The sequence below is a fragment of the Neobacillus niacini genome (assembly GCF_019749295.1).
Classification (GTDB): domain Bacteria; phylum Bacillota; class Bacilli; order Bacillales; family Cytobacillaceae; genus Neobacillus; species Neobacillus niacini_D.
The window spans coordinates 1-42,012 of the sequence record NZ_JACWFG010000017.1 but is presented as its reverse complement, the minus strand read 5'-3'; the positions used below and the strand labels follow the sequence as shown (position 1 = coordinate 42,012).

Annotated in this window: 35 protein-coding genes, 1 rRNA gene, 1 pseudogene and 1 other annotated feature; of the genes and pseudogenes, 19 read left to right on the top strand and 18 right to left on the bottom strand. The window is 38.9% G+C overall.

Annotated features, from left to right (window positions below; translation table 11 throughout):
- Positions 1 to 831, bottom strand: an 831-nt coding sequence (locus H0184_RS21285; protein WP_221828210.1) for a hypothetical protein, incomplete at its 3' end; no start/stop codon positions are given.
- Positions 832 to 1,199: 368 nt separating this feature from the next.
- On the opposite strand from H0184_RS21285, the gene H0184_RS21280 reads away from it, so the two are divergent.
- From H0184_RS21280 to H0184_RS21250, 7 genes are all read left to right on the top strand, one after another.
- Positions 1,200 to 2,267, top strand: coding sequence for a CotH kinase family protein (locus H0184_RS21280; protein ID WP_313771808.1), 1,068 nt, complete (start codon positions 1,200 to 1,202; stop codon positions 2,265 to 2,267).
- Between the two features lie 155 nt (positions 2,268 to 2,422).
- The gene (locus H0184_RS21275; RefSeq protein WP_221828206.1) at positions 2,423 to 2,968 is read left to right on the top strand and encodes a hypothetical protein; all 546 of its coding nucleotides are present in this window, start codon (positions 2,423 to 2,425) and stop codon (positions 2,966 to 2,968) included.
- Positions 2,969 to 3,031: 63 nt separating this feature from the next.
- Positions 3,032 to 4,267 carry a hypothetical protein gene (locus H0184_RS21270; RefSeq protein WP_221828203.1) on the top strand — a complete coding sequence of 412 codons (1,236 nt, stop codon included), beginning with the start codon at positions 3,032 to 3,034 and terminating at the stop codon, positions 4,265 to 4,267.
- Positions 4,268 to 4,439: 172 nt separating this feature from the next.
- Positions 4,440 to 5,111, top strand: coding sequence for a DUF2642 domain-containing protein (locus H0184_RS21265; RefSeq protein ID WP_221828201.1), 672 nt, complete (start codon positions 4,440 to 4,442; stop codon positions 5,109 to 5,111).
- Positions 5,112 to 5,288: 177 nt separating this feature from the next.
- A complete protein-coding gene (locus tag H0184_RS21260) occupies positions 5,289 to 6,479 on the top strand; it encodes a M14 family metallopeptidase (RefSeq protein ID WP_221828199.1) in 1,191 nt (396 codons plus the stop codon).
- A 478-nt stretch (positions 6,480 to 6,957) separates the two neighbouring features.
- Complete coding sequence (locus H0184_RS21255; protein WP_221828197.1) at positions 6,958 to 8,052, top strand: DUF4236 domain-containing protein; 1,095 nt, start codon at positions 6,958 to 6,960, stop codon at positions 8,050 to 8,052.
- A gap of 79 nt (positions 8,053 to 8,131) precedes the next feature.
- Positions 8,132 to 8,521, top strand: a complete 390-nt coding sequence (locus H0184_RS21250; RefSeq protein ID WP_221828195.1) for a thiol-disulfide oxidoreductase DCC family protein — start codon at positions 8,132 to 8,134, stop codon at positions 8,519 to 8,521.
- 156 nt (positions 8,522 to 8,677) lie between these two features.
- Here the strand turns inward: H0184_RS21250 and H0184_RS21245 are convergent, their stop codons facing one another.
- On the bottom strand, positions 8,678 to 9,088 hold the full coding sequence (locus H0184_RS21245) for a VOC family protein (protein WP_221828192.1): 411 nt from the start codon (positions 9,086 to 9,088) through the stop codon (positions 8,678 to 8,680).
- 478 nt (positions 9,089 to 9,566) lie between these two features.
- Here H0184_RS21245 and treP point away from each other — a divergent pair, with 478 nt between their 5' ends.
- The 3 genes from treP (at position 9,567) to treR (ending at position 13,471) form a co-directional block, all read left to right on the top strand.
- Positions 9,567 to 10,991: a PTS system trehalose-specific EIIBC component gene (treP, locus tag H0184_RS21240; protein WP_221828190.1), complete on the top strand. Its 1,425-nt coding sequence runs from the start codon at positions 9,567 to 9,569 to the stop codon at positions 10,989 to 10,991.
- Positions 10,992 to 11,068: 77 nt separating this feature from the next.
- Entirely contained in the window at positions 11,069 to 12,742 is a 1,674-nt protein-coding gene (gene treC, locus H0184_RS21235) for an alpha,alpha-phosphotrehalase (protein WP_221828188.1), read from the top strand.
- 12 nt (positions 12,743 to 12,754) lie between these two features.
- Positions 12,755 to 13,471, top strand: a complete 717-nt coding sequence (gene treR, locus H0184_RS21230) for a trehalose operon repressor (protein WP_221828186.1) — start codon at positions 12,755 to 12,757, stop codon at positions 13,469 to 13,471.
- Positions 13,472 to 13,507: 36 nt separating this feature from the next.
- Here treR and H0184_RS21225 read toward each other — a convergent pair whose 3' ends face one another.
- Positions 13,508 to 14,095: a class I SAM-dependent methyltransferase gene (locus H0184_RS21225; protein WP_221828184.1), complete on the bottom strand. Its 588-nt coding sequence runs from the start codon at positions 14,093 to 14,095 to the stop codon at positions 13,508 to 13,510.
- Between the two features lie 98 nt (positions 14,096 to 14,193).
- Between H0184_RS21225 and H0184_RS21220 the strand changes: the two genes are divergently transcribed.
- Positions 14,194 to 15,462 (top strand): S-adenosylmethionine decarboxylase related protein, encoded by a 1,269-nt coding sequence (locus H0184_RS21220; RefSeq protein WP_221828182.1) that lies wholly within the window; start codon positions 14,194 to 14,196, stop codon positions 15,460 to 15,462.
- Between the two features lie 120 nt (positions 15,463 to 15,582).
- Positions 15,583 to 16,200 carry an RraA family protein gene (locus H0184_RS21215; protein WP_221828180.1) on the top strand — a complete coding sequence of 206 codons (618 nt, stop codon included), beginning with the start codon at positions 15,583 to 15,585 and terminating at the stop codon, positions 16,198 to 16,200.
- Positions 16,201 to 16,468: 268 nt separating this feature from the next.
- Here the strand turns inward: H0184_RS21215 and H0184_RS21210 are convergent, their stop codons facing one another.
- Positions 16,469 to 16,624 carry a hypothetical protein gene (locus H0184_RS21210; protein WP_221828178.1) on the bottom strand — a complete coding sequence of 52 codons (156 nt, stop codon included), beginning with the start codon at positions 16,622 to 16,624 and terminating at the stop codon, positions 16,469 to 16,471.
- A 118-nt stretch (positions 16,625 to 16,742) separates the two neighbouring features.
- Here H0184_RS21210 and H0184_RS21205 point away from each other — a divergent pair, with 118 nt between their 5' ends.
- A complete protein-coding gene (locus tag H0184_RS21205) occupies positions 16,743 to 17,147 on the top strand; it encodes a hypothetical protein (protein WP_260631712.1) in 405 nt (134 codons plus the stop codon).
- A 130-nt stretch (positions 17,148 to 17,277) separates the two neighbouring features.
- On the top strand, positions 17,278 to 18,216 hold the full coding sequence (locus H0184_RS21200) for an EamA family transporter (protein WP_221828176.1): 939 nt from the start codon (positions 17,278 to 17,280) through the stop codon (positions 18,214 to 18,216).
- Between the two features lie 40 nt (positions 18,217 to 18,256).
- Here the strand turns inward: H0184_RS21200 and H0184_RS21195 are convergent, their stop codons facing one another.
- From H0184_RS21195 to H0184_RS21180, 4 genes are all read right to left on the bottom strand, one after another.
- Positions 18,257 to 19,525, bottom strand: a complete 1,269-nt coding sequence (locus H0184_RS21195) for a S8 family peptidase (RefSeq protein WP_221828174.1) — start codon at positions 19,523 to 19,525, stop codon at positions 18,257 to 18,259.
- Positions 19,526 to 19,724: 199 nt separating this feature from the next.
- On the bottom strand, positions 19,725 to 20,609 hold the full coding sequence (locus H0184_RS21190) for a glycine betaine ABC transporter substrate-binding protein (RefSeq protein WP_221828172.1): 885 nt from the start codon (positions 20,607 to 20,609) through the stop codon (positions 19,725 to 19,727).
- Position 20,610: 1 nt separating this feature from the next.
- Complete coding sequence (locus H0184_RS21185; RefSeq protein ID WP_221828170.1) at positions 20,611 to 21,462, bottom strand: ABC transporter permease; 852 nt, start codon at positions 21,460 to 21,462, stop codon at positions 20,611 to 20,613.
- A complete protein-coding gene (locus H0184_RS21180) occupies positions 21,432 to 22,718 on the bottom strand; it encodes a quaternary amine ABC transporter ATP-binding protein (protein ID WP_221828168.1) in 1,287 nt (428 codons plus the stop codon). Before H0184_RS21180 ends, H0184_RS21185 begins: the two co-directional genes overlap by 31 nt.
- 270 nt (positions 22,719 to 22,988) lie before the next feature.
- On the opposite strand from H0184_RS21180, the gene H0184_RS21175 reads away from it, so the two are divergent.
- Positions 22,989 to 23,543: a GbsR/MarR family transcriptional regulator gene (locus H0184_RS21175; protein WP_221828166.1), complete on the top strand. Its 555-nt coding sequence runs from the start codon at positions 22,989 to 22,991 to the stop codon at positions 23,541 to 23,543.
- A 25-nt stretch (positions 23,544 to 23,568) separates the two neighbouring features.
- Here H0184_RS21175 and H0184_RS27800 read toward each other — a convergent pair whose 3' ends face one another.
- Together H0184_RS27800 and H0184_RS21165 are read right to left on the bottom strand one after the other, a co-directional pair.
- A complete protein-coding gene (locus H0184_RS27800) occupies positions 23,569 to 23,799 on the bottom strand; it encodes a DUF3953 domain-containing protein (protein WP_260631710.1) in 231 nt (76 codons plus the stop codon).
- A gap of 83 nt (positions 23,800 to 23,882) precedes the next feature.
- Positions 23,883 to 24,344, bottom strand: a complete 462-nt coding sequence (locus H0184_RS21165; protein WP_221828164.1) for a flavin reductase family protein — start codon at positions 24,342 to 24,344, stop codon at positions 23,883 to 23,885.
- Between the two features lie 191 nt (positions 24,345 to 24,535).
- Here H0184_RS21165 and H0184_RS21160 point away from each other — a divergent pair, with 191 nt between their 5' ends.
- Both H0184_RS21160 and yyaC read left to right on the top strand, forming a co-directional pair.
- Positions 24,536 to 26,188, top strand: coding sequence for an FAD-binding dehydrogenase (locus H0184_RS21160; RefSeq protein WP_221828162.1), 1,653 nt, complete (start codon positions 24,536 to 24,538; stop codon positions 26,186 to 26,188).
- Positions 26,189 to 26,274: 86 nt separating this feature from the next.
- Complete coding sequence (gene yyaC / locus H0184_RS21155) at positions 26,275 to 26,877, top strand: spore protease YyaC (RefSeq protein ID WP_221828160.1); 603 nt, start codon at positions 26,275 to 26,277, stop codon at positions 26,875 to 26,877.
- 31 nt (positions 26,878 to 26,908) lie between these two features.
- Here the strand turns inward: yyaC and H0184_RS21150 are convergent, their stop codons facing one another.
- The 3 genes from H0184_RS21150 to H0184_RS21140 all read right to left on the bottom strand — a co-directional run bounded on the left by H0184_RS21150 (position 26,909) and on the right by H0184_RS21140 (position 35,163).
- Positions 26,909 to 28,498: an amidohydrolase gene (locus H0184_RS21150; protein WP_221828158.1), complete on the bottom strand. Its 1,590-nt coding sequence runs from the start codon at positions 28,496 to 28,498 to the stop codon at positions 26,909 to 26,911.
- Positions 28,499 to 28,849: 351 nt separating this feature from the next.
- Positions 28,850 to 30,121: a threonine ammonia-lyase IlvA gene (gene ilvA, locus H0184_RS21145; protein WP_221828156.1), complete on the bottom strand. Its 1,272-nt coding sequence runs from the start codon at positions 30,119 to 30,121 to the stop codon at positions 28,850 to 28,852.
- 93 nt (positions 30,122 to 30,214) lie between these two features.
- Positions 30,215 to 30,469 (bottom strand) — a binding site (T-box leader).
- A 410-nt stretch (positions 30,470 to 30,879) separates the two neighbouring features.
- The gene (locus tag H0184_RS21140) at positions 30,880 to 35,163 is read right to left on the bottom strand and encodes a S8 family peptidase (RefSeq protein ID WP_221828154.1); all 4,284 of its coding nucleotides are present in this window, start codon (positions 35,161 to 35,163) and stop codon (positions 30,880 to 30,882) included.
- A gap of 458 nt (positions 35,164 to 35,621) precedes the next feature.
- Between H0184_RS21140 and H0184_RS21135 the strand changes: the two genes are divergently transcribed.
- Positions 35,622 to 36,134 (top strand): gamma carbonic anhydrase family protein, encoded by a 513-nt coding sequence (locus tag H0184_RS21135; RefSeq protein WP_221828152.1) that lies wholly within the window; start codon positions 35,622 to 35,624, stop codon positions 36,132 to 36,134.
- Between the two features lie 364 nt (positions 36,135 to 36,498).
- Here the strand turns inward: H0184_RS21135 and H0184_RS21130 are convergent, their stop codons facing one another.
- Entirely contained in the window at positions 36,499 to 37,836 is a 1,338-nt protein-coding gene (locus H0184_RS21130) for an MDR family MFS transporter (protein WP_221828150.1), read from the bottom strand.
- 152 nt (positions 37,837 to 37,988) lie between these two features.
- On the opposite strand from H0184_RS21130, the gene H0184_RS21125 reads away from it, so the two are divergent.
- Complete coding sequence (locus H0184_RS21125) at positions 37,989 to 38,366, top strand: hypothetical protein (protein ID WP_221828149.1); 378 nt, start codon at positions 37,989 to 37,991, stop codon at positions 38,364 to 38,366.
- A gap of 36 nt (positions 38,367 to 38,402) precedes the next feature.
- Here H0184_RS21125 and H0184_RS21120 read toward each other — a convergent pair.
- The 4 genes and pseudogenes from H0184_RS21120 to rrf all read right to left on the bottom strand — a co-directional run bounded on the left by H0184_RS21120 (position 38,403) and on the right by rrf (position 41,900).
- Positions 38,403 to 39,555 (bottom strand): annotated as a pseudogene (locus tag H0184_RS21120) (NADH-dependent flavin oxidoreductase).
- A gap of 66 nt (positions 39,556 to 39,621) precedes the next feature.
- On the bottom strand, positions 39,622 to 41,094 hold the full coding sequence (locus H0184_RS21115; RefSeq protein ID WP_221828147.1) for a diguanylate cyclase domain-containing protein: 1,473 nt from the start codon (positions 41,092 to 41,094) through the stop codon (positions 39,622 to 39,624).
- Between the two features lie 216 nt (positions 41,095 to 41,310).
- Positions 41,311 to 41,643, bottom strand: coding sequence for a hypothetical protein (locus H0184_RS21110; RefSeq protein ID WP_221828144.1), 333 nt, complete (start codon positions 41,641 to 41,643; stop codon positions 41,311 to 41,313).
- Between the two features lie 140 nt (positions 41,644 to 41,783).
- Positions 41,784 to 41,900 (bottom strand): 5S ribosomal RNA (rrf, locus tag H0184_RS21105).
- Positions 41,901 to 42,012: the final 112 nt, after the last annotated feature.

Here is a 42,012-nt window from a genome sequence, read left to right as displayed (position 1 = left end):
AGCCTTTACTGCCTTTGGAGCCTTTGGAGCCGCCGGATCCTTTCCCGCCCTTAGATCCTTTTTTACCCCCATAACCATAACCTTCAGAAGAACCTTTACTTCCATTTGAACCATGTGAACCTTTAGATCCTTTGCTTCCACCAGAACCATGTGAACCCTTGGATCCTTTACTTCCACCAGAACCATGTGAGCCCTTGGATCCTTTACTTCCGCCCGAACCTTGTGAACCCTTGGAACCTTTGCTTCCACCAGAACCATGTCCGCCTTTTCTACCCTTTGGACCTTTAGGCCCTTTATTGCCGCGGGATCCACCGGAACCACTCGATCCTTTGCTGCCTTTACTTCCGCCAGAATTTTTACCGCCATAACCGTAACCGCGGTTAGATCCTTTACCTCCACCCGAACCGTGTGAAACTTTAGATCCTTTACCTCCACCCGAACCGTGTGAACCTTTAGATCCTTTGCTTCCGCCCGAACCATGTGAACCTTTAGATCCTTTACTTCCGCCCGAACCATGTGAACCTTTAGATCCTTTACTTCCGCCCGAACCATGTGAGCCCTTGGATCCTCTGCTTCCACCCGAACCGTGCTTGCCTTTTCTACCTTTAGGACCTTTTCGACCTTTCGGGCCTTTAGGACCTTTTTTACGTCGAGATCCACCGGAACCACGAGAACCTTTAGACCCTTTACTTCCACCCGAACCGCGTGAACCCTTGGATCCTTTACTTCCGTCAGAGCCCTTGCTGCCCTTACTTCCGCATGTACCATGACTTCCTGTTGAGCCCTTACTCCCTTTAGACCCTTGACTCCCTTCTGACCCTTTGCTGCCACTTGAATCTGAATCCTCACAGAAACATTTTTTGTCCTGTTTATCATCTGGATTGTTATCTAGGAATAAGACGACTCCGTTTTCCTTCGCTTTTGAAAGCATCTGATTCATATCCCTAATCATCTGGGTTTTCCACCACTTTCCATAAATATATTCTTTTCACTTTCTAATTTATGGTAATAAAGTGGTACTTGATATAGACAAACATTTATTTTTTTAAATTCATTCCTAAATTATTTGCACATTCACATTTGTCCTATATCAAAAAGGTAGATGTTTGTACTGCACATTCAACCAGGGGTGAATAGTTGCACATTCAACCAGGGTGATGCATACTATCTAGAAAAAATGTATGTATAGGAGTATTTACGTGTTAAAATACGAAATCTTCATTAATCCCAAATGGCTCAAAAAGCTGGAAGATGATATTTGGCAGGATGAACATGTCCCCGCAGTTTTAAAAATAGGTGAAAATCAATACAAAATTGGTCTAACCTACCGGGGAAATGTCATTAGAAAGAAGAAGAAAAAATCCTATAATATCATTTTTCAAAATCCTTATCTTGTTGATGGTGCACACGAAATACATCTTAATGCAGAATACGAAGACATTTCACTGAGCCGCAACAAGCTGTCTCTTGATTTTTTTGATCGTATTGGAGTCATTTCTCCACACTCTAAGCACATCCTTCTTTATATAAATGGTTTCTGCAAAGGAATTTATTTAGAATTGGAGTCTTTTGACCAGCATCTTTTGAAAAAAAGGAATCTTCCCGAGGGGCCAATCATTTATGCCACTAATTACTTCGCAAACTTCTCATTACTCTCTCCAGAAAACGAACTTAAATCCAGTTTAGATGAGGGTTACACGATAAAATATGGAGAGCAAAAAGACCTTTCCTTATTAGAAGACTTTATAGAAATGATAAATACTTTTCCAAATAACGAGTTTGAAAAAGAAATTGGTAAGGTCCTAAATATTGATAAATACCTAAAATGGCTGGCTGGTGTAGTTTGTACTCAGAATTTTGATGGTTTTATCCATAACTATGCTCTATATTTAAACACCGCAACAAACCTCTTTGAAATAACACCTTGGGATTATGATGGAACCTGGGGAAGAGATCTGCACGGCAGGATACTTGATTACGATTTTATCCCAATTAGCGGATACAATACCTTAACTGGAAGACTTCTCCATATTCACCCATATAAGAGAAAATACAAGGAAATCCTGTCCTCCGTCCTAAAAAATCACTTTTGTCTTGATACATTAAAACCTATTATTGAGCAGCAATTTCAAACAATAAAGCCTTTTATTAAGACAGATCCCTATTTAAAAATGGACGATAAATATTTTGATAAAGAAATAGAGATCATTCTAAACTTTATTAAGAACAGAAATGGGTATTTAAATAATGAATTGGACTCACTATGACCCTTTTCCTGTATATGGATTCCATATACATCTTTTTTTGCCTATTTTTACAAAAAGGTAAGAAAAAAGGCTCGTCGTTTAGTACAACATCACACCATGACACATATAAATGCAGTGTAAAAGTTTATTTATTTATTTAAAGGAGGATAAATATTGTGAATAACGACATGTGGAAGTCTTTAGTGGGGAAGACGATCAAGGTTGATAGAGGAGGACCAGAATCAAGAATTGGAAGATTAATGGCGGTTCTTGATGACCATCTAGTACTTTTGACTAAAGATGATGGTGTGATTTATTACAATACGCACCATGTCAAAAGCGTAACAGAAAATTCAAAGGACACAATGGATTTAGGAATCGAGGTTCCTGAGAATTTTGAATTTAAAAGTGCTTCAAGTTTCCAAGGGCTCTTAGATAGCTTAAAATTCCAATGGGTAAGAATTAACCGTGGAGGCCCTGAAAAACTCGAAGGTGTTATTAGTGAAATTAATAAAGACTTTGTATCCTTAATTAGTAAAGAAGAAGTTGTCCGCGTATCAATGTGGCATATTCGAAATATTAGTTACGGATTAAAAGTCGAAAGTGAAAAACAAGAAGAAAATAAAGATCAAGGTAAAGAAGAGAATACAATGTCTCAAACAGAAAAACAAGTGGTAAGACAAAGAGTTGTACGTGCAGAAAATTCACAAGTAAGACAATGAAAATAAAAACCTTGTCGCTTCTCCATAGAGGAGCGACAAATTTACCCTAAGGAGGAACATTGAATGGGATCTGATAATTTTTCATCAACTGTGGATTTACTAAAGGGCTACAATGTAAATCTATATGTTGGTGAAGAAATTATAAAAGGTAAACTAATGGGCGTAGAGTCTGATCATATTATCCTTGAAGACGAAAATAAATACGTCTATTACTATAGTATAGATAAAATTCAGGCAATTACGAAAAATACGAAGCAATTTAAAGGTGAGGAAATTACCGCGGAATTTGTGAAAACTCAGAGTTTAGCGGACTTATTAAGCTCATTAAAGAATTCATGGGTATCTATTTTGTGCTTAAATAAACAATCCTTTAGCGGTGTTCTAAGTATTGTTGATACGGACTTTGTAACGTTAATAAATGGCGAAGATCGGATTCTAATTAAAATTTCTCACATTTCCAATATTTTAAAAGGATATAGGAAAGAAGAAAAGGAAGAAGAAACAAAAAATGAAAGTGAAGCAGTTGTGTCCGACAGTAAGAGTGAAGAAAAGGACGATAATTATGTGGAAACTCAGGTTTTCATGAAATCAGATAAAGTAGAAAAGAACGTTCAGCAGCTGGTAGTAAATAATGTTGAAAATGATGCTGTAGTTTCTCCAAAAGTAGTTGTAAATCAAAGTGAAAGTGAGAAAAAGGTATTGGCCGAACCTATCAAAACCTCACTACCAAGCTCAAAGATTAACAATGAAATGAAATCTCCAAAAGTAGAGAAAAAACAAACCACTCTCGTTGAAAACAATCAGCAGAATGTGAATGTAAAACAAACCGGTCAAAATGAAGGTAAATGGACTAAAACAGAAATTCCACAATCATCTCAAGAAAATGTAAAAAAACAAAAAGCTGAAGTTGTTGTTCAGAATATCGTTAAGCATGATAAAGAAAGTATTCAAAAGCCAACAGGTTCCAGCTCCACAGCGGAGAAAAAAGCACAAGTTAAACAGCTTATACAGGATAAAATCAAAACGGTTCCAACACTGAAAAAAGAAGCTGCTCCAAATTCTACACAGGAGTTAGTAAATAGAGTAAAAAAAGTCAAAGAAACGATTGATACAAATCCAATTGCTAAAGTGGAAAAGTCAAAAAGAAACAATGTTGAAAGTCAAAAAGTGGATAAAAAACCTAAGGCGCAGGAAGTTGGGGCTTCTCGATTTTCTGGTGAACCAGCAATGCGTGAGTTTGACCGTAGATCCATCTTCTCGGGATGGCCAAATCGCAATAATTCACAAAGACGCATTTAACCCTCCCACTAATGGCAGCAGATGCTTACCCTTAATCTAATATACACTTTTCCTGTGCCGAGAAACCATATTAAATTTTACAATAAAGAGAAGGGCATTCAAGTTTAGTAGTTTACACTATTGTAGGCCCTCTCTTATTGTAAAATCAGTTTAGTAGAAAGGATGTGATAAAATGAAGATAAAAGACCATATTGGTACCTATATAAAACTTGAAATCTCCGGAAATAAGGCTATCAACGGAATCTTAATTGATATTGGCAGTGATTTATGGGTTATCTACAATGGTTATGATTATTTATACATCCCTACTGTTCATGTTCAAAATTGGAAGTTTCCAAAACAAGAGGAAATTGATGAAATCATTACTCTATCAGACGACCAATCTCCTATCTTTAACCCAAATGAAGAAATTTCACTTCGAAAAACCCTTACAGCGGCAAAGGGTATTTTCACGGAAATATACGTTACCAGTAAACAAGCTTTACATGGTTACATTATCAGCATTATGAATAATTATTTTGTTTTCTACTCCCCTATTTATAAAACAATGTTTATCTCCCTAAACCACTTAAAATGGTTAATTCCTTATACAAACAACCAGCGTCCATACGGGTTAAGTAACGCTAGTTTACCAGTTAATCCATCTAATATCACATTTGCAAGATCCTTTGAAGTTCAAATTGAAAAATTAAATGGAACTTTGACTGTGTTTAATATTGGGGAAAATGAGAATTCTATGGGGAAGATAATGGGAATCAAAAATAATTTTGTAGAATTGATAAGTGCTAAAGGTGACCCCGTATATATAAATCTTCAACATATTAAAACGGTTCATATGGCGTAAATGTAAGGTTAGCTCTGTTCGACACATATAGCCTGGTGCTCCATAAAACTATCACAGAGTGTCTAATGGGCACTCTTTTATTTATCGCGAGTATGCAATTTTATTAAACTTACATAAAAGCTCGACTTTGCTGCATACATTTTTAGTAATACAATTTTTCACCTTCAGGAGGATTACATGGACATCTTTGTTAGGCAAGGTGATTCATTATGGTATTTCAGTCAACTGTACAAAATTAATTTACAGCTTATTATTGATTCTAATCGTGATATTCAGCCAAGCCAGCTCGCCGCAGGTCAGCGGGTTCGGATTCCTGGTTTTGTTGCGCAAAATTATCAAATCAGACGTGGGGATTCTTTTTGGAGTATTGCACAAGGTCGTAATCTTTCACTCGATGCACTGCTGCTTGCCAACCCAAATGTAAATCCAAATTCTCTTCAAGTTGGGCAGAATATTCGCGTTCCTTTACGGATTACCTGGAGACTAGTGCAGGGTAAGCAGCATTATGATTTTAGTCGTATGATGAGCGATATAGCACGATTGCAAAGTGTTTATCCATTTCTGCGTGTGACGAATACGGGGAACTCCGTATTGGGTAATCGGATCCCTGAAGTTTTAATTGGAACTGGCGGGAAGAGAGTTCATTATAATGCCTCTTTCCATGCGAACGAATGGATTACTACACCTATCTTAATGACATTTTTGAATGATTATTGTTTATCTCTTACGAATGGCAGCTTTATTCGTGGATTATCTACATCTCCTTTATACCAACAAACGCTGCTCTCACTTGTACCAATGGTCAATCCAGATGGTGTAAGTCTCGTTTTGAACGGCCCGCCTGAAAATGAAACGTGGAGAAATAGAGTATTAGAACTTAATCGTGGCAGTACTGATTTTTCTGGCTGGAAGGCAAATATTAGAGGTGTCGATTTAAATGACCAATTCCCCGCTCGCTGGGAATTAGAAAAAGCAAGGAATCCTGGTCAGCCTGGACCACGAGATTATGTAGGTGAACATCCTTTATCTGAACCTGAAGCGGTTGCAATGGCAGATTTAACAAAAAGACGTGATTTTGCTCGAGTGCTGGCCTTTCATACTCAGGGTGAGGTTATCTATTGGGGGTTTGAAAACTTAGAGCCGCCAGAATCTGAAGTTCTTGTTAATGAGTTTGCAAGAGTTAGCGGATATCAGCCTGTTAAGACGATTGAAAGCTATGCAGGGTATAAGGACTGGTTCATCCAAGATTGGCGTCGGCCTGGATTTACTGTCGAGCTCGGTCAAGGAACCAATCCCCTCCCTCTCACCCAATTTGACGAGATTTATGAAGAGACGCTTGGAATCGTTCTTGCTGGTTTGTATATGTAAACTGTAATTTGCCTATTTCTAATTGAAATAGGTTTCTTTTTTATAAAAAATGTATTGGATATCTTTGGATGAAATAGTGGATAAGCGTGATCCGAGAGTAAATTCGGGTATCCGAGAGTAAATTGAGGCATCCGAGAGTAAATTCATGCATCCGAGAATAAATTCATGCATCCGAGAGTAAATTCATGCATCCGAGAGTAAATTCATGCATCCGAGAGTAAATTCATGCATCCGAGAGTAAATTCAGGCATCCGAGAGTAAATTGAGCTATCCGAGAGTAAATTCGGTTATCCGAGAGTAAATTGAGCTATCCGAGAGTAAATTCGGTTATCCGAGAGTAAATTGAGCTATCCGAGAGTAAATTCGGTTATCCGAGAGTAAATTTGGTTATGCGCCAGTAAGCTGGATATGCGCCAGTATTATATCGACCTAAAGTGACATACTTTTAGTAGATAAAATGCTTGTAGGGGGAATCAGCATGGGTTTGAATTTTCGTAAGAGCTTTAAAATAGCGCCTGGTGTAAGAGTGAATGTTGGAAAAAAAGGTGTTGGGCTTAGTGTTGGCGGCAATGGTCTAAGATACTCTGTAAACAGCAGCGGCAGGCGGACGACGACAGTTGGGATTCCTGGTTCAGGACTATATTATACAAGTTCATCTAAATCAAAGTCCAATAAGACCCCTGCCTACCAACGGAGAAATGAGTTAGCACGCATTCAAAGAGAACAGAGAAAAATGGAAGAGTTGGAGTATGCACGTTTTCAGGTAGAGCTTTATGAAAACAAACTTGACCAAATACGGTCCATTCACCATGAATGTGATGAACCTGTTGATTGGCAGGAGGTTTTCCGCCGCTCTCCTCCCTTCCAACCAGGGCAAGAAGGTCCGAACACAATCGCAGCAAGACAGAAACAACAATCCTACCGCCCGGGATTTTTTGACCGTTTATTAAACAAAGATGAAACAAAAATGCAGGAGCTTTATCAGGAAATTGAAAAAGCCAAACTACAGGACCAGGAATTGTTAAACGATTGGAATTATATGCACACAATCGCTGGAAGAATACTAAATCGAGATATAGATGCCTACTTTGAGGTAATCCAGGAATTTGATCCTCTTGATGATTTAGTGGGGTTTGGAAGTGGTTTCGAATTCGGTACCGATGATCCAAATGTCATCCATGTTTCCTTTGATGTTAATGCTCAAAATGTTGTTCCCGAAAAGGCATTATCGCTAACAAAGACCGGAAAACTATCTGAAAAGAATCTTTCTAAAACAGCCTATTATGATCTATACCAAGATTATGTAAGCAGCTGTGCATTGCGAATAGCGAGAGACATGTTTGCATTACTCCCCGTTTCCCTTGTATTTGTTCATGCGTACGAAGACAAATTAAATACAGCGACGGGTTATCAGGAAAGAGCAGCGATCCTCTCAGTTAAATACGATAGAATGACGCTCAATACATTAAACCTTTCCAATCTAGATCCTTCGGATGCCTTAACAAATTTTAATTACCAAATGAAATTCAAGAAAACACAAGGATTTGAAGAAGTGCATTTGGTACTATCCTAATAATTACAAGAAATAGCATTCGTACATGCCGTAAGAATAATATAATAGAAAAAAGAGTGTAATAAGGAAAAGGTGGAGCATGAATATTATATTATTTGACGGGATATGTAACCTTTGTAATAGCGGAGTCCAATTTATTATCAAAAGGGATTCAAAAGGTCATTTTAAGTTCGCCTCTATCCAAAGTGAAACGGGACAGAGGTTATTAAAAAAACACGGGGTTAGTAATAAAATAGACAGTATAATCGTCATTGAAAATGAAAAAATATATATAAAATCAGATGCGGCTTTACACATCTCCAAGTATCTTGATGGTTACTGGAAATACTTGATATGTTTTAAGGTCCTCCCCTCTGCTTTTAGAGATTTCCTTTATGATATCGTTGCAAAGAATCGTTATAAATGGTTTGGAAAAAAAGAGAGCTGTATGCTGCCCGCCTTGGAAACGAAAGCACGGTTTTTAGATTAAAAAAAATTTGCAAATATGGACATGTTCACTACATGCCTGTACAAGATTTACATATATTATATTAACCCATGATACAATACCTCCTTTAGAAAGTGGCCCCACCACTTTCTTTTTTTGTGCAAACAAAAAAGCACTGATGGGTGCTTTTTTAATTAGTTATGATTTTTGATAATTCAGTTCCCATATAATACCGAATGAATCCTGGACCCTTCCATATTTCGCACCCCAAAAAGTATCCTCTAATTCCATTAGCGGCTTCCCGCCTTTACAAAGAGCGTCATATAAATGTTGAATCTCCTCTTCACTTTCTGGTTCAAGTGTAAGCGAGATATTATTTCCTACAACTACTGACTGACCTGGGAAAGTATCTGAAAACATAAGCGAAATGTCACCTTTTGTTAACTTCGCATGCATGATTCGGTCCTCTGCTTCAGGTGGAGTAGGATAATCAGCTTCACCGAATGTTTGAACTCCTGTAATTTCCGCACCTAAGACATCCTTATAAAACTCCAAAGCTTGTTTCGCATTCCCGTCAAATGATAAATATGGTGTTAATTGCCCCTTCATAATAAACACACTCCTAAAATTTCAAATAATCCACAATATAGTATTTTTCCCTAAAGTGACTTTTTTAGACATAACACAAAAAATACCTTTGAACAGTGTCAAAGGCAAAAGGTGAGCTTAGTGGTCAAGGCTAAGCTCCAGTTTTAGGAGGTCTAAACTCAGAAGAATTTAAACAAGAACATCATAGCATTTTTAGAAAATTCTTTCAATAGTTTAAAGCGTTAAAGTTAAAAAGTTATGAACTTGTAATATTACCTCCTATTATTAGTAAATCATACTTTCTCTTCCATTATTTTCTTTAAAAATAAACAGTTGACACTCTTGTATATACAAGTTAGAATGTAAACGTAATCAAATAACTTGTATATACATGTTTTGGGTCGTAGTAGTGAAAACGTACACATTAATCTGTAAATACAAGTAAATAATAACTAGATAAAGAATTGGATAGTTCCAATTCCTACAGGGGGAATAAATAATGACGAAGTTCACTGAGTCAGCGAAAGAACTGCTCGAACACGTTGGTGGTAAGGAAAACATTGCTGCCGTTACCCATTGCGTAACGAGAATGCGCTTTGTTTTAAATGATCCTAGCAAAGCAGACGTAACAAAAATTGAAGCTATTAAACCTGTAAAAGGTACATTTACCCAAGCAGGACAATTCCAGGTAATCATCGGAAATGATGTTTCTACCTTCTATAATGACTTTGTTAAAGTTGCTGGTGTTAGTGAAGCAACGAAAGATGAAGCAAAAGTTGCTGCAAAGCAAAATATGAATTGGCTGCAACGAATGATTGCCCATCTTGCAGATATTTTTACACCGTTAATTCCTGCACTCGTTGTCGGTGGTTTAATCCTTGGTTTTCGAAACGTAATTGGTGATATAAAATTGCTTGAAGATGGGACGAAGTCAATCGTTGAAGTTTCTCAATTCTGGGCTGGAGTTCACGCCTTCCTTTGGTTAATTGGTGAAGCAGTATTCCACTTCCTGCCTGTCGGTATTACATGGGCTGTCGCTAGAAAAATGGGTGCAACACCAATTCTTGGTATTGTCCTCGGTATTACATTAGTATCTCCGCAATTACTAAATGCCTATGGCGTTGCAGGGGCGGAAGAAATTCCTACCTGGGATTTTGGTTTTGCTCAAATTGAAATGATCGGTTACCAAGCTCAAGTCATTCCTGCTATTTTAGCTGGATTCCTACTCTCTTTCTTAGAGTTAAGACTTAGAAAAATTGTTCCTAATTCAATCTCTATGATTGTTGTTCCATTCTTAGCGTTACTTCCAACTGTATTAATTGCACATACCGTATTGGGTCCTATCGGTTGGACAATTGGTTCTTGGATTTCTGATGTTGTATATACAAGCTTAACTTCAGCATTTGGCTGGTTATTTGCTGCTATCTTTGGTTTTGCTTATGCACCACTTGTTATCACAGGTTTACATCATATGACAAATGCGATTGACTTACAGTTAATGTCAGAGCTTGGCGGAACGAACCTTTGGCCAATGATTGCCTTATCAAATATTGCTCAAGGCTCTGCCGTTCTTGCAATGATCTACATTAATCGTAAAAATGAAGAAGAAAAGCAAGTTTCAATCCCTGCAGCAATCTCTTGTTACCTAGGTGTAACAGAGCCAGCGATGTTCGGTATTAACTTAAAATATGGCTTCCCATTCCTTGCAGCCATGATTGGCTCTCTTGCAGCAGCAGTTATTTCTGTAGGCAGTGATGTTATGGCTAACTCAATCGGTGTCGGCGGTCTTCCAGGATTCCTTTCCATCCAGCCGCAGCACATGATGATGTTCGCAATTGCTATGCTTACAGCGATTGTAGTTCCGTTCATCTTAACAATCATCTTTGCAAAAACAGGTATGAACAAATTTTCTTTTAAAAGATAAGACTCCAATTTAGGAGGGAGATCATCTCCCTCCTTTTCATTATTAGAGACTCAATAAATATAGGCAGGTGTTTTTTCATGTCAACGTCAACATCATGGTGGAAAAAAGCAGTAGTATATCAAATTTACCCAAAAAGTTTTAATGATACGACCGGTAATGGGACCGGTGATATCCAAGGAATTATTGAGAAGCTCGACTATTTAAAAGAGCTTGGTGTCGATGTTCTGTGGCTCACTCCGATTTATAAATCCCCTCAAAGAGATAATGGTTATGATATTAGCGACTATTACAACATTCAAGAAGAATATGGTACGATGGAAGACTTCGACCAGCTTCTTTTTGAAGCACATCAGCGCGGAATCAAAATCATTATGGATATTGTCATCAACCATACCTCCACTGAACATGAGTGGTTTAAGCAAGCGCAATCCTCAAAAGACAATCCATACCGCGATTTTTATATATGGAAAGATGGGAAAGACGGCCTCCCTCCTACCAACTGGGAATCCAAATTTGGCGGCTCAGCTTGGCAATGGGATGAAACAACAGGTCAATACTACCTCCATTTATTTGATGTTACCCAGGCAGATTTAAACTGGGAAAATCCAAAGGTACGTCAAGCGTTATATGAAATGATGCACTTTTGGCTGAAAAAAGGTGTAGATGGTTTCAGACTTGATGTCATCAATTTAATCTCAAAAGATCAACAGTTTCCTGAAGATGACAGTGATGGACGTAAATTCTATACAGATGGACCAAAAATACATGAGTACCTCCATGAAATGAACCAAGAGGTTTTTTCAAAATATGACATCATGACGGTTGGGGAAATGTCTTCTACTTCTATTGATAATTGCATTCGCTATACCAACCCGCGTGAGGAAGAACTCAATATGACGTTCAGCTTCCATCATTTAAAAGTGGATTATCCAAATGGAAATAAGTGGACGAAGGCGGATTTTGATTTCCAAGCATTAAAAAACATTCTGTCAGATTGGCAGGTAGAAATGAATAAAGGCGGCGGCTGGAATGCCCTCTTTTGGTGCAACCATGATCAGCCTCGTGTGGTCTCAAGGTTTGGTGATGATCAAAAGTTCCATAAAGAATCAGCAAAAATGCTTGCAACAACGATCCATATGATGCAAGGAACTCCTTATGTTTATCAAGGAGAAGAGTTCGGAATGACCAATCCGAAGTTTGACAAGATTGAAGATTACCGTGATGTCGAGTCCTTAAATATGTTTGAAATTCTGAAAAAGGAAGGAATGTCAGAACAAGAGATTATTGAGATTTTAAAACAAAAATCTCGTGATAATTCCCGAACTCCAGTCCAATGGAATTCTAGCAAACACGCTGGATTTACAACAGGTACTCCATGGATTCATACAGCTGCTAACTATCAGGAAATTAACGCAGAAATCGCGATGAAGGATGCGAACTCAGTGTTCTATCATTATCAAGAACTCATCCAGCTGCGGAAAGAATATGATGTGATTACGAACGGGGATTATGAATTGATTTCCAAAGACCATGAAGCTATTTTCGCTTTTGTACGCAAAACCGAAAATGAAATGCTGTTGGTTATTAATAATTTTTATGGAAAAGCCACGACCTATACTCTTCCAGAGAAGTTTGAATTTGATGGCATGTCAAAGGGTGTGTTACTCTCAAATTATGAGGACTCAGCACCACTCGCCAAAGAAATACCTTTAAGACCATATGAGTCCATTGTTTATCATCTGAAAAAATAATGGGAGATTTTTATGACAAACAAGTATCAAATGATCTTTAATAATATTGTGGATGAGATAAAAAGCGGGAAAATACCGCCGAACTCCCTTCTCCCCTCTGAAAATGAATTGAAGGAAGAGTACGATACATCTAGAGAAACAATAAGAAAAGCATTAAACCTGCTTGCTCAAAATGGTTATATTCAAAAAGTCAGGGGCAAAGGGTCAATTGTCATCGACATCAATAAGTTTGATTTTCCAGTATCAGGATTGGTGAGCTTTAAAGAACTTGCTGACAAAATGGAGAAAAAACCCCGGACGATTGTAAATGAGCTATCACTCATTCTTAAGCCTGATGCTTATATTAAGCAACAGCTGCAGCTTTCAGGCAAGGAGCAAGTATGGAAAATCGTTCGTACCCGTGAAATTGGCAGTCAGAGAATCATTCTTGATAAGGATTATCTTGCAGCAAAATTTGTTCCATCTATCACAGAAGAAATTTGTGAAGACTCCATATATGCTTATTTGGAGAATGAATTAAACTTGAAGATTAGTTTTGCAAAAAAGGAAATTGTCGTGGAGGAACCAACGGCCGAAGATCGTTCATTTTTAGACTTGGATGGTTTTTACAATATTGTTGTGATCAAAAACTATGTTTATCTAGAGGACGCTTCCCTTTTTCAATATACAGAATCAAGGCATCGACCAGACAAATTTCGTTTTGTTGATTTTGCACGGCGATCACAGTAAAAAACCTCAAAGTAATTTGAGGTTTTTTCTCTTTTATTATTTTTTCAATACAGCCACAACAAAGAGATCTTTATAAAAATGCTCTACCCTCTCTATCTTTAACCCCTGATTGGTAAATGCCTTTAACGTTTCACGATTTAAGCAGCAGCCATCACAGATTTTTTTCCAAAATGGTGTTAAACTTTCCTGTAGTTTACTAAGAAAATTGTTTTCCATCTTTACGTGTTCAAACAGCAGGATTTTCCCATCTGGTTTGCACACTCTTTTAAGCTCCTGAATCGCCTTGTCAACATTTGGGATTGTGCAGAACACCAACGTAGCCACTACGGTATCAAATGTATGATCTCCAAAAGGCAGATTTTCCGCACTCGCATGAACAATTTCTATTGGTACCACAGCCGATTTCTGTTTGGTTAACGATCGGTCAATCATAGGCTGACTTGGTTCGATGGCGGTAACAGTATCAACATTGCTATACAATGGAAAATTAATCCCCGTCCCTGATCCAAGTTCAAGCACCCTCCCACTCGCTCCCTTTAGTAACTCTCTGCGAATCCTCTTAAATTTATTCTGTTCCAAGGGAATCATAAAAAAATCATACCATTTTGCAAATGTACTGCTCATTTTTGTTCAACTCCAAATTGTATAATACTCGGATAATAATCCAATCCATTTCCGCCTTTTAAACATATTGTAATAAAAAAGGTGGACGAGGTGTTGAAATGAAAGATCACCAAACAGTCATATCCATTTTTGGAAGTGCTGGCGGGGTGGCGAAATCCGTACTTTCAATTTTTAATCAATCTGTTTTGAATACTAAAGACCCTATTCATACTATCATATCGCAGAGTTCCATACACATAATCGACATTAAACAAAAGGAACCTTTGTATTATCAAAATCTTTTTCCGAATTTAACAGCACAAATGGCCTATCATCAATTTGACCTAAAGGATAAGGTCCAGTTGTTAGACCATTTATCCAGTACCAAAACAGATATTGTTATAGATGTCTCTTGGGCCGATACTGTTGAAATGCTGCAATGCTGTGATCAACTGGGAATCAAATATGTAAATTCTGCTTTGGAAAACACCTATATCGATGATAATGAAGATCAATTTGCGGGTTTTCCACTCATTGAACGAATTCGCTATTTTGAAAAGTATAAAGATACGTTCAAAAATACTACAGCCATTGTTTGCTCTGGAATGAATCCAGGGGTGGTACAATGGATGGCGTTTGAACTTATGAATCAAGATAGTAATGAAAAACCATTGGGCTGCTATATCGTTGAGCACGATACCTCTTTTTTTAAGGATAAGTCACAGGCAAAAAAAGACGTAATATATACAACTTGGTCTCCGGAATGCTTCCTGGATGAAGCCATTTTATGCTATCCGATGTTCATGAAGAATCATACCCCTCTATTTCTATATGAAGATGTCTATAACATCGAATTTAAAGTGACATTAGGGAACAAACAGTTTTACGGATGTTTAATGCCACATGAAGAAGTTTATACGTTGGGAAAAATGTACGATATGGAGAGTGGTTTTTTATATAAGGTGAATGACCATACCACCAAAATAATTCGCAATCATTTAGACAACAGTGATGATTTGTGGGACTTTGAAATGAAGGTTCTGGACCCTCTAGAGGCACCGCTTACTGGTGAAGATCTTGTTGGTGTTTTGCTGGTCTATCAAGATAAGGAACGTTACATGTATAATGTTTTGGAGAATGAAAGAATCTTTGCTCAATATAATACAAATGCAACCTACTTCCAGGTTGCTTGCGGTATCTATGCCTCCCTATCCGTCCTGCTGCTCGATCAAATTCCAAAAGGGGTTTTCTACGTGGACGAGCTATTACAAAAAACGAACAATCATTATGGTCAATATTTAACCGGCTATATGACGGATTTTGTAATTGGTGAAAATAACAAAAGCGATGGAATGCTTTTAAAACGAATGAGAGAATTTCATGATTAAAATTAGCTTGGAAAGCCACTCTCCAAGCTATTCCTTTTATTTCGACCAAATTGAGAATATTTTCCTTCGTGTTTCCATGTATAATAAGTACAGATAATGTATGACTGGAGGAGATAGTATATGGAAAATATTATTAAGGAGTTTCTTAGTATTCCAACTACCTGCATTTCAGACGCCGTGGATGGTTTAAATAATTTGCACCCAGCTATTAAACCACTAAAGGATGAGTACAAACTTGCAGGTAGAGCATTTACTGTAAAAATTCCCGTTGGTGAAAATCTTTCTGTTCTAAAAGCGATTTCTGAGGCAAAACCGAGTGATATTTTAGTAGTAGACGCAAAAGGAGACCAATACAGAGCAATTGCTGGGGATTTTGTTGTAGGTATGGCACAAACATTGGGAATCGGTGGATTAGTAGTCGATGGTGTTATTCGAGATATCGCAGGAGTTAAGGCACTAAATTACCCTGTTTTTTCAAGGGGAACAACAGTGGCAGCCAGCGGTAAAGCAGGTGTTGGTGAAGTGAATGTACCTATTTCATGCGGAGGTGCTCCTGTAAACCCTGGGGATATCATTGTTGGTGATGCAGACGGGGTAGTCGTAATTCCTCAAGCGAGGGAACAAGAGATTTTGGCTAATTCCCTAGCGAAAATAAAAAAAGATGAAGCGAGAGAAAAAAGTATTTCCGGAAATCCTGAAGCAATACGAAAACATCTATCTCAATTACTATCTAAGTAAGAAATTACTTTCTCATAATCCTGAAAAGTTTACCAATCCAAAGGAAGAACCTCCCTGCCCAGCGAATGACTCCATGAAATAGTACTTCCACAAAAAAACTAAGAATTAATTCAAAAATAATGTGCATACAGGGATCCCGTCCTAAAAGGTTTTTACCTTTTATTCTTAACAATTTTAACTTCATTAGTCAATGGAAAAAGGTATTGGTCTGTTATGAACCAATACCTTTCTTAGTACTCTAATTATTGTTGATCCCATAAATAGTCTACTACTGCTTGGTACCTTCATCCCCATTTGAATTATCACTATCTGCTGTTTCTTCGGCTGCAGGATCCTCACTAACAGTCTTTTCGTCATCATTACTACAAGCAGCTAATACTCCTAGCAGCAACAAAAAGAATATAATACTTAAAATCTTCTTCAAGCTCCCACACCTCTTTTCTATTTTGTTCAATAATAAAAATAATGTAGAAGGAAATATGGACTAATTTAAGTTCAAAGCTAATAAAATAGAATACACGTTCGATGAGGAGGAGAGGATCTTGGGTAAACAGAATGATTCCTTCATAACAGATGAGATGTTGGTTAAATATTATGAGTTGAATAAGAAGAAAAAGGAAATTGAGTTGGAAATGAACGAATTAAAGGACACCTTCCATGAGTATTTCAATAAGCTAGTCGGTCCAAATAATAAGGCTGAAATTACGATAAAAGGTTACAAATTACAGCGCCAAGTGAGAAAAATTGAAAAATATAAGGAAGATGAAACGGTTAAAAGGTTAGAGGAGCTGCAAATGAACGACCTCCTTCAAGTTGTAAAAAAACCTGATGAATCCAAAATAAAATCAGCTCTTCAACTAGGATTAATAGATGAAAAGAATTTAGAGGGATGTATTGTCACATCCTACTCCCCTGCCATATCGGTAAAAACCTTAGCTCCAAGGTAAGCGAATGAGTCATTTGCCGTTTTTTATATGTCTAATGGCTTTTTCTACCTTTAATATATAACGAACGAAATTATGTAAAATACACCTACTCCCTCTTTTAAACTTATACTATTTCTGCTAAATTTATAGAATGGTTGGTTTGGGAGGGATATTTTTGAGTACACGTAGTATAGTTTTGTCTTATCCACGGACAAAGGGAATTATTTTAGTTCTGATGGCAGCCATTTTTTGGGGTGTTTCGGGTACTGTTGCTCAATATTTATTTCATCAACAAGGCTTCAGTACAAACTGGCTTGTGGTTACGCGCCTTCTTATTGCTGGAGTGGGTTTACTATTTTTTTCCCGAATAGTTGGGAAACAAAATATATGGATAGTTTGGAAAAATAAAAACGATCTTTTACAACTCGTGTTATTCGGCATTGTTGGTATGCTGGGTGTCCAATATACGTATTTTGCAGCCATAGAACACGGGAATGCCGCAACAGCCACTGTTTTACAATACTTAGCTCCAGTGCTTATTGCCCTCTATTTATGCATTCGAGCAAGGTCCCTGCCCGTTAAACATGAGGTAATTGCAATCATATTTGCGCTGTGCGGTACCTTTCTGCTGGTTACAAAAGGTAATATTCAAAATCTAGCGATATCTGGACCTGCCTTTGCATGGGGAATCTTATCTGCCTTTGCGCTGGCATTTTATACGCTGTACCCAAGTAGAATACTATCAAAATGGGGAACCATATTAACGGTAGGCTGGGGTATGTTGATTGGAGGAATAGGCTTCAGCTTTATCCATCCTCCCTGGAAGTTCGAAGGTAATTGGTCACTACCCTCTTTTACGGCAGTCGTTTTTGTGGTGATCTTTGGAACCTTACTGGCCTTTTTGTTCTATATGGAAAGTATGAAATACATAAAGGCTTCAGAAGCAAGCTTATTAGCATGTGCAGAACCGTTATCAGCGGCATTCTTATCGGTGGCTTGGCTTCATGTTCCATTTAGTGCAGTAGAATGGATGGGTGCCCTTTCTATTATTGCAACTATATTTATATTATCCGCAGTAAAACGGGAATGACGAAAGGCCATCTAAAAGACAGATGGCCTTTTCTCTATGATTATCTTACTCTTGCAAAACCAAATCCTGAAGCATAGTCGTCTCCAGTTGCTGATCCGTATCCACCCTTAATATCATATAATTTTGCTCTTCTTTGTAACTCCGAACGAAGCTGTGCATGTGTCCATGATAAATTAGATGACCATATTTTTGCTGCTAATCCTGATACGTGAGGCGTTGCCATTGAAGTTCCGCTGATTGTGTTATAGTTTCCATCGTACCATGTGGATTGGATGTCTTTACCTGGAGCTGAAATTTCTATATCTCTTTCGTGAATGACAAAGTCAGCATCAGTTGATGGATTTCCGCGAGATGAAAAATTAGCTACACGGTAAGTACCATTCTGTTGGACATTTTCTAAAGCTGCCACGGCTACGGCATTCTTCAGTGCCCCTGGATATCCAATGGTATTCGCACTATATCCATCGTTACCTGCAGCGGCAACGACAAGCGTTCCCTTGCTATAAGCATAATCTACTGCACTAGCAATCATGGAGTCTTTACCTGCAGAACCTAAAGACATAGAAATAATAACTTTAGAGCCTGTTCTAACGGCTTCATCGGCAGCATGACGAATCGCTCCAGCAATATCATCTGAGTATCCTGAACCACTGTCTGTTAATACCTTATATGCCCATAACTTAGCCTGCGGTGCAACACCGTAAATCCCTAATCCATCAGATGCTCCGTGTGCAAGAGCAGAGCCTGCTACATGTGTTCCATGTCCGTTTCGATCTGTACAGGTTCCATTTACTAGTGCCGATGAGGATTGTGTAAAGTCTTTACATTGTTCACCGCTTCCTGCTAAATCATAATGATTAATATAAACCCCAGTATCTAGAACTGCAATCTTAATTCCCGCTCCGCCTGAAGTACTTGTAATATTGGGATCATTGTAAATGGCTTGCATACCCCAGGGTGTCCGGTCACTAGGCAGGGATGTAATAGCGGTTGTACCAATTTTTTCTTTTGAAGCGTTTTCAATTCTGTCCAGTTGAACCTCTGGTACATTTTCAATTGTTAAATTCTTATTTTTTAGTAATGCTTGATATTGCTTCGCATTCACCGTTGCGGAATAGCCTTCAGCACCAAAATCCCAACGAACCCCTGTATTTTCTTTTGCTTTTGCCTTTTCTGCATTTGGTCCTTTAATGATAACTCGGTATGTTTCCTTCGAATCTGATACCTCACCATATGCCGCTGAGGCAAACAGTGAAGCTCCCATTGTTAACGCTAGTAATGCTGAGGCAATCTTTCTTTTCTTTCGCATCTTATTTCCCCTCTTCTACTTTTTTTATGTACAGCTTTTCTACGGCTGTAATATTGAGTTTATTTAGAAATTTCTAATTAATCAATATATTGTTTGCTATGGATAGTTGGGAAATAATTTGGGGTAATTGCTTTGTACTTTAGTCCCTTTTGATACAAAAAAGACCTCCAATTTATGAAGGTCTCTCCCATTTAATAGTCTATTCCTTTAAGTCCTCAATTGAATCGATATCCATATACGCAGGAACTACTAATCCTAGCTTGGTACCTTTTAGGTTTTCTCCCAAATCCTCAAATTCACCCTCATACTTATCATAGTAATCTGCATGTGTGGATGGCAGCCAGCCAGCCACGTGAGCGTCTAAACTTCCATCTGCAACACCAGTCCACATTGGTCCTGCTTCTACTTGAGTAAGTGTTACGTCATAGCCTAAATCTGTCAGCACTTTACCAATCACATTTGTACTGGCAATTTCACTATCCCAGGCAACATACCCAAGCTTGATTTTTTCTCCAGCACCCTTCTCTACTCCATCAGTCCATTCAGTAACTTTATCAGCATTTTCCTCTACCCATTTAGCCGCTGCAGCTTCAGGATCTTCTCCGTTAACAATATCATTCATAACTACATTCATATCATCAGGGGTCCAATTAAACTTATCCAAGACTTGATAGGCACCTGGAAGATCGTCCTTTAAGCCATTTCTTGCGATACTATGAATATTTTCATCTTCACCAAAAACACCTTTTGGATCCTCTAAGTATTTTAAATCGAATGAAGCAAATTTCCAATGCGGTGTCCAGCCAGTAACAATAATAGGTTCCTCTTTTTCATACGCCTTTTTTAATGCTGCAGTCATAGCAGCACTGGAGCCTTCGACAAGAGTCCAATCCTCTAAGGCATACTCCTCAACAACTTTGGCAGAAGCCTTCATAAGACCGGCACCTGGATCAATTCCAATAATCTCGTAATCTACCTTTTCTCCTACTGAACCTGACTCGTTACTCGTTTTGTCTGAGCCGCAAGCTGCAAGGCCTACTGTTAATAATGCTGCCGATAATGTTACCATCCATTTTTTATTCATTTTAAAAAGTTCCCCCTTGTTTTTTACTTTTTCCAATATTTTGAGTGATTCGGTCGAGAATAATCGCAATCACAACGATTGATAACCCTGCCTCAAACCCTCTGCCGATTTGAATTTGTGTGACGGCGCGGTATACATCTGCACCTAGACCTGGTGCACCAACCATTGAAGCGATAACCACCATTGATAAGGCGAGCATAATACTTTGATTGATTCCCGCCATAATCGTGGGCATCGCTAGCGGCAGCTGTACTTTTAATAATCTTTGGCTGGTTGTGGAGCCAAATGCTTCTGTTGCTTCAATAATATCTGCTGGTACTTGTTGAATACCTAAGATCGTTAAACGAATGGTCGGCGGCATGGCAAAAATGACGGATGCCACGACACCTGGAACAACACCGATATTAAAAAAGAAAATAGCAGGAATTAAGTAGACAAAAGCCGGCATGGTTTGCATAAAGTCAAGAACAGGTACCACTACATTCTTGACCATTTGTTTTTGTGAAGCCCATATCCCCATAGGAATCCCTAATAAGATGGAGATAAATACAGCGGTTAACACAAGTGCAAGTGTCTCAAGCATGGGCTCCCAGTAACCAAGGTTATCTACTAGAAATAAACCAATTAATGTAAATAGACCAATACCTTTATTCGAAACCTTCCATGCAATGAGCGTTAATAGAATGATAAATATATAGGATGGTATAAAACCAAATCCAGCCACCATCCCTTCTACTACCGACTCTAAAATGATGGTGACCCCATCAAAAGCTACTTCCAAGTTTGTCGTCAGCCAATTAACAAAATCATCTACCCAAAGTGCTATTGGGAGTTTCGGGAGCCATTGTTCCATGTAATTTTCACCTCCTTGCCTAATTGACCTGCCGCTGCCTCAGACTTTGCGGTATGTATCTGGTTGATATCCTGGTTGTTTCCTGCTAATGCACCAATGACCGCTCCCCTGACTAGAATTCCTTTTAGTCTGTTGGTTTCATCAACGACGGCAACGGGTATGGAGGCTGTTGAGACTTTATCGAATAAATCAGTAAGTAACGTATCCGGTGAAACCGTCGTTACCTCCTCTTTTAAAATATCCGTTAAACCTTGGCGGTTCTCGATTGCCTGATTTGCCTCCGCGGCAGTTATGGCACCAAGTAAAGTTTTCTTCTTATCAACGACATAAATACTCGAAATTCCTAGGTCTTTCATGATTTGAAGCGCAACCCTCGGACCTTTTTCAATCGAAACCGTTTCCGCTCGTTTCATGACATGACCGGCAGTCAAGACTTTAGATAAGTCGACATCTTCTACGAATCTCTCAACATAGTCGTTTGAAGGGTTCATAAGTATTTCTTCAGGCGTCCCAATTTGGACAATTACCCCGTCTTTCATTAAAGCAATGCGGTCTCCAATTCTTAGTGCCTCATCTAAGTCATGCGTGATGAACACAATCGTTTTTTTCATCGATGATTGAAGGTCAAGAAGTTCATCCTGCATATCTTTTCGGATCAACGGATCTAACGCACTAAATGCCTCGTCCATTAGTAAAATATCAGAGTCATTTGCTAACGCCCTTGCTAAACCAACTCTTTGCTGCATCCCGCCGCTTAATTGTTTAGGATATTGATGTTCGTACCCTTCAAGGCCAACCAGCTTTAATGCGTCCATTGCTTGTTGTGAACGGGTTTCTTTCTGTATACCCTGCACCTCCAAGCCATACTCTACGTTCTCGAGAATGGTTCGATGAGGAAGAAGGGCAAACTTTTGAAATACCATACTAATTTTCTTACGGCGAACCTCTCTTAACTGTTCTTTATTCATTTTTACAATATCCTCACCATCAATGAACACTTCCCCAATGGATGGATCAATAAGTCGATTAATCATCCGAACAAGCGTTGACTTTCCGCTTCCGGACAAGCCCATAATGACAAAAATCTCACCGGCTTTTACTTCAAAGCTAGCTTTACTTACACCAACTGTTGCTCCGGTTTTCTTTAAAATAGCATTCTTTGTTTCACCTTCATTTAACAGTTGAATCGCCTTTTTGGACTTTCCGAATACTTTTGTAACATTTTGAACCTTAATTTTTATTGGATTACTAGTCATATGTGCCCCCTATCTACCTATGCTGTCTGTCACCGATTGTTAAAATCTTACCCTACTATTGTAGTACCAATTTCATGTTACAAGCAAAGTTGTTAATTGGTCATATTTGGTCATAAAGTACGTACAGAAAAAACTGTACGTACAGATTACACAATATCCTTAGGATTCCTTAAAAATGCTTCCATATCCTGCTTATGTGAGTTCTTTACATTTTATTGAAACATGGTAGTCTAATAAAAGGACACGTAAAGAATAGGTGTGATGAACAGGATGAACGGAGAAAAAGAGCTGGAAATTGCTCGTGAACGAGTAATAGATGCGATTTCTAAAAATATGAATTTATATGGAGTTACGGAATCCATTGGCCGATTATATGGGGCTTTATATTTTCAAGAGGGACCATTAACACTAGATGAAATGAAGGAAGAACTCGGGATGAGTAAGACGAGCATGAGTACATCGGTACGTAGTTTATTGGAGTTAAAGATGGTGGGAAAGGTTTGGAAAAAAGGGGTAAGGAAAGATCTTTACCTAGCAGAAGCAGATTGGTATCAAACCTTTATTGATTTTTTCACTATAAAGTGGCGAGCAGGAATATCACTGAATATTTCCGCTATGCAAAAATCCCTATCTGAAATCCAACCCCTTTTAAATAATGAACAAGTAGAACCTCATATAAAAGAACAAGCAAAGATAGATATCGAAAAGCTAACATCCGCAATTGAATATTACGACTGGCTCAACCGATTGGTAGATAGCTTTGAATCCAAGGAGATTTTTGAATTCATCCCTAAAGGGGAGAACAAAAAAACGGAGAAATCATAAGATTTCTCCGTTTTTTTGTCTTCTATTATGATAAGAAAGTTTGTACTAAGACGGCTAAAACAAATATTGATAGAATAATGCTTATAAATCCACGACGTTTTCTTCCGTTTTTAAGTTCATCTAAACCGCCAACTAATATAAAGGCGCTCAAACTCAACATCATAATGGGTTGTGCAGTGAAATTCTTTGTGATTAACCCGAATCCAGCTAATAATAAAACTACAATTCCTAATCCAATTCTTAGTTTCTTAAACAAGGTTGATCCCTCCTGTTTCTATTGTACAATACTAAACTAGAAGAACAATAAAAAGCTGCCATTTGACAGCTTTTCCCTTGTATCTATTCTGATAATTTACGATATTGGCCGCCGAAATATAACAACGGTTCTCCTTCATTTACCATAAGGTCTGTAACCTCACCGATAAATAAAATGTGGTCGCCAGCCTCAACCTCGTTATAAAGATTACATGTCATGTTTGCAAGCGCTCCTTGAATAACGGGTAAATCTCCAAATTGTTCAAAGCTATATGGAGTTTCCTCTTTTATTTGTCCGGCAAAACGCATCGATTCTGTTTGTTGTTCGGCGGATAAGAAGCTAACACCGAATTTTTTTGATTGTTGGATAAGTGGAAGCATTCTTGCTCTTTTATCAATAGATACAAGTATAAGTTTAGGACTTAACGAGACAGATACGAAAGCATTCGCTGTCATTCCATGTGCTTCCCCATTGACCTCGGTTGAAACAACGGTAATGCCCGTTGCAAATTTCCCCATTGCATTTCGAAAAAAACGATCATCCATTCCCAACACCCCTATTCTTTTTTGTCCTTCTCTGATTGATCATTATGTGTTCGTTTACCTAAAGAAAAGCACTCTTCCATAATTTTATTATCTTTAGTATCAAGTGTCTAATATTATGATTTTAATTGCTGATTGACTTTTTTGAAAATTTAAAATAGTATCGGAGTATATTACTTTCTGGAGGAAAAATAATGAAGTTCGATGTAATCGTTGTTGGTGCTGGTCTCGCTGGTTTAGTCGCAACAGCTGAGCTGGCAGATGCAGGTAAGAAAGTACTTCTACTCGACCAAGAACCAGAGGCTTCACTTGGTGGACAGGCTTGGTGGTCCTTTGGCGGCTTGTTTCTTGTTGATTCTCCTGAACAACGCAGAATGGGAATAAATGATTCGCGTGAGCTCGCATGGCAAGACTGGTTAGGAGCTGCAGGATTTGATAGAGAAGAAGATGAAGATTTATGGGGTAAAAAATGGGCAGAGGCATATGTCGACTTCGCTGCGGGTGAAAAACGTGAGTGGTTGTATAATATGGGCGTTCGCTTCTTCCCTGTTGTCGGTTGGGCTGAGCGTGGAGGTTATCTGGCTGAAGGGCATGGGAATTCTGTCCCGCGGTTTCATATTGTATGGGGGACTGGTCCAGGAATTGTCCAGCCGTTTGAAAAAAGAGTTCGCAAAGCCATGGCTTCTGGTTTAGTGGATTATCATCCGCGTCATCGGGTTAATTCCTTCCTCACCGAAAATGGCGCTGTCGTTGGTGTCAGTGGTTCTATCCTCGTCGCTAGTTCTGCTGCCCGCGGGGAGAAAAGTTCCCGTGAAATAATTGGAGACTTTGAGTTTAGTGCACAGGCGGTTATTGTAACAAGTGGTGGAATCGGCGGTAATCATGAATTAATAAGGAAAAATTGGCCAGCACGTCTAGGGCAGGCACCGAAAAAAATGATTTCTGGTGTTCCTGACCATGTTGATGGAAGAATGTTAGAAATTACTGAAAATGCAGGCGGTCGAATCGTGAACCGTGATAGAATGTGGCATTATACGGAAGGAATAAAAAACTATGATCCGGTGTGGAGTAATCACGGTATCCGCATACTTCCAGGTCCCTCTTCTATTTGGCTTGATGCAAAAGGAAAACGTTTTCAAGCTCCTAATTTCCCAGGGTTTGATACATTAGGTACTCTGGAGGCAATCCAGAATACAGGCTATGATTATTCTTGGTTTATCTTAACTGAAAAAATAATAGAGAAAGAGTTTGCCCTTTCAGGCTCTGAGCAAAACCCTGACTTAACGGGGAAAAGTATTAAAAAAGTCTTATCCCGTATTCTCCCAGGACCGACTGCTCCAGTAAAAGCCTTTATGGATAAAGGTGAAGACTTTGTCATTGCAGACAATTTGACCAAGCTTGTCGAGGGTATGAATAAGCTTACGGGAGTAAAGCTTATTAATCTTGAGGATCTGGAACGGCAAATTGCTGCTAGAGATCGCGAGATGGATAATAAATTTACAAAGGATCTGCAAATCACGGCCATTCGTGGGGCTCGCAACTATCTTGGTGACAAGCTAATTCGTGTTGCCTCCCCTCATAAAATACTTGATCCTAAGAATGGACCTTTGATTGCCGTTCGCTTAAATATTGTTAGTCGAAAAACACTTGGCGGGCTGCAGACGGATTTATCTGGCCGCGTATTAGACACTGCCGGCAGCCCTGTTCCAGGTCTATATGCAGCTGGAGAGGTTTGTGGATTTGGAGGCGGTGGTGTGCACGGATATCGCGCTCTTGAAGGAACTTTTCTCGGCGGCTGCCTATTTACCGGAAGACAGACTGGCCGTGCACTTGTAAAAGAATTATAGAATTGTTTTTTTAGATAATAATAGAAGGATTATTTTATAGGAATGAAGAATTTTGTAGGTATAAACGAGGGTGAGGTGTTCAAAACATGGATAGCAGTTCTAGTTGTATCGGTTTATGCTCTAAACCGAATGTAGTGATTCCTTATAAAAATAAATTAGCACCTCTTTTCATCCGGCAAGGACTTTTTTCCCTATTACCTCAGGAAACAGAGCATATTTATGTGATTGGAATTGGCTCTAGTCGAATTAACGGCGATAGTCTTGGTCCTTTTGTGGGATCCCTGCTAAAGAATAGCTTTCCTGAACGCTTAACTGTCCTGGGAAATCTGCAGTCACCCTTGGATGCTGCGACTCTCTCGCCTGAATTATCTACTTTCACGTTTCGAAAGAATAGTTTTATTATCGCGGTGGATAGTGTTTTAGGTAATAAAGAAGTAGTGAACTCCATTGTGCTTAAGGATGGACCGATGGTTCCTGGCATAGGCCTGGGAAATAAGCTTCCGCCCATTGGTGATTGCAGTATAACTGGAGTTGTCCTCGAGAATGATCCTGACTTGAAAAATTCTCTATTATGTACTGACCTGAATCTAATCTATACAATGGCAACTTCCATAGCAAAAGGAATCTCACTTACGATCAGGCAATATTTCAAATATCCCTCTGATCAACAAATTCTACTAACTAGTTAAAGAGCATCATAATCGATGCTCTTTACTTTCTTTATGCTTGAATTTCCCCATCAATGATGGTCATTTCAATGTCGGTTTCTAATAGTTCGTCAGGGTTTTCCATTGCAAACAAATTCTTTGAGTAAACCGTCATGTCCGCTAACTTACCTCTTGAAATCGTTCCCTTAATGGCTTCTTCATTTGTTGCAAATGCACCACCGATGGTAAATAGTTTCACTGCTTCTATCATAGAGAGTTTCTGCCCCTCATTCCAACACTCTTGTTTACCAGGAGTTTTACGTGTTACGGCCGCATGAATGCCTAGTAATGGATCCACGGGTTCTACCGGAGCATCAGATCCGCCGGCACAGATGACCCCATTCGTTAATAAGGATTTCCATGCATATAAATAGGGTTCCCTCTCCTTCCCTATCCGATCGATTATCCATGGATAATCCCCCACAACAAACCTTGGCTGAATATCCGCAACGATGCTTGGATGGGCTAAACGGGAAATTAAATCCTCTCTGACCAATGAAGTATGGATAATTCGATCACGGTAATTCACCTTTGGAAATTGATCAAGGATATCAAGAACATTTTCCAACGCCTTATCGCCGATTGTATGTACTGCTATCGGCATGGATTGATCTCTTGCATCTTTAATAATGTTAAAAAGAACTTCCTCCGTTTGCATGGATTCTCCGTATTGACTTGGTTCATCATGATATGGCTCTGACAGCAAAGCTGTTCTTCGTCCAAAAGCCCCATCCGCAAAGATTTTTATCGCACCAATTTGTAGTTTCTCATTTCCAAAACCAGCAACCATTCCATTTTCCTTTAATGCAGACAGATAAGGATAATCAATCAAAAGATTACAGCGTAATCCTTTTCCCTCATGGTTAAGCAATTCGTCATACATCCGATAGGTTTGGTGAAGGCCGCCTAAGTATGCAGGATCATTGGTATGTACGCTGGTTAATCCTTTTTTGATGGCAAATTTCATCGCATCACCCAGCCCATTTTTTAATTCTTCATAGGTTTTATCTGGGATATGTTTGGTTACTAACTGGGAAGCAGACTCCAGCAGCAGTCCTGCAGGCTTTTTTGTATGTGGATCCAAAACCACACTTCCACCCATTGGTACTTCAATAGAAGGATGATACTGACTCATTTCTAGTGCTTTACTATTTACTAAAAATGCATGATAGCAGATCCTTTTTAAGTAAATAGGACAATGAGGTGCCACATAGTCTAATTCTTCAATAGTAGGAATGGATCCTTCTGTAAAAAGATTCTCATCCCAGCCCATACCAATTAACCATTTACCTGGAGCAACAGTATCCGCTTTTTGCTTTATTTTATCGAGCATTTCAGATTTTGATGTTATCCCTGTTAAATCTAAGTCTAAGAAATTAAAGGCAACACCTGACATGTGTAAGTGGCTGTCAATCAGTCCTGGAGTAACCATTTTCCTCTGCAGATCAATGACTCTTGCTCCAGCTCTTCCCCATTGCAGGCTCATTTCTTGATGTGAACCTAAATCTAAGATTCTGCCATTCTCCACTACAACCGACTCAACCACAGGTTCCTTGGGATCAAGTGTATAGATTAACCCATTTGTATATATTGTCTTTGACACATAGCCCCCACCTTGTACTTTATTGTAATCTTAAAGACATTATAAATGAAATTTCATATAGAGTGGTAGGATTGTTCTCCAATTCACCCTCTAACTTGAGTTTGGGTAACAATCACTCTCGGATTTTTACCCAATTTTCTAGCTCACCCTAGTTAGAGTCACAAATATACTTGGATTGTGACCCAACCTTTAACCAAATCCTAGTTTCAGTCACAATTATTCTTGGATTTTCCTTTTTTAATGATAATGAGTCATAAATGACCCAGCCTAACTAGTAAAAGATAGAAATCGGTCTTATAAAGGAAGAATATAGCAAAATAGGAAAAGAGCCCTGATAAGGGCTCTTTATTATTATACAAGCATTTGGAACAATGTGCTGTCCTTATTGATTTCTCTAAAATCAAACCCTTTTGCTTTAATTCTCTCCATTAATGGGAAATAATCATTCTTAGACTTTAACTCAATTCCGACTAAAGCTGGACCGGTTTCACGATTATTCTTTTTGGTATATTCAAAATGGCTGATATCATCATTTGGCCCTAAAACATCATCTAAAAATTCACGTAAAGCACCTGGACGTTGTGGGAATTGGACGATAAAGTAATGCTGCAGTCCTTCATAAAGCTTTGAACGCTCTTTAATTTCCTGCATCCGGCCGATATCATTATTCCCGCCGCTAACAATACAAACGACTGTTTTCCCTCTAATTTCCTCGGTAAATTGATCTAATGCCGCAATGGAAAGTGCCCCAGTTGGTTCAACAACAATCGCATTTTCGTTATAGAGAGATAACAGTGTAGTGCAGACCTTTCCTTCTGGTACGACTACAATGTCATCAACCACTTCTTTACAGATCTCAAAAGTCATCGAACCCACGGTTTTCACTGCAGCACCATCTACAAACGGATCAATTTCTTTCAGGGAGGTCACCTCTCCTTGAAAAATAGACTCCTTCATTCCTGCTGCCCCTTGAGGTTCTACTCCAATTAGCGTGGTCTCTGGTGAGAAATGTTTCATATATGTACCTACTCCAGAAAGGAGGCCACCTCCGCCAATAGCCCCAAATAGGTAATCAATTTTTTCCTGACAATCATTTAACAGCTCAACCGCCACTGTCCCTTGGCCCGCAATAACGTCTGGGTCATCGAATGGGTGGATAAAGGTTCTATTTTCTACTAAACTGCATTCAATTGCCTTTTCATATGCATCGTCAAAGGTATCACCTACTAGAACAATTTCCACATGTTCCTTACCCCAAAATTTTACTTGATTGACCTTTTGTTTGGGAGTGGTACTCGGCATAAAGACTTTCCCGTTAATCTTTAAATGATTACAGGAATAGGCAACCCCTTGTGCGTGATTTCCGGCGCTGGCACATATAATCCCGTTTTGTAATTCCTCTTGTGTCAGCTTCTTAATTCGATTATAAGCTCCGCGAATTTTAAAAGAACGTACACTTTGCATGTCCTCTCGCTTTAAATAAACATGACAGCCATATCGCTCTGATAATAAGTGATTATACTGCAAGGGAGTTGGCGAAATCACATCCTTAATGGTGTGGCTTGCTATAATGATATCCTCTACTTGGACAGCTTTTTCTTTTTGGTCTACTTGTTGATTCATTTCACTTTCCTCCTCTTATTCTTCTTTTTAAAATTTGCCTTTTTCATAGGCTTTCATTTTAGTTATTTTAAACAACAAAAAACCCGCCCCTTGTATAGGGACGAGTTAACTCGCGATACCACCCTACTTCCGCAGCAAATTAAAGCCTGTGCTGCGGCTCTCGATCAACGTATAATTCATTATACGTGTTCCATGTAACGGCGGACTATTCCGGTATAGCTTACAGATTCTTTTTCAGCTACACATCTCAGAGATGATTTTCAGATAGGCCCCGCCATCGACTCCCAGCAAATGTCGACTCTCTTTGGGACAAGGAGCAAATCTTACTCTTCTCGTCATCAATTCGTTTTAAATTATTTATAAGATTATCACTGTAAAGCGGCAGAGTCAATATTATTTGACTATTTTAATTATTTTGTTTATTTTAAAGCGCTTTCACATATTCCTTACTAAATGGCTGTGTTAAACTAGGCTGTTGATTTGTGCTCCACTAAGGAAAGCTTCTTTGAATAATCTCCGCTGTGACAGGCGGTCTTGAGCCTGTCACGAGGCGCTTCGCTTTCCGCAGGCGGTTCGGGAAGCCTCCTCGACGCTAAAGCGTCTGCGGGGTCTCCCCTGTCCCGTCCTCCTGCAGGATTCTCGCGCCTTCCGCACAAATCAACAAAGCTCTAAAATCAAAAGTCCCCTTTAACACAGCCAATTAAAAAAAGAGGAGCAAGCTCCAATTTAATTGCAGGCTGCTCCTCTCTTTTATGTTGCTATTTACCTTTATTTTTTACGTTGATAAACAATTTTCCGTCTGCTAATTTTCTTGTCTCGTTACCAAATGAATCTACTGCTTTGACTTCGATTAATGCACCATCGGCAACCATGTCTTTTGTAGCTGTGTAGTAGCCTGCATAAGATCCTGGTGAAACCTCCATTAGTGGCAGTTCGGTCGCGTTTTGTACAGAGTTAAGATTGGTTAAAGGCATATGAATAACAAAAGATGTTTTTAAGCCTGGTTCACTAGTAAACTCGACTTTTACAGTTTCACCTTTTTTCAACGTCTTATCCTCTGCTGGTTTTACATTTGAGATCACTGGTGCAGTATAATCTACATTAACTTGAAGAGTTTGTTCTGTACGATTACCTGCTTGGTCATCTGCTGTCACTGTAATCGTATTTGTTCCTTCATCTAGTAGTATTCTAGCTGAGTAGGTGCCATTTTCCACTTTGGCCTTTGTCCCATTAACACTAACAGATTTTAAATATTCATCGGCAACTGTACCTGTTACGGTAACAGTTTCCTTATTTATTTTCCCGCCATCTGTTGGGCTGGTTATAGTTAACTCTGGAGCATTCTGGTCATAGACTACCCCTACAGGTGCTGACGCATCTGTAATCCCTTGGACTGTTGAGGCTTTTGCTGTTAAACTGTTTTCTCCATCTTGAAGTGATACCTCAATAGCATACGTACCAGCATCCGTAGCTTCACCTGTTGCAATTTCTTCTCCATAGTTGTAGATATGAACCGTGGTAGTAGGTGCCGCTTTCCCTTCTACTGTAACGTTTCCTTCATTTGTAAAAGATCCATCAACAGGAGAGGTGATAGATGGGGCAGTAACTTCATAATCAACTACTGCGCGAATCATATAGTTTCCTTCTGCTTCAGGTGCAGGTGCAAATGCTCCCCCAACCAATTGCCAGCTTCTTAAGGCGTTTTCACCATCTTCATCGGTTGCAAGTCCCGGAGAAGCTGTATTAATTTCAGCTTGAATGTAAACTAGATAGAAATCACCTTCAACAACGATCCCATGACTGCTTAAATCAACATGTGTCCATTGACCATTACGCAAAGCGGTTGCATCAATTGGGCCCGCCAATTTTTTACCCGGTGCTCCATCTGGACCACTGGCATCATATACTTCCACTTTGAAATCTGTACCACCAGGGACTGGCCATTCTGTATCCCAGAAACGGAATAAGCCTCCAGAAACAAGTGCCTTTTCATTGCCAGGTGCTAAAGACATTTTTACAGCCCAGCCATTACCTGCATCGTAAAATGCTCTAGCATTTTCAGCTGTTCCGTCATCATAGCCAATTTCACTAGGATAACCGATAAATGGCTTCAATTCAAAGTTTTGTGACAAATTGCCTTGTAGAGTAACAGATACTTCTTGGCTATAGAAATGAGGTGCAATGATTTTTAGGGTATAGTCGCCCTCATAGCCTGTTAATGAATAGTTTCCGTTAGCATCTGTTGCAACTGGTGCGATGTTTGCATCTTCAATTAAGTAAACCGTTGCCCCAGCAACTGGCTCACCCGTAGCTTGATTGATAACAGTTCCAGTTACTGTGCCTTTAGGAAGTTCTTCAAGGGTAAAGTTAGCCGTCACTTCACCATCCTGCTCAATGTTCACAGTTTGTGTTTCTGTTTGGTATCCATAACTTTCAGCAATAACGGTGAATTCACCTGCAGCGTGTGTCATTTCAAAGCTTCCGTCAGCTGGGTTTGTTTTTACAGAGCGCCCTGATTCTAGGACTGTAACAAAAGCATGCATCGGTAAGGCAGCCGGAGCAGCCTTTTCACTGCTAGCTTCTTTAGAAACTTCAGGCATTTGGATTGTGATTTTATTTGGATCAACTTTTTCTTTTAATCCCACATTTGCAGAAGCGTCTTCTTTATCCGTAACTACACCAAGTTGTTGTGGTGCTGTGAGGGCAGTATCAGTTAGACGAACATCATCTAAATACCAGCCATCTCTAACAACACTGCCGTCAGTCGTTACATTAAAGGCAATATAGATTCGTTGTCCTGCGTATTCGCTTAGGTCAACTTCACCATCAACCCATCCATTGGACAGATTGTTTACCCGAAGCTTTTGAACCCAATTTACATTATCGGTTGAAACATATACATGACCGTAATCATAGTTTCGTTCAAGATTGTACCATTGTTTAAATTGTAAATAACTGTTTCCTTCTGGCAAATCGATAGGCGGCAGTTGTAAAGACATATTAGCCCTGCTATCATACGTACCGTCTAAGTTTGTTCCATAAACCTTTTCGCCTGAGAATGCTGCACCCGGTCCAGTTGTCGGCGCTCCCCATTCCCATGTATTAGCTTCACCATAAGATGTCCATCCGTCTGGATTGCTTTCAAAATCTTGTACATATCCAACTGTAATGCCTGGGAGTACAGCTACAGAATACTCATTTACGGCTTCATTTCCACCGAAATCGGTTACTTTTATGGTATAGGAGAACGATTCACCCGCAATATCCTCACCAGGGATAGCAGCTTGGTAAACTCCATTTTTATAATCACCGCTAATTCTTTTTGCTGCAATTGTATTTGTGCTTCCATCTTCTAATTGATATTCAACTTCTACATTTGTTACACTGATATTGTCGGCAGCTGAAGCTTGTAACGTTAGCGGCATTCCTGCAAAAACCGTGGCAGGTTGGGAATGTTCTAACACTGGAGCTTCACTGTCGTCTCCTTCTTTTGTTACCTGTCCTTTAAGCTTTCCTAAGCCAGAAATGACGGAGGATACAGCGTCATAGACATTTAATAATCCCGAACCATATCCGTTGTTTGGAGATTCCGGATACGTATTGTCTGTTAATGGGATTGCAGTTGTTTGTAAAATCTCTTCTAGCTGATTCACAGTTAAACTAGAGTTTGCTTGTAGTAATAAGGCAATCGCAGCTGCAACATGCGGTCCAGCCATCGATGTTCCATTCCATCCGCCTTCATAGCTGCTTCCAGGTACGGAAGAACGAATGTTAACGCCTGGTGCAGTCAGCTCTGGTTTAATTTCTTGATATGGCGATGGTCCTAATAATGAAAAACTTCCTAGTAAGTTATTAATATCTGTTGCACCTGTAGCGACAGATTCAGGGTAGTTTGCGGGATTTGCAACGGATCCAGGTCCGCCTGGGTTCGTTAACGTTGTGTTTCCTGCTGAGAATTCTGGGAAGATTTCGGCTGCTCTCCAAGCTTGAACCATAGGGCGATACCACTCATCTAAACCAGCTCCTCCACCCCAAGAGTTATTTACTACATCTGGCGCTAAATCAGGATTTCCATTTGGTGCTAAAATCCATTCACCAGCTTCTAATAGATCAGCATCGGTTCCACCTGCAGCTGTAAAAGCTTTTACAGCAATCCACTTGGCACCTGGTGCGACACCAATGGCATTCGAACCATCTGGCTCAGATCCAACCATTGTTCCAGTAACATGTGTCCCGTGGCCTTGGTCATCATATGGTGCTGATTGACCGGCTGTAGCGTCAAACCAGTTGTTGGCATGTGATACCTGACCAGTTGCTTCATCAAACCCACGATATTTTGACTGTAGTGCCGGGTGATTCCACTGTACACCAGTATCAATGGATGCAACCGTGATTCCACTCCCATCAATTCCCATCTCCCAAACGGCTGGCGCACCTACACGATCAATATTCCATTCAATGGCATTGGTTTCGGCTTTTGGTTCTGCTACCGCTCCTGCAGATTTTTCAGGAACAAACAATTGTCTTGTTTCATTTGGAAGGATTTTTTCTACTTCTTGGAAGGCAGCAACCTTTTCCATGACTTCTTTTGTAGCTGTTACGGCAATCCCGTTAACAACATAGTAGGAATGAACGTCTTTTGCAGCCCCTGCTTCCACTTGCTTTTGCAGGTACTCTAACAATTCAAATTGAGTTTCCTGTGCGGTTGCTTTTAACTCTGAAACAATTGTAGAACGTTTTAAAGATTTACTTTTAGCTGGTGTTGCTTTACTTAGGCTTGCTTTTTTCTCGGCTTCTTTTGCTACACTTGCCGTATCCACCTGTTCCTTCATTTTAATTAAGAAGGTTACTTTGTCTTGATTATCGAATTGTTTCTCTAGGGTGTTCGAAATTTTCTTAGCTGGAGAGTTTATGTGATCTTTAGCTGAAACACTGACTCCCTTTGTTGCTGCAACGGCATTCACTTGAGGCTGCATGAGCATAGGTAAAACTAACATGGCGGTGCACATCACCGATAGAAAACGACGTTTCTTTTTTCTCATCCCATTACCCCCTAAGTATTTTCGTGGAACTGACACCTACCCTCCTTCCTAAAGCACACTTTATGTTAGTAACATTGGTGCTACTTTAAAAATACCGCTTAGTAGTTGGGGTTTGTGTCGAATCACGTCAAGAAAATAGTAATTATTGGAAATTGAGAGTTTAGTAGTCATTGGGAAATATGGAAAATTAGTCCAAATTGAGGTCGACAACGTATTTTGTCCTGTAGGGCTGAATCTTTTTCTACACTTTGTCATTCTTTTTGTTGGGGTAATTTTCTCTATTTATATAAAATGATTACTTTTTCCTAGTAGTATCGATACTTGATGCTGGTATCATGTTCACGGGAGCAGTTGAAAAGTTATATCTTTCAATCGAAGGAATTCTCGTTTCCCAGCTAATGATGGTATAATTCAGCTAAGTTATTAAATAACTCTGACTATAAAGGAGAGAGCGAATCATGCGTATTCCCTATAATGGTATATTCCCTGCTATTCATGAAAGTGTATTTGTAGCGCCAGGTGCCTATCTAGTTGGAGATGTTACAATTGGAGAAGAATCAACGGTGTGGTTTAATGCTGTAGTGCGAGGAGATGATGGTCCGATTACCATTGGGAAAAGATGCAGTATACAGGATAATGCCACCATTCATCTTTATGAGGGGTCACCTGTTGTCATTGGTGATGATGTTACCATCGGTCATAATGTTATTTTGCATGGCTGTAAAGTCGGGAGATGTTCAATCATTGGAATGGGATCAACTTTGTTAGACAATGTCGAAGTAGGTGAGGAATGTATTATTGGGGCAAATACGCTTCTAGCTGGCGGCATTAAAATCCCGCCTCGATCACTTGTCCTCGGCTCTCCAGGTAAAGTTGTTCGAGAATTAACTGATAAGGATTTACAAATGCTCCAATTTTCAAGCGATAGCTATGTACAAAAAGGAAAGAAATATAAAGAAATAATTAAATAATAATAAAATACATGAAAAAGTCCATCCTTTATATGGATTTTTTTCATTTAAAAAGGCAAGCATAGGGCTATGCTCACCTTTCCTTGCTGCAATGTGAATCAGATATTACTTTATGAATACACTGGGTTAAGCCTTATCGGCTTCCTTAACATAAAACTTAACTTAGATTGAACATAATTAATGATATACGTTAATCTAATTCCTAAAAGCATTAAAGCTCTAAGTATGCTAAAGAGTATATTCAAAGTATATCCCTCCACATTGAAGATTCGTGTTATTGAATAACACTAACCCTATTATTTTCCTGTCATACTATTTTATTCGTAACATTCTGGTTGACATAACATCATTATCACAAACTTTATTACGTTGTTAGGCTAGGCTCACTGCCTGCTGCAGTATTCTCAGGAATTCGAAAGCTAAGAAAAATGTTAATAAAACTCAATAGTAGCGCGTAAAGAAAAACATTCTTCATTCCCATGGCAAGTGTGGCAGCATGGTTAATAATCAATCCCATAATTGCTACACCGACCGAGGTCCCGATATTTCTTAGAAACATTTGCAGTGACGTGGACATCCCCTTAATAGTGGATTCTGCAAATTCTTGAGATGCAATTGTACCAAGTGCAAACAATAAACCAAAGCAAAATCCCTGTATGGTCAAGATTAAAAACAAACCAATATAGGATAAGTCTTGGATAAATAAATAGAGTGCCAAGCCAGAGATTGTTGTAAGAATACTGCCAATGACAAACAGATTTTTATATCCAAAGCGTATAATCCATTTTCCAGCTGGTGTACTGCCAAACATCCATCCAAGCGCAATACTTAACAATATTAACCCACTTTTATAAATGCTCATTTGACTGCCTTCCTGTAAAAAGAGTGGAATAAAGTTTGAAGTGCCATAAAAAGAAAGGCAGTAAACCAACATGAAAGAATTCGTCGATAGTAACCCTTTGTTCTTAAATAAGGCAACAGGAAGGAATGGATACTTCTCTTTTCTTTCCACAAGAATAAAAAGAATAAATCCAATTACACCACCAATGATATACCAGAATGGCTTACTTAGGCTCGTTGATAATAATAAAAGAGTGATGGAAATACCAAACAAGAAAAAACCTTTATAATCGATAAAAGTCTTTTTATATTCAGCGGTTTCCTTATATGGCAGTAAACAAAGAACTGTTGCAATACCTATAGGGATATTGATAAAGAAAATCCATCTCCAAGTCAAAGCTTCTACAAAGAATGATCCTAAAACAGGTCCGATGATGGAAGATATTGCCCAAATAGCGCTAAAGACCGCTTGGATCTTCCCGCGTTTTTCGATGGTGAATAAATCCCCTACAATAATCATCGAGAGAGGAATCATACCCCCGGCTCCTAATCCTTGTATCCCCCGATAAATAATAAGGGTAATCATAGAATTTGCCAGTCCGCAGAGGATTGAACCAACCGTAAACAAAGCCACTGCAACCATTAATAGTTTTTTACGACCATACATATCCGATAATTTCCCATAAAGAGGAACCGTAATAGTACTAGCGAGCATATAAACAACAAAGATCCAAGAAAATAGTTCTAGTCCTCCAAGCTGATTAACGATTGTTGGACTTGCTGTCTGCATAATATTAGTATCGAGGGCTGAAATAAGAGTTGTTATCACAAGCCCAATAAAAACATATTTATTCTTATTCATTTAGTCCTCCTATCTCTGCACTTCTACTATTATAGCAAAAGATTTTTTTCTCCTATATATTTAACCATCTGCCAAACAAAATTAGGATAATATTCCCTCAATAATGGGTATGCTAGGAGGATAAAAAAACATGTTTGGAAGCGGGATTACAAATGGATGAAAACATAATTGATGTGATAGATGAGCGCTTGAGAGGACAAATTGAATCTGAAATTAATGGCATGAAATTCACAAAAAATTTTCGGTCACCCACAGCAGAGGAATGGTATATATTTCTTCCTAGTTTTACAGATCCTGTAACCGGAGGAGCTGCAGGAAAAACGATTATTCATTACAACCTTTATGACACAAAACAGATATTTATTAATACCACGATTATATTTGATGATTCAGCTCTTCATAAAGCTGAGCAGCACCATCTGGTTTATGCGCTTGCTGACGAAATTGTAAATCGATTGGTTGGTTATGCAGACACCCTCTTATCAGTTCATTCTGGTGAAAATACTTATAATGCCGAATATATACAGTAAAAGAGTTCATCCAAGTTAGGGATGAACTCTTTTTTTTTAATGAACTCCCGGAAACCATCCAGGTGTATGAGATTGCTTGCCAAAGTGGATCTGGAATCACTAGCTGCTGTTGGTTCTCCTTGTTTATCTCTGTAATTATTTCTGTTTCTCTGCCCTCTGCTACCTTTTGCACCCAATCAGGATCGATAATTAGCTCTCGACCTAGCGCAATCAGTGGAACACCCGTCTGAAAAGCTTTTAACGCATCATCCGGGGTATAAATGGACCCGACTCCAATCACGGGAACTTGATCCCCCACGCGTTCTTGTATGATTTCTATCCTTGAACGGCTATCATCGACACCCCGCTTAGGTGTTGACCAAAAATCATGTAAGGAAACATGAAGATATTCCAGTTCCTTTTTTGCCAGCTCATCAATTAGAACAAGAGTATCAGCCATGGTAATCCCTGGCGTTTCGGGCTCCTCCGGTGAAAAGCGATAACCAACAATAAAGGAACCATTTGCATGCTCAGCAGCCACTCTCTTCACTTCATCGACAACAGCTAACGGGAAGGTTAAACGCTTCTCGAGACTTCCTCCCCAGCGGTCTTCCCGACGATTGGAATGCGGAGAGAAAAATTGTTGAATTAAGTATCCGTTTGCCCCGTGGATTTCAACACCATCATAGCCTGCTTCAATTGCTCTTCGAGTTGCCTCACCAAAATCACGCACAATCGATTCTACTTCCTGTTCTGATAATTCTCTAGGGACGGGCTTTCCGACACCTTCGACAGGGATGCTGCTTGCACTTACGACATCACCATTTGGAATTAATTCAGGAGGCACTTGTCTGCCGCCGTGAAAAATTTGTAATATGGCTTTTGCTCCCTGTTCTTTTATCCCAGCCGCTAATCTTTTTAAGCTAGGAATTAATTCATCTCTGTCTCCGCCAAATTCACCATGAAATCCTTTTCCATTCGCTGTAACATAGGTACATGCGGTAATCACCAAGCCTACCCCACTGGAGCGTCTGGCATAATAATTGACTTCATCATCTGTAACAGTTCCGTCAGGATTCGAGGACCAATTTGTCATTGGTGCCATCACCATTCGGTTTTTTAGTTGAACGCCATTTTTAAATGCAAATGACTCAAGTAAAGGTGCATATTTAGAATTCACCTGCTCCGTACCCCCCAATTCAATTTTCATTTGACCTCTCTTATTTTCGGTTACTTTATAGAAAATAACAATGCTAAAATAAAAAACACCCTGCATTTAAGCAAGGTAGGTTAATTGGTTTAAAGGAAAGTGGTGGATTCTGTTATCCTTTGAGAGATATAATTTTTCATCAGCGAGTTTGATTAAATCCTCAGGGTTTAACCTCTCATTTGGAATTAGTGTTGCACAACCTATGCTGATGGTGACAACTGGTTCATGTTCTTCGGGTGTATAGGGAATGTTAAGTTTAATTACATTTGCTTGAAGCATAGCTGCAACATGTGATGCCCCTTGTTCGTCTGTATCTGGGAGCAAGATTACGAACTCTTCCCCTCCATACCTTGCTGCAAAATCACCAGGTCTCTTTAAGGTATCCTTTAACGTTTTTGCAATACGTCTTAAACAATCATCACCAGCCTGGTGACCATTATAATCATTATATTTTTTAAAATAATCAATATCAATCATGATAGCTGAAAAGGGTAAGCTGTTACGCTTCATTCGTTTCCATTCCTCTTGTAACCTTTCATCAAAGAACCGTCGATTTGCAATTCCTGTTAATCCATCCATATTGGCTATAAAACGCAACATAACATTTGTTTCCTGAAGATTTTTTTCTTTTTCGATACGCTCTGTAATATCTCGAGAAACAGCTACAATTCCTTCTAGCTTTTGAGAGTTACCTCGAATAGTTCTAGCGTTTGTTTCTAACCAGATAAACGTATTATCTTTTAGTTTTAACCGGTGGGTAAAGGATGCAAAGTCTAAATCTGAATCTGCTTCTAAAATTAATGAAGTAACATGTTCAACTTCATCAGGATGTAAATATTCATAAAGATTCCTGCCAATTAATTCATCTTGATTATAATCTAACATACACTTACTGGAGGGTGAAATATAACGATAACAACCATTTGGATTAATGTAAGAGATAAGATCCGTTGTATTTTCGGTTATAAATCGATATAACTCATCATTTTTTCTCAACTCTTCTTCCAATCTATTACGTTTTGTTACATCTCTTATAAACACCTCAACTGCAGGTTTACTATTATAAATAATAGGACTAGAGGAAATTTCAATGTCCAGAACATGATGTGATGGTGTATTGATTTTCAACTCTACTCGGTCTTGAGTTATATTTCCATCGCTCATTTCCTGTAATCGTTTTTCCACAGTAGAATGGTATTCAGGAAGAACATACTGCAGGATGGACTTCCCAATTATTTCAGTAGATGGTAATTGAATTAATTGTTCAAACTTTTCATTTACAAAAACAATCCTCTCATCCTGATATACAATGATGGGTTCTGGAGAGAATTTTAATATATCCCATAGTCTAGTTTCACTAATTTCAGCTTTATTCTTATAGTAGATTGCTTTATCATAGACCCATCCCAGCAGGAAAGCGATAGCAGCAAATGAAACAGCCTCTAAGATTGACCATAAGGTTGTTTTTTCTGAAAATGATTCGATAAAGGAAACCATAATAGAAAGAATAGACAAAGTAGTTCTACCTGTGTATTTCATCGGGGACACCTCAAACTATTGTAATATTTACCTTGGAATCTATAGAAGGTTATGATATGCATCGTGTACGTTTTTACATTTACACTACCAATATGTTATTTCCTTCTTACTTTAAATGTAACATATCTTAAGCCATTATTAGACAGCACTTATAATATTATTTTGACAAATAGCAAAAAAATAAGCTGTTACAGTAACAGCTTGGAGTGTTGCTATTTAAGGGTTTTTTGCCTTTTCTAGGATATAACACGATCCGTCTTCAGCAAATAATAAATACTTTCCATATTTTATGTTGAAATTTACATTTTTCTTATCATAATTAAGTTTTTCTATTATTCTAAAATTCTCAATATACTCACGAGGAGGATTAAAGATGATTTCTTGACTTCTCTTAGTCGCAACAAATCCCTTTGGGTCACATCTCCTTTCAGGTCTTAATTCTGCATACCATTCTCCATTCAGAAGAATAGAATCTGCCGTAACCTTTGTTTTTCTATTTTGGATTGACCATACCTTCCTGCAATTACACCGGTGTATTTTGCTTTTCATCTATTAATACCTACTTTCAATTTAAAAATAAGTATATCGATGAATTATATTCGTTACGTTAATGAAATATTATGCTTTAGAAATGTTATAGAATCGTATTTACAAAAAAGCACAACCCTTATCAGGTTGTGCTTCGTTTTGCCTGGCAGCGTCCTACTCTCACGGGGACGCATGTCCCAACTACCATCGGCGCTGAGAAGCTTAACTTCCGTGTTCGGTATGGGAACGGGTGTGACCTTCTCGCCATTGCTGCCAGACTATTTTGTTGAGGATTCATTCCCTCAAAACTAGATAATCAGAAGAAGTAGTAAAACGAGTTCGCATTAAAATTGGTTAAGTCCTCGAACGATTAGTATCAGTCAGCTCCAC

Excerpts from the sequence above, each read along its gene's own strand:
- H0184_RS21270 (WP_221828203.1), top strand. The coding sequence starts at position 3,032 with ATGGGATCTGATAATTTTTCATCAACTGTGGATTTACTAAAGGGCTAC.
- H0184_RS21265 (WP_221828201.1), top strand. The coding sequence starts at position 4,440 with ATGAAGATAAAAGACCATATTGGTACCTATATAAAACTTGAAATCTCC.
- H0184_RS21260 (WP_221828199.1), top strand. The coding sequence starts at position 5,289 with ATGGACATCTTTGTTAGGCAAGGTGATTCATTATGGTATTTCAGTCAA.
- H0184_RS21255 (WP_221828197.1), top strand. The coding sequence starts at position 6,958 with ATGGGTTTGAATTTTCGTAAGAGCTTTAAAATAGCGCCTGGTGTAAGA.
- H0184_RS21250 (WP_221828195.1), top strand. The coding sequence starts at position 8,132 with ATGAATATTATATTATTTGACGGGATATGTAACCTTTGTAATAGCGGA.
- H0184_RS21245 (WP_221828192.1), bottom strand. The coding sequence starts at position 9,088 with ATGAAGGGGCAATTAACACCATATTTATCATTTGACGGGAATGCGAAA.
- treP (WP_221828190.1), top strand. The coding sequence starts at position 9,567 with ATGACGAAGTTCACTGAGTCAGCGAAAGAACTGCTCGAACACGTTGGT.
- treC (WP_221828188.1), top strand. The coding sequence starts at position 11,069 with ATGTCAACGTCAACATCATGGTGGAAAAAAGCAGTAGTATATCAAATT.
- treR (WP_221828186.1), top strand. The coding sequence starts at position 12,755 with ATGACAAACAAGTATCAAATGATCTTTAATAATATTGTGGATGAGATA.
- H0184_RS21225 (WP_221828184.1), bottom strand. The coding sequence starts at position 14,095 with ATGAGCAGTACATTTGCAAAATGGTATGATTTTTTTATGATTCCCTTG.
- H0184_RS21220 (WP_221828182.1), top strand. The coding sequence starts at position 14,194 with ATGAAAGATCACCAAACAGTCATATCCATTTTTGGAAGTGCTGGCGGG.
- H0184_RS21215 (WP_221828180.1), top strand. The coding sequence starts at position 15,583 with ATGGAAAATATTATTAAGGAGTTTCTTAGTATTCCAACTACCTGCATT.
- H0184_RS21200 (WP_221828176.1), top strand. The coding sequence starts at position 17,278 with ATGGTTGGTTTGGGAGGGATATTTTTGAGTACACGTAGTATAGTTTTG.
- H0184_RS21195 (WP_221828174.1), bottom strand. The coding sequence starts at position 19,525 with ATGCGAAAGAAAAGAAAGATTGCCTCAGCATTACTAGCGTTAACAATG.
- H0184_RS21190 (WP_221828172.1), bottom strand. The coding sequence starts at position 20,609 with ATGAATAAAAAATGGATGGTAACATTATCGGCAGCATTATTAACAGTA.
- H0184_RS21185 (WP_221828170.1), bottom strand. The coding sequence starts at position 21,462 with ATGGAACAATGGCTCCCGAAACTCCCAATAGCACTTTGGGTAGATGAT.
- H0184_RS21180 (WP_221828168.1), bottom strand. The coding sequence starts at position 22,718 with ATGACTAGTAATCCAATAAAAATTAAGGTTCAAAATGTTACAAAAGTA.
- H0184_RS21175 (WP_221828166.1), top strand. The coding sequence starts at position 22,989 with ATGAACGGAGAAAAAGAGCTGGAAATTGCTCGTGAACGAGTAATAGAT.
- H0184_RS21165 (WP_221828164.1), bottom strand. The coding sequence starts at position 24,344 with ATGGATGATCGTTTTTTTCGAAATGCAATGGGGAAATTTGCAACGGGC.
- H0184_RS21160 (WP_221828162.1), top strand. The coding sequence starts at position 24,536 with ATGAAGTTCGATGTAATCGTTGTTGGTGCTGGTCTCGCTGGTTTAGTC.
- yyaC (WP_221828160.1), top strand. The coding sequence starts at position 26,275 with ATGGATAGCAGTTCTAGTTGTATCGGTTTATGCTCTAAACCGAATGTA.
- ilvA (WP_221828156.1), bottom strand. The coding sequence starts at position 30,121 with ATGAATCAACAAGTAGACCAAAAAGAAAAAGCTGTCCAAGTAGAGGAT.
- H0184_RS21140 (WP_221828154.1), bottom strand. The coding sequence starts at position 35,163 with ATGAGAAAAAAGAAACGTCGTTTTCTATCGGTGATGTGCACCGCCATG.
- H0184_RS21135 (WP_221828152.1), top strand. The coding sequence starts at position 35,622 with ATGCGTATTCCCTATAATGGTATATTCCCTGCTATTCATGAAAGTGTA.
- H0184_RS21130 (WP_221828150.1), bottom strand. The coding sequence starts at position 37,836 with ATGAATAAGAATAAATATGTTTTTATTGGGCTTGTGATAACAACTCTT.
- H0184_RS21125 (WP_221828149.1), top strand. The coding sequence starts at position 37,989 with ATGGATGAAAACATAATTGATGTGATAGATGAGCGCTTGAGAGGACAA.
- H0184_RS21115 (WP_221828147.1), bottom strand. The coding sequence starts at position 41,094 with ATGAAATACACAGGTAGAACTACTTTGTCTATTCTTTCTATTATGGTT.
- H0184_RS21110 (WP_221828144.1), bottom strand. The coding sequence starts at position 41,643 with ATGAAAAGCAAAATACACCGGTGTAATTGCAGGAAGGTATGGTCAATC.